The sequence below is a fragment of the Litoreibacter sp. GN1-5 genome, assembly GCF_055693805.1.
This window is the reverse complement of record NZ_JBVFUP010000001.1, coordinates 2,609,763-2,664,614: the sequence shown is the minus strand read 5'-3', so window position 1 is coordinate 2,664,614 and position 54,852 is coordinate 2,609,763. Positions and strand designations below refer to the sequence as shown.

62 protein-coding genes, 1 tRNA gene and 3 pseudogenes (2 of these 66 running past the window's edge) are annotated in these 54,852 nt (G+C 55.0%); 14 read left to right on the top strand and 52 right to left on the bottom strand.

Annotated features, from left to right (window positions below; genetic code table 11):
• A protein-coding gene (locus tag ACZ1HF_RS13330; protein WP_472657970.1) for a sulfotransferase family 2 domain-containing protein crosses the window boundary here: on the top strand, positions 1-1,327 show its 3' portion. 101 nt of this gene lie to the left of the window's left edge; 1,327 of the gene's 1,428 nt are visible here — the last part of the coding sequence; the start codon falls outside the window, past its left edge; its stop codon occupies positions 1,325-1,327.
• Here the strand turns inward: ACZ1HF_RS13330 and ACZ1HF_RS13325 are convergent, their stop codons facing one another.
• The 16 genes from ACZ1HF_RS13325 to ACZ1HF_RS13250 all read right to left on the bottom strand — a co-directional run bounded on the left by ACZ1HF_RS13325 (position 1,328) and on the right by ACZ1HF_RS13250 (position 14,872).
• Positions 1,328-1,792 (bottom strand): PTS sugar transporter subunit IIA, encoded by a 465-nt coding sequence (locus tag ACZ1HF_RS13325; RefSeq protein ID WP_472657969.1) that lies wholly within the window; start codon positions 1,790-1,792, stop codon positions 1,328-1,330.
• Between the two features lie 37 nt (positions 1,793-1,829).
• Positions 1,830-2,405: a ribosome hibernation-promoting factor, HPF/YfiA family gene (gene hpf / locus ACZ1HF_RS13320; protein ID WP_472657968.1), complete on the bottom strand. Its 576-nt coding sequence runs from the start codon at positions 2,403-2,405 to the stop codon at positions 1,830-1,832.
• Between the two features lie 242 nt (positions 2,406-2,647).
• Complete coding sequence (gene lptB, locus ACZ1HF_RS13315) at positions 2,648-3,409, bottom strand: LPS export ABC transporter ATP-binding protein (RefSeq protein WP_472657967.1); 762 nt, start codon at positions 3,407-3,409, stop codon at positions 2,648-2,650.
• Entirely contained in the window at positions 3,406-3,915 is a 510-nt protein-coding gene (locus ACZ1HF_RS13310) for an LptA/OstA family protein (protein ID WP_472657966.1), read from the bottom strand. Before ACZ1HF_RS13310 ends, lptB begins: the two co-directional genes overlap by 4 nt.
• Positions 3,916-3,923: 8 nt before the next feature.
• Positions 3,924-4,280 carry an LPS export ABC transporter periplasmic protein LptC gene (gene lptC, locus ACZ1HF_RS13305; RefSeq protein WP_472657965.1) on the bottom strand — a complete coding sequence of 119 codons (357 nt, stop codon included), beginning with the start codon at positions 4,278-4,280 and terminating at the stop codon, positions 3,924-3,926.
• A 245-nt stretch (positions 4,281-4,525) separates the two neighbouring features.
• Positions 4,526-5,494, bottom strand: coding sequence for a KpsF/GutQ family sugar-phosphate isomerase (locus ACZ1HF_RS13300; RefSeq protein WP_472657964.1), 969 nt, complete (start codon positions 5,492-5,494; stop codon positions 4,526-4,528).
• A 21-nt stretch (positions 5,495-5,515) separates the two neighbouring features.
• Positions 5,516-6,127 carry a ribonuclease D gene (locus tag ACZ1HF_RS13295; protein WP_472657963.1) on the bottom strand — a complete coding sequence of 204 codons (612 nt, stop codon included), beginning with the start codon at positions 6,125-6,127 and terminating at the stop codon, positions 5,516-5,518.
• Positions 6,128-6,190: 63 nt separating this feature from the next.
• Positions 6,191-7,249: a glycosyltransferase family 4 protein gene (locus tag ACZ1HF_RS13290; protein WP_472657962.1), complete on the bottom strand. Its 1,059-nt coding sequence runs from the start codon at positions 7,247-7,249 to the stop codon at positions 6,191-6,193.
• A 9-nt stretch (positions 7,250-7,258) separates the two neighbouring features.
• Entirely contained in the window at positions 7,259-8,842 is a 1,584-nt protein-coding gene (locus ACZ1HF_RS13285) for an ABC transporter permease (protein WP_472657961.1), read from the bottom strand.
• Positions 8,839-9,639 (bottom strand): ABC transporter ATP-binding protein, encoded by an 801-nt coding sequence (locus ACZ1HF_RS13280; protein WP_472657960.1) that lies wholly within the window; start codon positions 9,637-9,639, stop codon positions 8,839-8,841. Before ACZ1HF_RS13280 ends, ACZ1HF_RS13285 begins: the two co-directional genes overlap by 4 nt.
• Positions 9,629-10,633: an ABC transporter substrate-binding protein gene (locus ACZ1HF_RS13275; RefSeq protein ID WP_472657959.1), complete on the bottom strand. Its 1,005-nt coding sequence runs from the start codon at positions 10,631-10,633 to the stop codon at positions 9,629-9,631. The genes ACZ1HF_RS13280 and ACZ1HF_RS13275 overlap by 11 nt, the downstream gene beginning before the upstream one ends.
• A 19-nt stretch (positions 10,634-10,652) precedes the next feature.
• Positions 10,653-11,618, bottom strand: a complete 966-nt coding sequence (locus ACZ1HF_RS13270) for a lysylphosphatidylglycerol synthase transmembrane domain-containing protein (protein WP_472657958.1) — start codon at positions 11,616-11,618, stop codon at positions 10,653-10,655.
• The gene (locus tag ACZ1HF_RS13265; protein WP_472657957.1) at positions 11,615-13,237 is read right to left on the bottom strand and encodes a sulfatase-like hydrolase/transferase; all 1,623 of its coding nucleotides are present in this window, start codon (positions 13,235-13,237) and stop codon (positions 11,615-11,617) included. The genes ACZ1HF_RS13270 and ACZ1HF_RS13265 overlap by 4 nt, the downstream gene beginning before the upstream one ends.
• Entirely contained in the window at positions 13,234-13,983 is a 750-nt protein-coding gene (locus ACZ1HF_RS13260) for a CDP-alcohol phosphatidyltransferase family protein (protein WP_472657956.1), read from the bottom strand. The genes ACZ1HF_RS13265 and ACZ1HF_RS13260 overlap by 4 nt, the downstream gene beginning before the upstream one ends.
• Before the next feature lie 95 nt (positions 13,984-14,078).
• Positions 14,079-14,579, bottom strand: a complete 501-nt coding sequence (locus ACZ1HF_RS13255; protein WP_472657955.1) for an endonuclease/exonuclease/phosphatase family protein — start codon at positions 14,577-14,579, stop codon at positions 14,079-14,081.
• On the bottom strand, positions 14,570-14,872 hold the full coding sequence (locus tag ACZ1HF_RS13250) for an endonuclease/exonuclease/phosphatase family protein (RefSeq protein ID WP_472657954.1): 303 nt from the start codon (positions 14,870-14,872) through the stop codon (positions 14,570-14,572). Before ACZ1HF_RS13250 ends, ACZ1HF_RS13255 begins: the two co-directional genes overlap by 10 nt.
• A 105-nt stretch (positions 14,873-14,977) precedes the next feature.
• Here ACZ1HF_RS13250 and ACZ1HF_RS13245 point away from each other — a divergent pair, with 105 nt between their 5' ends.
• Positions 14,978-15,565 carry a YceI family protein gene (locus tag ACZ1HF_RS13245; protein ID WP_472657953.1) on the top strand — a complete coding sequence of 196 codons (588 nt, stop codon included), beginning with the start codon at positions 14,978-14,980 and terminating at the stop codon, positions 15,563-15,565.
• A gap of 104 nt (positions 15,566-15,669) precedes the next feature.
• Here the strand turns inward: ACZ1HF_RS13245 and ACZ1HF_RS13240 are convergent, their stop codons facing one another.
• A complete protein-coding gene (locus tag ACZ1HF_RS13240; protein ID WP_472657952.1) occupies positions 15,670-16,116 on the bottom strand; it encodes a DUF4399 domain-containing protein in 447 nt (148 codons plus the stop codon).
• Positions 16,117-16,178: 62 nt separating this feature from the next.
• Here ACZ1HF_RS13240 and ACZ1HF_RS13235 point away from each other — a divergent pair, with 62 nt between their 5' ends.
• The 3 genes from ACZ1HF_RS13235 to ACZ1HF_RS13225 all read left to right on the top strand — a co-directional run bounded on the left by ACZ1HF_RS13235 (position 16,179) and on the right by ACZ1HF_RS13225 (position 17,704).
• Positions 16,179-16,718 (top strand): RNA polymerase sigma factor, encoded by a 540-nt coding sequence (locus ACZ1HF_RS13235; RefSeq protein WP_472657951.1) that lies wholly within the window; start codon positions 16,179-16,181, stop codon positions 16,716-16,718.
• A gap of 5 nt (positions 16,719-16,723) precedes the next feature.
• Positions 16,724-17,449, top strand: a complete 726-nt coding sequence (locus tag ACZ1HF_RS13230) for an anti-sigma factor family protein (protein WP_472657950.1) — start codon at positions 16,724-16,726, stop codon at positions 17,447-17,449.
• A 178-nt stretch (positions 17,450-17,627) separates the two neighbouring features.
• Positions 17,628-17,704: transfer RNA gene (locus tag ACZ1HF_RS13225), tRNA-Met, on the top strand.
• Here the strand turns inward: ACZ1HF_RS13225 and ACZ1HF_RS13220 are convergent.
• Both ACZ1HF_RS13220 and ACZ1HF_RS13215 read right to left on the bottom strand, forming a co-directional pair.
• The gene (locus tag ACZ1HF_RS13220; protein WP_472659048.1) at positions 17,661-19,373 is read right to left on the bottom strand and encodes a recombinase family protein; all 1,713 of its coding nucleotides are present in this window, start codon (positions 19,371-19,373) and stop codon (positions 17,661-17,663) included. The genes ACZ1HF_RS13225 and ACZ1HF_RS13220 overlap by 44 nt on opposite strands.
• A gap of 519 nt (positions 19,374-19,892) precedes the next feature.
• Positions 19,893-20,795, bottom strand: a complete 903-nt coding sequence (locus ACZ1HF_RS13215; protein WP_472657949.1) for a LysR family transcriptional regulator — start codon at positions 20,793-20,795, stop codon at positions 19,893-19,895.
• 87 nt (positions 20,796-20,882) lie between these two features.
• Here ACZ1HF_RS13215 and ACZ1HF_RS13210 point away from each other — a divergent pair, with 87 nt between their 5' ends.
• From ACZ1HF_RS13210 to ACZ1HF_RS13200, 3 genes are all read left to right on the top strand, one after another.
• Complete coding sequence (locus ACZ1HF_RS13210) at positions 20,883-21,914, top strand: aldo/keto reductase (RefSeq protein ID WP_472657948.1); 1,032 nt, start codon at positions 20,883-20,885, stop codon at positions 21,912-21,914.
• Entirely contained in the window at positions 21,911-22,810 is a 900-nt protein-coding gene (locus ACZ1HF_RS13205) for a DMT family transporter (RefSeq protein ID WP_472657947.1), read from the top strand. The genes ACZ1HF_RS13210 and ACZ1HF_RS13205 overlap by 4 nt, the downstream gene beginning before the upstream one ends.
• 150 nt (positions 22,811-22,960) lie before the next feature.
• Positions 22,961-23,908, top strand: a complete 948-nt coding sequence (locus tag ACZ1HF_RS13200) for a LysR family transcriptional regulator (protein ID WP_472657946.1) — start codon at positions 22,961-22,963, stop codon at positions 23,906-23,908.
• Here ACZ1HF_RS13200 and ACZ1HF_RS13195 read toward each other — a convergent pair.
• The 20 genes from ACZ1HF_RS13195 to ACZ1HF_RS13100 all read right to left on the bottom strand — a co-directional run bounded on the left by ACZ1HF_RS13195 (position 23,874) and on the right by ACZ1HF_RS13100 (position 40,906).
• The gene (locus ACZ1HF_RS13195; protein ID WP_472657945.1) at positions 23,874-24,134 is read right to left on the bottom strand and encodes a DUF2274 domain-containing protein; all 261 of its coding nucleotides are present in this window, start codon (positions 24,132-24,134) and stop codon (positions 23,874-23,876) included. The two genes, ACZ1HF_RS13200 and ACZ1HF_RS13195, sit on opposite strands and share 35 nt — an antisense overlap.
• Entirely contained in the window at positions 24,134-25,324 is a 1,191-nt protein-coding gene (locus ACZ1HF_RS13190) for a TraB/TrbI/VirB10 family type IV secretion system protein (RefSeq protein WP_472657944.1), read from the bottom strand. Before ACZ1HF_RS13190 ends, ACZ1HF_RS13195 begins: the two co-directional genes overlap by 1 nt.
• A complete protein-coding gene (gene trbG / locus ACZ1HF_RS13185) occupies positions 25,321-26,265 on the bottom strand; it encodes a P-type conjugative transfer protein TrbG (protein WP_472657943.1) in 945 nt (314 codons plus the stop codon). Before trbG ends, ACZ1HF_RS13190 begins: the two co-directional genes overlap by 4 nt.
• A complete protein-coding gene (gene trbF / locus ACZ1HF_RS13180; protein WP_472657942.1) occupies positions 26,262-26,945 on the bottom strand; it encodes a conjugal transfer protein TrbF in 684 nt (227 codons plus the stop codon). The genes trbG and trbF overlap by 4 nt, the downstream gene beginning before the upstream one ends.
• Entirely contained in the window at positions 26,945-28,261 is a 1,317-nt protein-coding gene (gene trbL / locus ACZ1HF_RS13175; protein ID WP_472657941.1) for a P-type conjugative transfer protein TrbL, read from the bottom strand. The genes trbF and trbL overlap by 1 nt, the downstream gene beginning before the upstream one ends.
• 4 nt (positions 28,262-28,265) lie before the next feature.
• On the bottom strand, positions 28,266-28,535 hold the full coding sequence (trbK-alt, locus tag ACZ1HF_RS13170) for a putative entry exclusion protein TrbK-alt (RefSeq protein ID WP_472657940.1): 270 nt from the start codon (positions 28,533-28,535) through the stop codon (positions 28,266-28,268).
• Positions 28,536-28,537: 2 nt separating this feature from the next.
• A complete protein-coding gene (gene trbJ / locus ACZ1HF_RS13165; protein ID WP_472657939.1) occupies positions 28,538-29,311 on the bottom strand; it encodes a P-type conjugative transfer protein TrbJ in 774 nt (257 codons plus the stop codon).
• A complete protein-coding gene (gene trbE / locus ACZ1HF_RS13160; RefSeq protein ID WP_472657938.1) occupies positions 29,308-31,830 on the bottom strand; it encodes a conjugal transfer protein TrbE in 2,523 nt (840 codons plus the stop codon). Before trbE ends, trbJ begins: the two co-directional genes overlap by 4 nt.
• Before the next feature lie 3 nt (positions 31,831-31,833).
• Positions 31,834-32,103: a VirB3 family type IV secretion system protein gene (locus tag ACZ1HF_RS13155; protein ID WP_472657937.1), complete on the bottom strand. Its 270-nt coding sequence runs from the start codon at positions 32,101-32,103 to the stop codon at positions 31,834-31,836.
• A complete protein-coding gene (locus tag ACZ1HF_RS13150) occupies positions 32,103-32,435 on the bottom strand; it encodes a TrbC/VirB2 family type IV secretion system protein (RefSeq protein ID WP_472657936.1) in 333 nt (110 codons plus the stop codon). Before ACZ1HF_RS13150 ends, ACZ1HF_RS13155 begins: the two co-directional genes overlap by 1 nt.
• A complete protein-coding gene (trbB, locus tag ACZ1HF_RS13145; protein WP_472659047.1) occupies positions 32,435-33,367 on the bottom strand; it encodes a P-type conjugative transfer ATPase TrbB in 933 nt (310 codons plus the stop codon). Before trbB ends, ACZ1HF_RS13150 begins: the two co-directional genes overlap by 1 nt.
• A 299-nt stretch (positions 33,368-33,666) precedes the next feature.
• Positions 33,667-33,801 (bottom strand): hypothetical protein, encoded by a 135-nt coding sequence (locus tag ACZ1HF_RS13140; protein WP_472657935.1) that lies wholly within the window; start codon positions 33,799-33,801, stop codon positions 33,667-33,669.
• Between the two features lie 206 nt (positions 33,802-34,007).
• The gene (locus ACZ1HF_RS13135) at positions 34,008-34,865 is read right to left on the bottom strand and encodes an AfsA-related hotdog domain-containing protein (protein ID WP_472657934.1); all 858 of its coding nucleotides are present in this window, start codon (positions 34,863-34,865) and stop codon (positions 34,008-34,010) included.
• Between the two features lie 30 nt (positions 34,866-34,895).
• Complete coding sequence (locus ACZ1HF_RS13130; protein ID WP_472659046.1) at positions 34,896-36,347, bottom strand: MFS transporter; 1,452 nt, start codon at positions 36,345-36,347, stop codon at positions 34,896-34,898.
• Complete coding sequence (locus ACZ1HF_RS13125) at positions 36,337-36,996, bottom strand: hypothetical protein (protein WP_472657933.1); 660 nt, start codon at positions 36,994-36,996, stop codon at positions 36,337-36,339. Before ACZ1HF_RS13125 ends, ACZ1HF_RS13130 begins: the two co-directional genes overlap by 11 nt.
• The gene (locus tag ACZ1HF_RS13120) at positions 36,974-37,639 is read right to left on the bottom strand and encodes an HAD family hydrolase (RefSeq protein WP_472657932.1); all 666 of its coding nucleotides are present in this window, start codon (positions 37,637-37,639) and stop codon (positions 36,974-36,976) included. The genes ACZ1HF_RS13125 and ACZ1HF_RS13120 overlap by 23 nt, the downstream gene beginning before the upstream one ends.
• Before the next feature lie 57 nt (positions 37,640-37,696).
• Positions 37,697-38,683 (bottom strand): aldo/keto reductase, encoded by a 987-nt coding sequence (locus tag ACZ1HF_RS13115; RefSeq protein WP_472657931.1) that lies wholly within the window; start codon positions 38,681-38,683, stop codon positions 37,697-37,699.
• An 84-nt stretch (positions 38,684-38,767) separates the two neighbouring features.
• Entirely contained in the window at positions 38,768-39,994 is a 1,227-nt protein-coding gene (locus ACZ1HF_RS13110; RefSeq protein ID WP_472657930.1) for a beta-ketoacyl-[acyl-carrier-protein] synthase family protein, read from the bottom strand.
• Positions 39,987-40,229: an acyl carrier protein gene (locus ACZ1HF_RS13105; RefSeq protein WP_472657929.1), complete on the bottom strand. Its 243-nt coding sequence runs from the start codon at positions 40,227-40,229 to the stop codon at positions 39,987-39,989. The genes ACZ1HF_RS13110 and ACZ1HF_RS13105 overlap by 8 nt, the downstream gene beginning before the upstream one ends.
• The gene (locus ACZ1HF_RS13100; protein ID WP_472657928.1) at positions 40,226-40,906 is read right to left on the bottom strand and encodes a 3-oxoacyl-[acyl-carrier-protein] synthase III C-terminal domain-containing protein; all 681 of its coding nucleotides are present in this window, start codon (positions 40,904-40,906) and stop codon (positions 40,226-40,228) included. The genes ACZ1HF_RS13105 and ACZ1HF_RS13100 overlap by 4 nt, the downstream gene beginning before the upstream one ends.
• A gap of 647 nt (positions 40,907-41,553) precedes the next feature.
• Here ACZ1HF_RS13100 and ACZ1HF_RS13095 point away from each other — a divergent pair.
• Complete coding sequence (locus ACZ1HF_RS13095; RefSeq protein WP_472657927.1) at positions 41,554-42,441, top strand: LysR family transcriptional regulator; 888 nt, start codon at positions 41,554-41,556, stop codon at positions 42,439-42,441.
• Between the two features lie 158 nt (positions 42,442-42,599).
• Here the strand turns inward: ACZ1HF_RS13095 and ACZ1HF_RS13090 are convergent.
• The 12 genes and pseudogenes from ACZ1HF_RS13090 to ACZ1HF_RS13035 form a co-directional block, all read right to left on the bottom strand.
• Positions 42,600-42,809: pseudogene (locus ACZ1HF_RS13090) on the bottom strand (IS110 family transposase); the annotation flags it as partial.
• A 125-nt stretch (positions 42,810-42,934) separates the two neighbouring features.
• Positions 42,935-43,360 carry a CopG family transcriptional regulator gene (locus ACZ1HF_RS13085; RefSeq protein WP_472657926.1) on the bottom strand — a complete coding sequence of 142 codons (426 nt, stop codon included), beginning with the start codon at positions 43,358-43,360 and terminating at the stop codon, positions 42,935-42,937.
• A gap of 10 nt (positions 43,361-43,370) precedes the next feature.
• A complete protein-coding gene (locus ACZ1HF_RS13080) occupies positions 43,371-45,356 on the bottom strand; it encodes a conjugal transfer protein TraG (protein ID WP_472657925.1) in 1,986 nt (661 codons plus the stop codon).
• Positions 45,357-45,390: 34 nt separating this feature from the next.
• A complete protein-coding gene (locus ACZ1HF_RS13075) occupies positions 45,391-47,130 on the bottom strand; it encodes a relaxase/mobilization nuclease domain-containing protein (protein ID WP_472657924.1) in 1,740 nt (579 codons plus the stop codon).
• A gap of 244 nt (positions 47,131-47,374) precedes the next feature.
• On the bottom strand, positions 47,375-48,133 hold the full coding sequence (locus ACZ1HF_RS13070; RefSeq protein WP_472657923.1) for a lytic transglycosylase domain-containing protein: 759 nt from the start codon (positions 48,131-48,133) through the stop codon (positions 47,375-47,377).
• Between the two features lie 4 nt (positions 48,134-48,137).
• The gene (locus tag ACZ1HF_RS13065) at positions 48,138-48,476 is read right to left on the bottom strand and encodes a DUF736 domain-containing protein (protein ID WP_472657922.1); all 339 of its coding nucleotides are present in this window, start codon (positions 48,474-48,476) and stop codon (positions 48,138-48,140) included.
• Positions 48,477-48,520: 44 nt separating this feature from the next.
• Positions 48,521-49,066 carry a S26 family signal peptidase gene (locus tag ACZ1HF_RS13060; RefSeq protein ID WP_472657921.1) on the bottom strand — a complete coding sequence of 182 codons (546 nt, stop codon included), beginning with the start codon at positions 49,064-49,066 and terminating at the stop codon, positions 48,521-48,523.
• Complete coding sequence (locus ACZ1HF_RS13055) at positions 49,063-49,545, bottom strand: DUF2840 domain-containing protein (RefSeq protein WP_472659045.1); 483 nt, start codon at positions 49,543-49,545, stop codon at positions 49,063-49,065. Before ACZ1HF_RS13055 ends, ACZ1HF_RS13060 begins: the two co-directional genes overlap by 4 nt.
• 35 nt (positions 49,546-49,580) lie before the next feature.
• Positions 49,581-50,672 (bottom strand): replication initiator protein A, encoded by a 1,092-nt coding sequence (locus tag ACZ1HF_RS13050; RefSeq protein ID WP_472657920.1) that lies wholly within the window; start codon positions 50,670-50,672, stop codon positions 49,581-49,583.
• Positions 50,673-50,689: 17 nt separating this feature from the next.
• Complete coding sequence (locus ACZ1HF_RS13045; RefSeq protein WP_472657919.1) at positions 50,690-50,971, bottom strand: helix-turn-helix transcriptional regulator; 282 nt, start codon at positions 50,969-50,971, stop codon at positions 50,690-50,692.
• A gap of 109 nt (positions 50,972-51,080) precedes the next feature.
• Positions 51,081-51,296, bottom strand: a pseudogene (locus ACZ1HF_RS13040) (DUF1348 family protein); the annotation flags it as partial.
• Positions 51,297-51,711: 415 nt separating this feature from the next.
• Positions 51,712-52,530 (bottom strand): hypothetical protein, encoded by an 819-nt coding sequence (locus tag ACZ1HF_RS13035; protein ID WP_472659044.1) that lies wholly within the window; start codon positions 52,528-52,530, stop codon positions 51,712-51,714.
• Positions 52,531-52,547: 17 nt separating this feature from the next.
• Between ACZ1HF_RS13035 and ACZ1HF_RS13030 the strand changes: the two genes are divergently transcribed.
• Positions 52,548-52,877, top strand: a complete 330-nt coding sequence (locus ACZ1HF_RS13030) for an aminotransferase class IV (protein ID WP_472657918.1) — start codon at positions 52,548-52,550, stop codon at positions 52,875-52,877.
• Between the two features lie 98 nt (positions 52,878-52,975).
• On the opposite strand, the gene ACZ1HF_RS13025 is transcribed toward ACZ1HF_RS13030, so the two are convergent.
• Positions 52,976-53,656, bottom strand: a complete 681-nt coding sequence (locus ACZ1HF_RS13025; RefSeq protein WP_472657917.1) for a TetR/AcrR family transcriptional regulator — start codon at positions 53,654-53,656, stop codon at positions 52,976-52,978.
• A gap of 58 nt (positions 53,657-53,714) precedes the next feature.
• Between ACZ1HF_RS13025 and ACZ1HF_RS13020 the strand changes: the two genes are divergently transcribed.
• The 4 genes and pseudogenes from ACZ1HF_RS13020 to ACZ1HF_RS13005 all read left to right on the top strand — a co-directional run.
• Positions 53,715-54,251 (top strand): GFA family protein, encoded by a 537-nt coding sequence (locus tag ACZ1HF_RS13020; protein ID WP_472657916.1) that lies wholly within the window; start codon positions 53,715-53,717, stop codon positions 54,249-54,251.
• A pseudogene (locus tag ACZ1HF_RS13015) lies at positions 54,232-54,399 on the top strand (DUF6958 family protein); the annotation flags it as partial. The gene ACZ1HF_RS13020 and the pseudogene ACZ1HF_RS13015, both read left to right, overlap by 20 nt.
• Positions 54,400-54,424: 25 nt before the next feature.
• Positions 54,425-54,550 (top strand): DUF6958 family protein, encoded by a 126-nt coding sequence (locus ACZ1HF_RS13010; RefSeq protein ID WP_472657915.1) that lies wholly within the window; start codon positions 54,425-54,427, stop codon positions 54,548-54,550.
• Positions 54,551-54,554: 4 nt separating this feature from the next.
• A protein-coding gene (locus tag ACZ1HF_RS13005) for a GNAT family N-acetyltransferase (RefSeq protein ID WP_472657914.1) crosses the window boundary here: on the top strand, positions 54,555-54,852 show its 5' portion. Its footprint extends 164 nt past the window's final position; only the first 298 of its 462 coding nucleotides appear in the window; the start codon lies at positions 54,555-54,557; its stop codon lies beyond the right edge, outside the window.

The following is a 54,852-nucleotide window of genomic DNA, read 5'->3' as shown; positions in this document are numbered from 1 at the left end:
TGAGATATACAATCCGGAATTCATTGGTGAATTAACGGAACAAAGCCTGTTTGACATGACTGTTTCGGATCGGAAAAAGGCCCCATTACGATTGCTGGAATTGATCAAAGAAAATACTCAAGGCATTCCTGGTTTCCGGCTCTTTCAAGGCCATGAGCCAAGAGTTCTTTCTCATGTACTGGCAGACCCATGCTGCGCGAAAATCGTTCTTAGCCGGAATCCGCTGGAAAGTTATATTTCACTCAATATTGCGGTGGAGACCAACCAATGGAGCCTTATCGATGCAAAGCAACGACGGTCCGCAAAAATCAAGTTCAACAAACGGGAATTTGAGGAAACTGTGAGAACGCGCGAAAGTTTCCATTCCCATATTGCTGGTACATTACAAAAGACAGGACAGACAGCTTTTCATATCGATTACGAAGATCTGAGTGATGTTGATGTGATAAATGGTCTAGCGAGATTCCTTGGATCAGATCAGGAAATCAAGGTTTTCGCAAAGTCCTTCAAGAAGCAAAACCCCGATGAAATCGAAAACAAAGTCGCGAACTATGACGAGATGGTCAGTGATCTTGCAGATATGGACTATTTTGCACTTTCGCATGAACCAAACTTTGAACCACGACGCGGCCCTGGTGTGCCCGGTTTTTATATCGCAGCTAAGGCACCGCTGCTTTATGTTCCGATACGCCCTGAACCCGGTGAAGAAGTGCTGGATTGGATGGCCAGATTGGATGGGGTGCAGCGTGAGGATATCTCAACAAACCTAACGCAGAAAACACTACGTGACTGGAAGCGCGAAAACCCCGGGCATAGAAGTTTTACAGTTATCAGGCATCCTCTTGCGCGGGCGCATACGGCGTTTTGCACCCGTATGGTTTCAGCGCCAGATGCGATATTTGCAGAAGCAAGACGCGTTATACGGCGCCGCTATGATGTGCTGGTTCCAATAGATGGTAATGTTAACAATTACTCAAAGGCCGACCACAAGCTGGCATTTGTCAACTTTCTGAAGTTCGTGAAAGCAAGCCTCTCGGGACAAACCAGCCTTCGCGTTGATATGACTTGGGCAAGCCAGACGGCTATGCTGGAAGGTGCCGCGTCAATTACTATACCTGACGTGATTATACGCGAAAACGATATACAGCGCGATCTTTCCCGCCTGGCTGAGGATTTGGAACTTACTGATCCGGGGATTAGCGAATTTCAGACAGATGAACCCTACAGTCTGGTTGATATATATGACGCTGATCTCGAAAAGCTAGCCCGTGCCGCATATCGCAAGGACTACATAAACTTTGGTTTCTCGGACTGGTGCGCCAGTTGATCAAGCAGCCTGTGACGCAGGGCCTTCTGTCAAAATTGCATGCAAAGCAGCCGGGTTTTCATTTGCACGCAATTTTGCGCATATATCACGATCTCTCATGGTTCGGGATACCAACGCAAGCGCCTTCAAATGTTCAACACCTGCATCTGCAGGCGCAAACATGGCAAAGAAAAGGTCAACTGGCTGTCGATCAGCCGCATCAAAATCAATTGGCTTTTCGAGCCGTAAGAACACTGCAACTACATGCTCAAGCCCCTCAAGTCGCGCATGAGGTAGGGCAACGCCAGACCCTACACCGGTAGGGCCAAGACTTTCACGTTCCTGAAGTGCATCAAGCGCTGAACCCGCTTCGACGCCATAACAGGATTCCGACAGGTCGGCGATTTCCTGAAACAGTCGCTTTTTGCTCGATATCTTGGAAACGCTTTTGATTGCCTCTGGTTTGAGGATGCTTGTTAGTTTCATAACCGCTCTCTTGAAAAGCAGCCATGCGTTCAGGCTGCTATGTTCCAGTCACCGGGTCGATCCACCCGATATTTCCATCATCGCGTCGGTATACGACGTTCAAACCCTTGTTTCCCTCATTGCGAAACACCAATACTGGCACTCCCGCAATTTCCATCTGCATAACAGCCTCGCCCACTGAAAGCGATGGTATTTTAGTCTCCATTTCCGCAACAATAATGGGTTGAAGCGTATCAGGCTCTACCTCATCAGTATTGGTTCCACCGGCGAGGATATAAGATGATGCACCGAAGAGTTCAACCGGTTGCAACCTTTCTTTATGATGATCCTTAAGACGACGTTTATAGCGGCGAAGTTGTTTTTCCATCTTGTCGCAGCACTTTTCGAAAGCTGCATATATTTCTGTATCGTGGGCTTTGGCCTGTGTTGTCAGGCCGGTACTCAGGTGGATTGTTGCTTCACAGACAAATTCAAAAGCGTCTTTTGAAAATACAACGGTCGCATCTGTGGGCCGCTCCGCATATTTCCCTATGATTTCAGATAGTTCCGTTTGAACATGAGTTTGGAGAGCTTCCCCGATATCGATTTGTTTACCGCTGATCTGATAACGCATAGCATCTCCTTGATTTTATGAAATTCAGTGAAAGTTGTTAGCGGTTCTGTCCAGTCGTCAAATCCCCATCCGACCAGAAAAATGGCCTTAGAGAGACTAACATCCAAGCGTGTCGCCTGAGGCGTAACAGTGTCCACAAACATCACCAATATTTGGCGCTATATCATACGTGTCTGTCAACTGAGTCGTTTGCTACTTCTTGATGCAGCTATGTGGATGAACCTGGACTGGCAAATTCTGTCTTATGAAATTTTGAAATTCTGCCCCAGATAAACGCGACGTACATTTTCGTCCTGCACGACTTCGTCAGTTGTTCCGCTCATCAGAACGTGACCATCATGGAGGATGTAGGCCCGATCAACGATCTCAAGTGTTTCGCGGACGTTGTGGTCTGTTATCAAAACACCGATACCCCGTTTTTTCAGGTCAGCGACAAGCCCACGGATCTCTCCTACAGCTATCGGATCAACGCCAGCAAAAGGCTCATCAAGCAGCAGATATTTGGGGTCAGCAGCCAGGCAGCGTGCAATTTCTACCCGGCGACGTTCCCCGCCGGACAGTGAAAGCGCGGGCGCGCGTCGCAAATGGGTGATTGAGAATTCGCTAAGTAATTCTTCCAGGCGCTCACGACGCTTGGTACGGTCTTTGACTGCAACTTCAAGGATGGCAAGGATGTTGTCCTCAACGCTCAATCCGCGAAAAATGGACATCTCTTGTGGCAAATACCCAATACCCAATTTCGCGCGGCGATACATTGGCAGCAACGTCACATCACGTCCATCGATCGTCACTGTGCCTGCTTCAGGCGTCACAAGGCCGGCAATTGCGTAGAAGCAAGTCGTTTTACCCGAACCGTTCGGGCCCAGAAGTGCCACGACTTCACCGCGATCAAGATCAAGGCTGACATCACGGATAACAGGGCGACGTTTATAGCTTTTGTGAAGCCCATGAATCTTAAGACCGGCGGAGCCTTCAGAAACCAGAAAGTCGTGTTTCTCGGTCACTGATCGGTCCCAGTTTGGAAAATTGTTTTCACGCCGCCTTCCATACGGCCGCTTCCTTCACGCAAGTCGACCGTTAGTTTCTTACCGGCCAGTGCGTTTTCACCCTGAGTCAGGATCACATTTCCAGTCATGACAATTTGCGCTGACTCTATGGAATAAACGGCTTCCGCAGCTTCTGCAGCTTCCGCTCCGTTAACAAGTGTGACGCCGCCAGTTGCCAAAAGCCGATCAATCTTACCCGTCGCGCCCCCGTTTTCGGTAGCATATTCAACACGAACATTCCCTGCGCTTAATCTCATTTCGCCTTGGCCTGCGACGACATTGCCTTTGAAGACGGCAGAACCAGTCTCTTGATCTACGATCAATTCATCAGCAGTGATTTCAACTGGCAGGGTCGCGTCGTGTTTCAAGCCGCCAAAGGCAACCGTAGCGTTCTGAGCGAACGCAGTAATGGGAATAAAACTGATGAGGCAAAGGATTAGAACCTGTCGTATAAAAAATCTCATTTCACCACCTACTTCTCAGGCTGGTATATCAGCTTCACACCATCCTTGAAAACAAGAAGATGCGTGTCATTTCGGTTTGTCAAAACCATATTACCAGCGTCCAGCTTGCCAGCTGGCCCATAACCGCTAACGGGACCAGAGGATGTGATCCCTGTGGCGCGCAGGTCGGTTGTCAGCATTTCTGTGTCAAGCTGATATCCGTTCGATGTCTTGATCATGACGTCGCCTGTCAAATCAAGCTGTTGGTTATTTCCGTCGAACAGCGCGATTTTTGCAAGTATATTATACTCTGCCCCATGATCGGTCTTTATATTCGCTGTGACCGTATTGGCCTGAAGACGTCGTGAATCTTCGGGATCAGGCACTGCACTTTCTGCCGACACTGTAATAGCTGACCCATCTGACGTGAGGCCTGAAAATCGGGGGAGGCCAAACGTTGTTCTCGGGCGATTTTCTCAACATCGATATCAGCAAACGGAATAGCGTCTGTAGGGTCCAGATTACGTGAAAACAGAAATAAGGTTGACAGAAACCCGAGCGCAAGAAGGGGGAAGATAATCTTCGCAAACTGGACGAACCGAGAATATCTGTTGTCAGCGAAGGTCATTGCTCATCCGACCCCGGCGCGCAGGCAGTCGTGGATATGGAGGATACCAAGCGGTCTGCTGTCCTCTACCACAAACAGACATAAGACGGGGCGCGTATTCCCCAGACCATTCATCTGCGCAACAGCTTCTTCGGCCAACGCACCCGGCGAGATAGTGCGAGGGTCGGGTGTCATGACTTCGTCTGCACGGCGCTCCAGAAGCCCGTCCATATGGCGACGCAAATCGCCATCGGTTATGATCCCTGCAAGCGCACCGTTTTCACCAGTTACACCAACGACACCAAACCCCTTACGGCTGATTTCAATTAGTGCATCTGGCATTGGTGTATCGAAGCAAATCAATGGCACAGCATCGCCGCTATGCATCAAGTCGCGTACTTTCGACAGTCTGGCACCCAATTTGCCGCCGGGATGGAAATCGCGAAAATTTTCGGGTGTGAACTGGCGATGCTCCATCATGGCAATTGCCAATGCATCGCCAAGGGCCAATGTCATCGTTGTTGAAGTTGTCGGTACAATACCTGTCCCGCAGGCTTCCTTAGCCGGTGGCAGAAGTAACGCAACATCAGCCTGTTTCAGCAGAGTGCTTCCCGCGCGGCTGGCGATTCCGATCATTGGGATATTGAAGCGGCGCGTATAGGCGATCACATCGGCAAGCTCTGGCGTTTCGCCCGAATTGGACAAAACCAATGCCACATCCCCCTGAGCCATCATTCCCAAGTCACCATGACTGGCCTCGGCAGGATGTACAAAATGCGCAGGTGTCCCGGTGGAGGCTAATGTAGCGGCAATTTTGCGGGCAATATGCCCTGATTTGCCCATACCGCTGACTATGACCCTGCCCTTAGCCTTTAGCATTAATGCCACGGCCTTAGAGAACTCCATGTCCAAAGCCGAATGAAGTAAAGTCAACGCATCGGCTTCACGCTCGATAACGCGACGACCTGTTTCAAGGAATGTATCATGGTTCATGGTGCTTAGCATTCCATGTATCTAATGCGCAAAGATATCAATTTCAGGCCATCCGGCCAAATCAAGCTGTGCACGCATCGGAAGAAAGTCAAAACATGCCTGTGCAATCTGGGTCCGCCCTTCGCGATCCAACCGGTTGTTAAGCTCTTCCCGCAAGCGGTGCAGATACAGCACGTCGGATGCTGCATACTCCAGCTGCGCGTCGCTCAGAGCCTCTGCACCCCAATCGCTGGATTGCTGTTGTTTTGATATATCAACGGCAAGAAGTTCCTGCAGAAGATATTTCAGCCCATGCCGGTCTGTGTAAGTGCGAACCAGTTTTGAAGCGATCTTAGTGCAATAAACTGGGGCTGTGACGACCCCGAATGCATTCAACATCGCTGCAATATCAAACCGCCCGAAATGAAACAGCTTTAGGACATTCGGGTCGGCCAACATACGACATAGGTTGGGCGCTTCGTTCTGCCCTTTGGACACTTGCACCATATGCGCATTTCCGTCACCGCCAGACATTTGGATTACGCATAACCTGTCGCGATGTGGGTTCAGCCCCATTGTTTCACAATCAATCGCGACGACTGGTCCAAGGTTCAAATCATCCGGTAGATCGTTCTTGTAAAGAAAATTTGCCACGTCTTGTCTCTTCGTTTGTACCTGAGACGAGATACGGGGTTTGCCGGTGCAATACAATAACAGCTATGTCTGACTGGACAGACTGGAAAGCAGCGCGTGTTCCATCACCTGTGCTGTATCATGCCAAGTCGGTAGGCTTTCTCCGGCTGTTTTGGAGGCTATTGATAAGGCGTCCCGCTGTCTTCCGTCCGTCAGAAGCCGTCTCAGGGCAGCGCTGAACAGCGATGGGGAATCCACTGGCACAAGCAGAGCTGCATCACCAACGGTATCAGGAACTGCGCCGGTATTGCAGGTTACAATCGGCAGCCCATATGTCATCGCTTCACCAAGGACCATGCCATAACCCTCATAGCGTGTTGCAAGGGCAAAGATCGAGGCAGCTTCATATCGGCGGTGCAAAGCGGTCTGGTCCAAAAGCCCCGCAAAGGTGACGCGCTGGTCCAACCCCAGATCATGACATTGCTGCTTGAGGTTCCTTTCGATGGTTACTTCATGCGATCCACCGATAATCTCGGCTTGCCAGTCAAGATCGACCAGCTCGGCAAGCGCATCCAAAAAGATATCATGGCCCTTGCGCGCCGCCAGAAGTCCGACGGACAAAATCAGTGGCGGGCTTTGTGGGATGCGTTGCGCCGGTTTTTGGTCAGACCCTGGCAAAGCTATAGAGATTTTACCGGGTGCCACTCCGAATTGCTGCGCAAGGATATGTGCCGTATGTGGGCTGGGAACAACGACATGGGCCGCGCGTTTCAACGCCTCTGCCTCATTTTTCATAAGATGCGTTGCCAAATCTGGGCTAAGACCTGTTTCCAGACCTAGCGGATGATGGATCATTGCGACAATGGGTGCGCGCATGTGATCCAGCCCCTTGGGATCGATTGAACCAAAAACCAAGCCATCCAAGATCACCGGAGTCTCGGCTGGTATATCTGCAAGGACGCCAATAGTTGCTGCCATGTCACCGGCGGTGGGGGTCGGAAAGCTGTCCGGAAGCTGTAGATGCCGGATGGCATTTCCTCGCTCCTGCAAAGTATGCAGCAATGTGGCTTCGTAGATAAACCCGCCTGTCTTGCGGTGCATATCACCGGGAATGGCGAAAACGGCCGGCGGTATTTTCGTCATCTCAGTCCCTTATCTGGACAGCTGCTCACTGGCATAAATACGTAAGACGATTTGTTCGAGCTGTTCCAAGACGACATAGACGAGGCTGGCAGTGACTGACAACAAGACAATTGCGCTCCAGAGCATGTTGTAATCCGAGGTTGATGCAGTCAGCGCCATAAGGCTGCCTATGCCTTTACCTGTTGCCAGCCATTCAGCGGTCGTTACGGCTAAAAGCGCGGCGGGTATTGCCATGCGCGCTGACGCAAAAAGGGCGGGTAACATGGCTGGGATTCGCGCAAATACCAAAAGGCGGAGGCGACCAGCAGCATAGCTGTCAAAGACCTCAACGATTTGTCCCGGTGTTTGGCGCAGACCTTGCAGGCAGGCGACAAGCGTTGGGAAGAAAATCATCACAGCGATGATCGTAATCGTCCCCACAGCCCCTCGTCCGAGGGCGAGTACGATAAGCGGCGCAGTCGTGATTATTGGAACAGAGCGCAACGCAATAGCAATAGGCAACACCGTCGCGGCAAGGCCGGGCAAAAGGGTGATGCACCCCGCAAGTGTTGCGCCCAACAGCAGTCCGGTCAGATACCCCGGAATGGCAAAGGTCAGGGTCTCTCCGTAAGCGGTAAGCAATTTTTCTTGATTGGCAATGGCATCAGGTGCACTGATCAGAAATTGCCAGATATCCGCAGGTCGCTTGGCAAAGAACCTGTTTGCACCAAACACATCCATGAGGCCCTGCCAGAGCAATAAAGCGGTTACGATAATCAGAAGCGCCATGGCCGATCTTTGCCATATAGGCTGCCTTTGCTGCGCGCTGGGCGCAGACAACAACACAGCAGGAGGCGCTGTGACAAGTTTGCGCCCTATCCAGCCCAAAATACCATAGGCCAACATCGAAATCATTGCTGCCAGCAGTGCCAGTGCCCAAGTCGCTGGCACATCAAGACCACGCATGGCACGAATTGTAAGCACGCCCATGCCACGCTCTGCGCCTGTGAACTCTCCGACCATGGCACCCAGAAAGGCAGCTGGCGCTGCAATTTGAAGACCCGCAACAAAATAGGGAACAGAGGCCATTATGCGGATATGGAAAAGCTCGGCCATGCGCCCGCGTCCGTAGCTGCGTACAAGATCGGGCCAGCTTTGTGGCACAGCACGCAGACCCACCATCAGTGACAGGAATGTGGTGTAATAAACGGCAAGTGCTGCCAGTGTAATCTGTGGCCCGCCGCCCGAGCCGAACAGAACGCGCAGGATTGGACCGGTGGCTACCAGCGGTAAGCAAAAAATCAACAGGGCCAGTGCCAAGATCAGACGTTCCGTCCGCGGGGCAAGGAAAACACTAGCTGCAAGAATGACGGCAGCGATATTACCGTATACAAAGCCCAAGGTGGCTGCCTTAAGCGTGGCAGCCATTGCGCGGCTCAGAAGCCCCGCATTCATCCATATATGCGCACTAACCTCGAACGGGCCAGCGATGATGAAATTGCCCGCGGTCAACTGGGCTGCAACTTCCCATATGGCAAGTCCTGCAAGCCAGCTGGTTAGCGCGGGAACGCCAGTCCAGAGACGCCTTTGCCGTGATGATGTGCTGGCGATCATTGGGCCGCAAGTGCTTTGGTCTTTGGGTCAGACCAAAGGGCAGCGGCCACGCGTTTTGTGGCCTTGAGGAACGGTTTGGTTTCAGTCAGATCTGATCTTCGCGGGCCATCCAGATTGATTGGAATATCAGCGATGATATCACCGGGGCGGTTTGACATTACCAACACACGATCAGACAACAGCACGGCTTCGCTGATCGAATGGGTAATAAGAACAGCCGTCGTTCCGCGCGACTGCCAGATTGGAGGCAGGTCTTCGTTCAAACGCATACGTGTCAGTTCGTCTACGGCGCCGAAAGGTTCGTCCAATAGCAAAAGGTCTGGTGCACTGATCAGGCAGCGAGCAATGGCGACACGTTGGCGCATACCCCCTGACAGCTCGGCGGGGCGGCGATCTTCGAAGCCGTTCAGACCAACCAGAGAAATCAGTCTGGCTATGGCCGCAGGATCAGGCTTAGAACGTGCCAATGTCAAAGCTAGCGCGATATTGTTACGAACGCTGCGCCAAGGCAGAAGCGAAGGATCCTGAAAAGCCATTGCGAGCCCAGCTCGATTGCGGACTTGCGCAGGGGTTTCCTCACCAATCATGACAGTACCGTCCGAGGGTGTCTCCAGCCCGGCGATTAAGCGCAGCAGAGTCGACTTTCCACATCCCGAGGGGCCGACAATGGCCGTGGTTTGCCCAGCCGCAAATTCAACATTGGTAGGACTAAGCGCTTTAATCGGATCATCGAGCCTGCCATAGGTTTTGGACAATCCGCTACAGGTGATTAGAGGTCCGATTGATTTAGCTTCCATGCACTTCTTCAAGAAGCGATCTGTCCCAAAGGTCAGGGGTCACTTTCCGGTCAAGCAGAGCCAGCGTTTCGATATTGGCGTTAACGGTGTCCTCGGTGAACCAACCAAAGCCATTCTCTGCCGTCAGATCCGAGAACATCAAAGGCACCTGTCGTTCGGCCTGTAACTTTTGTGTTGGCAAGCCCAGACCTGCATCGGGGAACATTTCTACGGTCAGGGCTGCGGCGGCATCTGTGTCAGTCTGATAATCATTCCAACCCATTACTTCGCCTTTCAGTAAGGCGACCAGATCGGCGCGGCGATTGGCGATAGTGTCATCGGTTGCGATGTAGGTCTGTGAATGTACCGAATAACCGAAATCAGCCATGAGCATTGTGACGCTCTCAACACCTTGTATTTTCATAGCGACGGGTATGTCTGTTGCCCAATTAAGCAGGCAATCCACCTGCCCTGACACCAGAGGTGCCGCGTCATACTGTGTTGGGACAATTTCGATCTTTTCAATATCGGCGTTGTTGATTGTGCACAGCGCTTGCAGCACAGGTGTATTTGCCACCGCCATTCCGATACGTTTGCCCTCCAAATCGGCAGGCGTATTCACAGGATTTTCAGGTAGCGATGTGATGGCAAACGGGTTTTTCTGCATTGCAACAGCGATAATCTTGAATGGCGCACCTTCTGCAACGGCTGCGGCTGTATAGTCAGCTGCTGATATACCGACAAGCGCGTTACCTGAAACCACAGGGGGTTCTACTGGCGCATTAGGCCCACCCTGATTCAACGCAACGGTCAAACCCTGATCCGCCCAGTAGTTTTTTGAGGCGGCAATGTAGCTGCCGCCAAACTGCACGGAATGCAGCCAGGACAATTGCAATGCTACTTCTGTCTGTTGTGCGGTTCCGGGTCCGGTGCTCAGCGCGCTTAAGCCAAAAGCAGCACTGGTGGTCGCAAGAAAGCGACGACGAGAGAGCGGAGAGATGATTTTTTTAGGCATGAGTACCTCCTGTTTGATATCATATTTTATAGGGGTTTGGTTTATCAGCAAGCGACGAGGGTCGCGTGTGCAGGGACTTGCCAGTCGTCCGTGCGGCATTTGGATATAGAACTGCGCCTGGTAGGCTGGCCACTAACATGATCAAGCCGTAGGCAACTCCGGCTGCAATTCCGGCGCTTGCGCTTGCTCCTACCAGCGGAAAAAGACCCGCTGCTGCCCCTTCCCGCCAGCCCCAACCGCCGATGGAGGCAGGGATTAACATTGCAGTCAGGATAAGCGGGATAAGGGTAAAGATTGCCTCAGCGGGTAAGGTCGTGCCTATGGCAAGTGTGCAGACGTAAAATGCCACAAGATTAAGGCTGACGATTGTCAGCCCAAGCAGGGCTTGGCGACCTCGGATAGTGCCGGCCAGAACACTGCGCTTTATTGCGTTTGCAAAGCTGCTGAGCCAAGGCAGATGGATAAGTTGCCACGGAATAATAGCCATTGCCGAAAGTGCAAGACAAAAGCCAAACAGTAGCAGCCATGGAACCCAGACTGGCCAGTTAATACCGCCGGGATATGCTACGGCAATTGTGAAACCAGCAAACATTATTGTGAACATGGCCAGCTGGCCGACCAGACGTTCAATCATGACAGATTGTATGGCGCGGTTTAGATCGGCCCCATGGCGTGACCTGACAGCGCGGGCTGCATCACCTATGACGCCGCCGGGAAGAAGCTGATTGACCAGCTGCGCGAGGTAGTATTCGCCAACTGCCCATCTGAGGCTGAATGTCATGCCAAGCTGCTGCGCGGTCAACTGCCAGCGCAGCGCCATCAGAACTGTCTGTACTGTCAGTGCCCCTAATGCGAACAGTAACCAACGCCAATCCGCTTGCTCTAGCCGCGTGAAAACCTGCCCGGTGTCGGTCATATACAGTAATGCTGTAATCAAGCTTACGGACACAAATATCCGCACCCCGTATGCTATGCTGGCTGTCATGAGCGACTGGTCTCCAGAATGGTTGAACTGAAGGCCCGGATAAACTGATCGCGGAAATCCTGCATTGGCCAAACCGGTGTAGCCTCATTTGGAACCAATCCGTCTTGCCAGCCCCAGTGATCCAGCATTTCAATAACTTCTGGGGGTGCAATAATGTGAACTGGCACATCCAGGCTTTCGATTTGTGACACGAAGCCTGCCGGTTGATGGTCGCCAAGAATGACCAACAAAGGGGATTTTTCAGAGGCCCTTTCAGCATAGGCCATGGCAGTCTGTAGTGAGTAGTCAATCGCCTTTCTGTACTGATCGCGCACCCTGTCGCGATCGCGCCAAACCACCTTTGGTGTGTCGCCGGAGTTCGCCCATTGATCGAATATACGGCCATCTCCGATGTTGTCCCAATCGATCACTGGTGGGATCGGAACCCAGGGCGCGTGAGATGAAATCAGCGCAATTTGCAGGAAATCGGGGCGTGGATCTTGTCCCAGCAGGTTTTCAAATGTTGATAGAGTGAATTGGTCAGGCATCGTGACCCAGTTGAACGGCGCACCTTTATAGCCCATATCCTTGGCTGCCAGAATTTTCTCGAACCCCATTAGATTGCCTTCGGGCCAAGCCAGTGTAATCGCAGGCATGACAGCCCCAGTTCTATATCCGGCGTCAGAGGCAAGATGGAACAGTGTCTTGCGTGGGCTGGCAAGCATAGCGCCATAGCGCGCCTGATCGCCAGTTGTCAGCCCGGACGCTAGCGTTCCGTGGGCCAGCCAGCTTTGCCCACCAGAAGTAGGTGAGGTTAGCCAACCGCTACGCATCGCAAGACCGGCTTTTGCTAGCTGCACCTCAGCGGCCTTTAGCGTCGGCACATGGGTCATCGCGTAAAGTGGGTTATCAAAACTGGTGCGGCCGTAGCTCTCAATGAAAATGAACTGCACGTCCCTGTCACCAATCAGATCAAATAGCCCGATTGCGCCTGCATAGGGATCGGTTGCTGCGGCTTGCTTGAAACTTTGAAGTTCCTGATGCGACTTACGGTATCTAACCGTATGCTGGTAAGCGAGCTTTGTGGTAAAGGCGCTTCCGGGTGGGTTGACCGGCAGTGTCCAAAGACGGGTTGCGTGGCCAGTATCAGCGACACAGATGGCGGCGAATATGACAGCGACACCGCCTGCCGCACCACGGATCCATATAGGCAATGTGGGGCGTGACCAACGTGCGATGGCCCATATAAATGCAACTACTAGGGCTATCAGAGCCAGACCCGCCCCAAGGATACCAAGAATTGCAAGTGCTGGCCCGAGACTGCCCCAAATCACATTCAACCCTGCGCCAAGCAGAAACTGATCGACAATCGGGTTGAAGCTGCGCCCCAAGGCGGTGAACATCGCAAGATCCGCCAGCTTCAGGATCGTAATTATCAACAGAAACATGATCAGAGATAGCTTAACGATCCGCGATAGGAACTTTTGCTTCGGCAACGCCATGAGTCCGAAAAGAAGGATCGGAAGCTCCAGCGGGAAGCGGGTCAGCGTCTGGGCCTGTATGCCGTTGGGATGGTTTGGCAGGATCAGCACGGCATAAAGAACCAGTGCCGCCATTGCCAAAGGGAAAACCGATTTCATGACTTTTGTCGTGCCAGCCAGATCACATCGATTGCGAAGGACCATATCAACAGAATTATCGCAGACCCTGCCAAGACCCAAGATACTGGTGTTGTCACAAACGGCAGGAGCAGGATTACAAGTGTGCTGATCTGTATGACGCAGATAAGTTTCCGTCGGAAGCTTTCATGTAGATTGCCACGCAACCATGGTAGCCACCAACCTGCCATAACGAAAAGATAGCGCATAATGCCTAGCAAAAGGATCATTGCGCTTACCTTGCCTGATTGCAGAATGATCAGTGACAGGATCAAAGCTAGAAATGCATCCACTTCCATATCGAAACGTGCGCCAAAGGCCGAGGACAGACCGCTGCGTCGCGCAAGCCATCCGTCAACGCCATCCAGTAGCAGCGCAAAGACAGCAATCCCGAAGATCAACCATGGATGATATGTCAGTGTCTCTGGTTGCACGATTGCGACGCTTAGAACAGCTGCCAAAGCCGCGCGCGCCTGAGTAACAAGATTGCAGGCCCCCAATCGTGCGTGAGGATAGCTGGTCATTATGGTCCATGTGCCGATCAATATTGTTAGACCAAACAGGCATGTGGCAATGACTTCTGCGTTCCAGCCAGACGCATCATCAAGAATATGCACAACGGCCAGCACCACTATCATGGCAGCTCCGGAAAACAGCACGAAATGCAGGGCCGGCACCGAGGCGATAGCATTACTGTGACTGTCAGACTGTGTATTAGGGTCAATCATAGTTTGTTTAGCTAGATTTGTCTCAGAACTGTCAAGAAATAGCAGGTTTTGAATTGTAACATTTTTGAGTGCGCTGAATGCCGCTGATATGTTGTCTAAACAGGCTCGCTTAGCCGAACACGTGCGACAAGTGGGCGATGATCCGACGCCATACGGATCAAGGTGCTGTCCAGTATGCGCAAGTCGCTGATGCTGTCCGGCACATCACTTAGAATGCGGTCAAGCGGCAGGATAGGCCGGGTCGCAGGGAATGTTGCGCGCGCTGGGCCGGTCAGACTCTGCCCGGTGATAGTTTTCGAGAAAGCCAGGCCACCCCATGGTCGCCATTCGTTCAGGTCTCCCATGATTATGGTTTGCATAGGTGTATGACGTTTCAGAAACTGCCCGATGGTTCGCATTTGAACTATGCGTAAGGGTTGTGACAGTGACAGGTGGGTTGAAATAATCCGTACAGGGCGACCGTTGATCGCAACTTCAGCGACGATTGCCCCGCGATGGCAATGACCCGGCAGATCGATCACATTTGCGAACTGAGTTTCAAACTGTGGGCGTATAAACAGGATCGTTCCGAGAAATCCGTGGCTATCTACCCCCATCTCAGGTGCTCATCCTTGTGAAGATAGATCAGACCTGTCTCCTGTTCGATGCGGTCGATATCAAGGATGCCGCTATGGGGTGGGCAGTCGGTATCGGCTTCTTGCAACGCAATGATATCCGGGGCTGCCTGCGCGATGTCACTGGCCAGCACATCCATTATGCGGGCAGGATCGATCCGGCCATCACGTCCCTGCCCTCGGTGTATATTCCATGTCAGGCAGCTAATGGAGGTCTGCGGCGGTCTGCCATTATCATGGCCTTCTGGTGATACATTATGCATATCCGAAACCATTCTAATGACATCTACGAGATCATCTCATCTACGGACTGGTCAGCGTCAGATGAGAGCGGTAGCATTGTTATAGTTTTTCAGTCAATTCCAGCCTTGGGGGCCACAATGTTCAGAACATTAATAACAAGTGTAATCGCAGTCACATCTCTGACGACTACTGCCAATGCGGAGCCAGCACGTTATGAGCTGGACCCCGAACACACAACGGTTGCCTTTATGATCGATCATATTGGCTATGCCGGGACGCTTGGTATTTTTGGCGAGATCGAGGGCAGCTTCATGTACGACATGGAGACACAAGAATTGAGCGACGTAGAAGTTACCGTCACCTCAAATAGTGTAAACACCTTCAATGAAGCGCGGGACAAACATGTACGTGCTGATGATTTCCTGAGTGTAGACAAGCACCCGGTTATGACATTTACTGCAGATGCCGGTGAGCCTGCCAGTGAGACCAATGGCACTGTGACTGGCGCGTTGACCTTGCTTGGCGAAACCCGCCCTTTGGCTCTGGATGTGACACTAAACAAGGCAGATACTTATCCATTCGGGCACAAGCGCTTCGTATTGGGTCTCACTGTCCGCGGAAGCTTAAAGCGTAGCGACTATGGTATGGCTTACGGCGTCGATAATGGTTTGGTTGGCGATGAGGTTCGCCTGATGATCGAAACCGAAGCAATGCGGGTGGAGTGATTTACTGGCTTGTCGGTGCCGGTCTTTCAAATTCTGGATGAAATCACGGCCTGCAATCGTCAAACATAGACGATTGCAGGCTTAACCATTTACTAACTTACTGATTATTCTACTGTGATTGTGATTACTTCTGATACAACTGGTTCGCTGTGCGGAACGTGATAAAGATCGCCCAGAACCATTTGCAGAGTATGTGTACCAGGCTCTAGCTCTATTGTGGTTTCTGTCTGACCACCGCCGAAATGGACATGGTTTTCATCGGCAGGCAGTCCGTTTTCCAATGCCTCTTTATCCTCATCGCTTTCTCCAAATGCGGGGCGGTTAATCAACAAATGATGGTGTCCCGTATTTTCCGCTTCGGTTCCGGCGGGGGCAACGCCCATACCCGACAGTCCGAAGATGACTTTGACCGGGCTTTTGACTGTCGCGCCATCCTCTATATTGATGAAATATACCTCAGCCCCATCGGCTGCGGGTGTTCCCTCTGCAAAGGCTGGCGCTGTGATAGCCAGTGTTGCTGCCAGCGTAATAGCAAAAAAGTTAGTTTTCATCGTCAATCTCCCTAGAGTACAGTTTCGAACGGCAGACTGCCGTATAGAGAGACAACACACGTATGGACGGAATTATTCATTTTTTTGCGAAGAAAAATCCGCAGGACGTCGTGCGTGATGGCTTGGAGACCGTGTTCCCAAGATTATGGCGCTATGCGCTGGTGCTGACTGGGAAACAGGACGCAGCAAACGATCTGGCGCAAATGGCGTGTCTCCGCGCGATGGAAAAGGCGGATCAATTTCAGATTGGTACACATTTGGACCGCTGGGTTTTCCGCATTGCGCAACGTATCTGGCTCAACGAGTTGCGGTCGCAGGCGGTGCGACGGGGGGCAGGCCTTCTTCCAGTCGAGGATCTGGACCTTGCAGATAAAAACCCCGGACCGGAAGCGAATTATTTCGTGTCTGAAGTGTTACAAGAAGTAGGAAAGTTGCCAGAAGCACAACGGGTAACAGTCATGCTGGTTTATATTGAGGGCTTCAGTTACGCGGAAGCAGCGCAAGTTCTGGATATTCCCGCTGGTACGGTCATGAGCCGCTTATCCGCCGCCCGAAAGCGTTTGAATGCGCAGCTGGGCGAGCAGAATTTTGAGACAGGATGAAACTGATGGATGACATAACAGATGAGACTCTGACAGCCTATCTCGATGGGGAACTAGGTAGTGAAGAAACTCGGCGGCTTGAACAGCAGTTGAAAGCGGATCCGAAAACTGCGGCGCGACTGGATGCTTTGCGTCTACCAGAAGATACGTTGAAGCAGGCGTTTGACGGCTTGCTGGACCAATCGCCGGCCATGTCTGATTTTGGTACTCAGTTCGAGCCGATCAAGAAAGCCCATTCCCGCAAGATTGCAGCCCTTGCCGCTGTATTTGTTGTGGGCATCGCGCTGGGTGGTTTGTTGCGCACGTCTACGTCGCAGCAAGATGGCTGGATGAAATATGTTGCGGCTTATCAGGCGCTCTATGTGACCGAGACGTTAAGTGTCGCAGAGCCGGATAGAACGGGCGCCCAGCTGACGCGCCTTTCGCAGCAGTTGGGACTGGACTTGCAGCCAGCTCAATCAGCGCTTGGTTTGGATTACCGGCGGGCTCAACAACTTGGATTCGATGGTACGCCGCTGATCCAGATAGCCTATCTGACTGAAACGGGCGATCCGTTGGCTCTTTGTATCATTCGGTCTGATAAAGCGGGCCGAAGCACACCGAAGTCTTCGATTATGGAGGGAATGCAAGCTGCAAGTTGGCATGCGGACGGCTATGAGTTCCTGTTGATTGGTGGTTCGGATAAGGCGCTAATTGACCGTGCCGCGCAGGATTTCGCTGCTCGTATATGAAGCTGCAAATTTTCGGTGTGCCATCTTACCCAAGAATGTCAGCACGACACAGAAGGCTGGCTTGGAAAGCGTAGCTCAGAAAACGTGAATCCGAAAAAAGTGAAAAATGCTCAAAATCATATCGTTTCGCTATTGAATCCCCGTAGCAGCGGGCGTAGATACAAATCTCGCCAATTGGCGCGGGATGGAGCAGCCCGGTAGCTCGTCAGGCTCATAACCTGAAGGTCGTAGGTTCAAATCCTACTCCCGCAACCAACTCAAATTGCGATTGACCCGTCCTTGTGGCGGGTTTTTGGCGTTTTAGGGAAATGCCAAGGATTCCAGCAAGATCGCCCCTCACATCGATAAGCATCTCGCCTGCGGTCGGTGTTAAAATGATTTCATCGATTAATGATCGGAGCAACTCTGTGGCCTCCAGTCGTTTCGCCTCAGCTTCGTCCTGTAAAGATTTGTGGAGCTTCGACACTTGCGCTCTGTAGAATCCAGCCATCTCCGGGTGCAGCAATGGCGGAGGCTCATCGGTACTGGCAAGAATACCCTCCAGTTCCTGTTTCCGACCTTCCAGCTTCTTGCTCTTTGCCTTCACCATTTCGATAGGCAGGGCATCATCGAGATAGAGTTGAAGTATTTTCTCCAGATCTCGATCAATCTTTGCAAGCTCTGATCGCCCAGCTTCAATCACTGCGCGTCCTTCCATGCGAAGGCGATTCATCTCGCGTGTAAACTCGTCGCAGAACTCCTTGAATAAGGCCGGTTCCATCAAATGATGCCGTAAAGCGTTTAAGATCCGCTCTTCAAGCCGATCTCGACGTATGTTTTTGCGGTTGTCGCACGTTCCCTTGTTGCGGGCTGTTGCGCACCCCACGAGGTCGGCAGAGATCATGGTGTAGCCACCGCCGCAGCAAGCGCACTTGGTTAAACCCGAGAAGAGGTACTTGGGGCGACGTCGGTCGCGGAAATGGTTCTCTGATTTTGACCCATCACCAGGTTTATGTTTTAGCTTGGCTTGCCGCTCCTTAACGGCTGCCCACAGTTCGTCGTCCACAATACGAAGTTCTGGCACTTCTTGGATGATCCATTCATCTTCAGGGTTCATACGCGCTTGACGTTGGCCTGTGTCGGGATCCTTCAGGAAGCGTTGTCGGTTCCAGATCAGGCGCCCGATATATATCTCGTTGTTCAGGATACCTGTGCCGCGTTTGGTGTTGCCGTTGATCGTACTGAACCCCCAATCGCCGCCGCTGGGCGCCCGAATGCCTTCTTTGTTCAATTCCGTCGCTATCCGCTTTGGTGATTTTCCAGACGCGTAAGCTTTAAGAATCCGACGGATGATATTAGCCTCGTACTTGTTGATTGTGCGATCGCCCCGGATAGGCTCGCCTTCGGAAGAGAATTTCTTGACGACATCGTATCCATAAGCGTTTCCACCACCGGATTTACCCATCTCAACGCGACCGCGGAGCCCCCGGCGAGTTTTGTCGGCAAGATCCTTGAGAAAAAGCGCGTTCATTGTGCCTTTGAGGCCAACGTGGAGATGCGTGATCTCCCCTTCTGACAGCGTGATGATCTTCACGCCCGCATATGCCATCCGTTTATGCAGGCCTGCAATGTCTTCCTGATCGCGTGATAGACGATCCATTGCCTCTGACAGAACAACGGCAAAACGCCCCTTATGCGCATCTGCAATTAAAGCCTGAATACCTGGCCTCAATAGTGAAGCACCGGACACCGCGTGGTCGGAGTATTCCTCTATAACTGCCCAGCCCTGTTTTTCCGCGTGTAACCGGCACACCCTGAACTGGTCTGCGATCGACGCGTCTCGCTGGTTATCGCTTGAATATCGGGCGTAGAGGGCGACTTTCACGGTTTCATCTCCTAAAGCATTAGGATTGCGGCCGTCTGTGCACTCCCGACTGCTGGTCATACCATTCTCTTGCAGCACGACGCGCTAGAAGGCGAACCAACTCAGTTAAGCGTGGGTCGTGACCGCTTGTCGAAAGACGCAAGGGACGACACGTGTCGTTTTTGTTCTTTCGATGCGTTTGAGACCTTTTCATTATAACGCCGTCTGATTGAAATGGAAGGTAAGTCCATTGAGACAATCGCGGATCCAGCGCGTCTAAGCAACGCTACGTGGGGCGAAGTGTATCGTGTGAAGGGATGCAGGTAGCGTTATTTTTTTCGCTTAGCGTAAGATCGCGCAGAATGGCGTAGTGCAAATACTTGCATATTTCGACGCACAATCCCGTGGCTAGGTTCTGACGCGACCAAACAAGCGTCCGCCGATCCAATTTATGGACTGCAGCGCGGTGGGATCTCTAGCTCAACTCAATAGAGCGCCGCCCTCCGAAGCGAGAGGTCACAGGTTCCAATCCTGTCGGGCGCCATTTCTTTGTCTTCAGTTGTAGCTATCAGCGTATTTCGGCTTGTCCAACAGGCTGACCTACGGCCGATCACCCGTGAACTTTGTTATGTTTCTCGCGACCGCCTCTTCGATAAACGTGGCAACAGCGCGCACACGGGCGGACCCGGCCAGGTCTGCGTGAATGGCAAGCCATAACTCCTGTGACATGGCATCAACGTCACTGGGTATTCGGATGAGGTCGGGCTCGGCGTCCGCGAGGAAGCAGGGAAGTGCGGCCAGTCCCAGGCCCGACAGAGCAGCGGCAACCTGGGAATAAAGGCTTGATACGACCAGAGCGGGTTGCCGACCACCTAGTATCTGTTCGATCCACTGCGCGGCGGGAAGGTGTGCATAGGGTTCTGACCAAACAATGAAACGGTCGGCTCCGAACGGTCCGCCATCGGGCAATTGTTGGCGGCCTTCGATGTACACGCTCGATCCATAGATCCCGTATCGCTGCGTCCCAAGGCGCCGAACCGCAACATTGCCTTGCGTGGGCCGGATCAGGCGAAGCGCCAGATCGGCCTCTCGTCTGTGGAGGTTTGCTGATCGGATATCGGTGACAATCTCAAGGGTCAGGTCGGGATAACGGTCTGCAAGTTTCGGAAGTTCCGGAATCAGCAGGAAGTTTGCCAGATTCTCTGCTGTCGCCAGACGAACCCGCCCATGCACGATTTCGTTGGTTTCCGCACGCCGCTCGAATGAAATGGCAGCGTGTTCGATCTTTTCCGCGCGGGGTAACAAGTCGTCACCTTCGTCGGTCAAAACATAGCCCGTCTGCGACCGTTGGAAGAGATGAACGCCCAAAGCCGTTTCCAGTGACTCTATCCGGCGACCAACAGTGGACGCATTTACACCTAGATATTTTCCGGCCCGGTTCAGGCTTCCAGACCGGGCAACAGCGAGAAAATCCCGGACGAGGTTCCAGTCAATGTTTTGCATAGATGCAATATAGCCCTGCAGACACCGCCCTTCAACTGCGCAACTTGCAAAACTAGATTGAGGCAAAACAATGAACTGGAGTCGCCGATGAGCACGATCAAACAGGATCAGAGGATTTATAACACTTTGGGAAAGGTTGAGGGAGGCCTCCGTGTCTCGGCGCTTGGTCTAGGTTGCATGGGCATGAGCGAATTCTACGGCGCGCATGACGATGTTCAATCAATGGCCACCTTGAACCGCGCCCTCGATCTGGGTGTCACCTTTCTCGATACGGCCGACACATATGGCTTGGGCCACAACGAGGAACTGATCGCCCAGGTGATCAAAGCGCGTGGTCGCGATGCAATGGTAATCGCTACGAAATTTGGCATTCAACGCGAAAAAGGCGCTTATGCGCGGGATATCAACAACGATCCCGCATACGTCCGCGCAGCATGCGAAGCTTCGTTGAGGCGTCTTGGAACGGATCGGATCGATCTCTTCTACATTCACCGAGTCGAAACGAGCCGCCCGATCGAAGAGCCGATGGCAGAACTGTCGCGGCTCGTCGCAGAGGGCAAAATCAGACATGTCGGCGTCTGCGAGGTCAGTCCCGAAACGCTGCGTCGCGCCAATGCGGTTCATCCTGTAACGGCCGTGCAGAGCGAATACTCGCTATGGACGCGCGAACCTGAGCAAGATGTTTTCGATGTCTGCCACGAGCTTGGCATCGGCTTTGTGTCCTACTCACCGCTCGGGCGTGGGTTCCTGACAGGCGCGATGACGTCGGTGGACGATCTGGAGCCGGACGACTTCAGGCGGGCCCATCCGCGATTTCAGCGTGAAAATCTGACTGGTAATCTGGCGATTGTCCGTACCCTGCAGGACCTCGCCAGAGAAAAGAGCTGCACGCCGGCCCAACTGGCGTTGGCATGGGTCATCGCGCAGGGACACCGGTACGGCGTCCACATTGTCCCGATCCCCGGAACGAAGAGAGCTTGGTATCTCGAAGAAAACGTTGATGCGCTGAACGTCGAACTCACCGCCGCCGATCTGGAGCGTCTGGATCGGCTAGTGCCCGCCGGTGCTGCACTGGGCGAACGGTATACGGAGGAAGGCATGAAAGGCGTCAACGCATGACGACCGAAACCCGCGCCGTCCTCCTATCCTGCGCGGCGGCGTTCTTCTGGGGTTCCAATTTTGAGGCAACAAAACTGGCACTTGATACGCTGCCGCCATGGACTGCGGCAGCCGAACGGTTTGCGATCGCTTCACTTGCCATCGTGCTTTGGATGGTTGTCAGAGATGGCGCGAATACCGAAACGATCCGGCGCAACTGGTTTGCATTTTGCGTTTTGGGCATTCTCGGGGTTGCGGGCTTCAACGCGGCCCTGTTCATCGGAATGCAGACCTCAAGCCCGGTCACAGCGGCGCTCATCATGGCAACGACGCCGATTACCGCAAATCTATTGCAGGCCGTCTGGGACCGTAAAATGCCGGCAATGGTCATGTTCGGAGGCATGGCGATAAGCTTGTTGGGCGTGGCACTCACCGTGGGCGCGTTTGCGAAAGCCTCTCTGGCGAACGGCGACATTGTGATCCTGGCTGGGAGTGTCGCGTGGGCTGCCAATACGGTGGGCTGCAGAATCTTCGTCCATGAAGCCACTCCCACGGAAACCACGACCTGGACGATGTTGGCTGGGACGGTTGCACTGGTGATTGGTGCATTCAGTTTCGAAAACCCCATGACAGCCATCACCATTGGCGATGCGCAGTCCCATACTGCGACGATCTATATGGGTTTGGCAGGATCAGTCCTCGCCTATCTTTTCTGGCAAGTTGGAATTGCATTACGTGGTCCCGGACCCACATCACTTTTCTTCAATCTGGTTCCCGTTTTCGCGCTTGTCATTGCCTTTGCCTTCGGGCACCTACCGTCAGCGATGCAAATGATTGGCGTGGTTTTGGTTATTGCCGGCGTATTGATTGCTAATAATCGCCTACCCTTATTAATGCATGGCCGCTCGAGGATTTGACACGATCCAAAGTCTGTTGGCCAATATTTAGAATCCATGAACCATGGAAATACAATGGCGATCTAGTCCGTTTTCATGCAGTCATACGGACGCTTTAATAAGTAGGAGATACCCATAAACTCATGGTTCTGTTTGAGCGGAATAGGAAAGATGGCATTTGAACTGAGGCACATCCGATACGTTATTGCTGCCGCCGAGCAACATAGCTTTCGACGTGCCGCAAACGTCGTCGGAGTCCATCAGTCTGCCATCAGTCGGCGCATTCGTGATCTGGAAGACGAACTCGGTGCGTCGCTATTCAATCGACATTCTGGTGGAGTCGAACTCACGATTGCCGGTCAGAACTTCCTCGAACACGCCAAGCGCGCGATGGGTCAGATCGAATGCGGAGCCACATTGGTGAACGCCCACGGCTGCGGCATTGCCGGCATAATTCGCATCGGTATTTTCTCTTCCCTCTCCTCCGGATTTATTGCCGATCTGTTGCACGCCTATGAGCATCGGCATGCCGATGTGCAGCTCGACTTCATCGAGGGCGCACCTTGCGAGCATCTCTCCGCCATCCGTCAATATAAGCTGGATATCGCGTTTCTGACGGGGCCAACCTTTCCGCCAGACTGCGAGGGTCAACATCTCTGGACAGAACGCGTTTACGTCGTCCTTCCCGAAGCGGATGAACTTGCAGGCCGAACCGAAATAGCCTGGGATGACCTCCGTCATCGCCATTTCATCGTCAGCCGAACCGACCCCGGCCCCGAGATTCACGATTTTCTCATCAAACATCTAGCGCGGCTTGGCTACCATCCCAGTGTCGAGTATTGCGCGGTCGGTCGCGACAATCTCATGCAACTCGTCTCTTTGGGAAAGGGCCTGACGCTCACCAGCGAAGCCACGACTGGTACGACCTTTCCACGGGTCGTCTACCGCTTATTGGCTGGGGAAGAACTTCCCTTCTGTGCCATATGGTTGCCGAAGAACGATAATCCGGCGCTTCGCAGGTTGCTCAGTTTGGCCAGAGTGATGGCAAGGCGCAATGGGCTGTGCAACAGTACTGCAAAATCACTTATCGCGACGCCGCCGGCATCGAAGACGCACTAGCTTCTTTTCCGGACGTTCGCCGCGCTTTCGCGAACCCCCTATCAGTCGCCATGAAGCGCTCAACCATTGGCGCGATCAATTTGGCCGGCTTTTCTACTGGTTGCCCGGTTTCGCGGCCCAGCACTTCGGCATAGTCAACCAGATCCCGATGCACCGCCGCTGGCAGTTCGACCGTCACCTTGACCGGCTTGTCGTCGGCGAGAGGTCCGAGCTTGAGTTTGGTCATCAATACCCCCTCTGCGGCTCGAGGATCAGATCGCGGGTGACGATCACACGCACCGGGAAACCTGGACGGATCGTCAGGGTGGGTGGCACTTCGATCTGTCGGCGCACGATTTCGCGACCGGTATTGCCAATTGTGTCCTGCGCACCGTCGCGTATGGCAGAAGCGATTTCATCGCTATCGTCCGTTACAAGTTCAGCGCCGATATTCAGCAAGGTCGAGAGAACAGCGGCCCTTGCGATGCTTCCCCAATGATAGTCGACCCCATCCTCCAGACCTGCATAGCCAGCGCCGTCGGCCCCTGGCTGTCTTTCGAGAACGATGGACTGGCCACCTGGAAGAATAAGCCGGTTCCAGACCAACAATACCCGGCGCTGGCCAAACCCGACACCATTATCATATGCGCCAATCAGACGCGTGCCCTGAGGAATGAGCAAATAGCGACCAGACGGGCTATCATAAACATTCTGGGTGACCTGAGCGACAATCTGGCCCGGCAAGTCGGATCGAACGCCGGTGACGAGGGCCGCTGGGATGACGGCGCCTGCTTGAAGCACATAGGGCGAGACGGCAGGCGAGACACGATCCGGGGAGACTGTGCGCCGATCGACTGGTGCATTGAGAAAGCTCAACTGTCTGTCTTGTGCAGTAGGCGTTTCGGTGTTGCCGAGCCCTGCCGGCTGGAAGCCAGCAAGGGGCTGTACCGACTGACCACTCAAACCTGACTGCGCCGTCTCGCCTTGCGCAGAAAAGAAGAGCGTGCTCGTGCGGGCGGCTTCCTGTTCGGCCAATCGTTGCTGCTCCTCAGGGTTGGGGCCGGGCATTGGGGACGCTGGGACAGGCCGACCTTCCTCCTGGGCACGGCGGATCGGACGGCCGAGATCACCGGGAAGCGCCGGTCCGAGCTGCGGAACGCCGCTGTAGTCGGACGGCAGGTGGCGCAACTCGTCGGCAGTCGGCCGGTTCTCCGTCGTATAAAGTTCATTGGGGCTCACGCCCTCGTCGCGGCCCTGTAAGGCAAAAATCAATGCACCGCCGATGCCGAGGCATGTGACAATGGCGAGCCCGGCGAGCACTTTGCGAGACAGCCGCACGACACGCGGCGGGTCGGCGCGCAGCCGAAAGGCCTCCTTTGCCGCAGTTCTGTCTGCGTTCTGAGGGTCAGGGTCGGGCTTAGTGGGTCTCTCACTCATTGTCTTGACCTCCCGTCGGTACGGACAATGCGAACCATTTGCTGGTTCTCGCCGCCAAGCCGCAATTCGGCGGCTGCAAACAGGCGATCCACGATCAGGATGTTGCGATGGACGCGGCTGTTGACGACCTGCGCCTCTCCACTAGTGCCAATGACAAAGAGTGGCGGCATTTCGCCCTGCACGATCCCGCGCGGAAACACGACATAGACCCGGCGCCCATCATCGAAGACGGTCTGCGGTCGCCAGGGTGGTGTGTCACCCTCAAGCCCATAGCGGTAGTGGCGCTGCGAAGTGGAAGGAATGATGGGCTGCGCAACGGCTGGTAGTCGCGTTTCCGTCCGCACCTGTGGATAGGCCCAGGAGATGGACGGCATGTATGACTCTTCATTGGCGCGCAGTTCAACAAGATAGGTGCGTCGGTCGGTGTTGACGATCAGATTGGTGGAGATGTCGGGGCGGGTGGGTTTGACGAGAATGTGGACCGTGGCACTGCGCCCATTCCCGCTGGTCGTATCGCCGATGATCCATCGGGCCGTATCTCCGGCAGCAATCGGGCCTTCGCCGGTCAGGCGCTCGCCGGGTTCGAGGGCGATATTCGTGATCTGACCCGGAGCAGCATAGATCTGATAGAGCGCACCTTGGCTGTAGGGAAAGACCTGGATTGCATTGTAATAGCCCTCGCGGCGCGGTTCGACCCGGGCGGCGGCGTTGGCATTGACCACGCGCGCGCCCGGCGTCCGGGCATCCGCATCTCCGCCCCGCGATGGCTTCCAGGCAGGCGGCGTGTGAAGCGGTGTGGGTGGCTGCTCGACAACTCGCGGCGGCGGCGCGGGAAGGGACGGCACCGCATTGTCGTAGTCAATCTCGGGCGGCGTGTAGGTCGCGCAACCGGATAGCAGCAGGGCCGTGGCGAAAGCGAGCGGGGGATAAGACTGTCTCATTCCTGAAGCTCCCGTGACCAGTTGATGGCGTGGACATAGATGCCGAGTGGGTTCTTCCGCAGCCGTTCTGTCGTGCGCGGCGGTTGCACCGATATGGTCAGAATGGCCGTCCAGCGCTCGGTCCCGGCAAGACTGCCGTCCTGATAGCGGCGCTCTGTCCAGGCAATCCGGAAACTGTTGGGTGAGGCCCGTATGACACTGGAGACGTTGATCGAGATCTGCACCTCACCGACCTTGGCGAAGGGATCATTGGCGCGGGCGTAATCGTTGAGTGCCAGCGCGCCGCGATCCGTTGTGAACTCATAAGCCCGCAGCCAATTCTGGCGCACGATGACCGGGTCAGCGGCAATCGAGCGCACCTGCTCAATAAAGCGGGCTAGATGGAAGGCGACCTGCGGATCAGTCGGTTGATAATCCGCTGTGGCGGGTGCGACGGTCTGGGCTTCCCCCAAGTTGTCGACCTCAACCACCCAGGGGACAATCGTCCCGCGCGCCGATTGCCAGACGAGACCAGCCGCCAAACCGGCGGACAGGAACAAGGCGCCGAACGCCATCAACCGCCAGTTCTTCGCCTGTACCCGGGCGGAGCCTATGCGCTCGTCCCAGACCTGTGTTGCTTTTTGATAAGGGGTCTCGGGTGCGGGGGTCTTGCCATAGTGGAGCGCGGGTCGTTTGAACATCAGCTGTCCCTTTCAGAAAGATTGATGGATGCCCCGCCGCCTTGGCTGTCGCCGGAACGGACAGCATGGGCAGCGGCAGTGGTGCCATGGTGGAGGGATTGCGTGCGTTTCATGCGGGTGGCCCAGGCGGGCGGTCTATTGGGCGACGCTGCTGCGCGTGCATCGGAGGCACCGCCTTTAAATGTGCCGCCGCTGGCCTCAATCGCTGCGCGTCCGCCGCTGCGGGCACTGTCGCGCAAAGCACCAGCGGCTTTCTTCAAGGGGTTGGTCGCAACACCGGCCCCGGCTTTGGCAACACCGCCCATCCCACCGGCAACACTGGCCGCGCCACTCTTCCCGGCCGCGCCAAGGCTGTAGGCGGTGGTAGCGCCGCCGGTCATCGCAGCCCCGCCGCGTGCGCCCGCAGCGACACTGCGCGCGGCAGCGCCTGCCGCCATGCCCGTTCCGGCCAGACCCGCAGCGGTGACGCCTGCAGCGGCGAGGCCCGTGCCGACCGCTGCACCAGCGCCCAATTGCGGACCGCCTGAGATCAATCCATTGGCGATGCCAGGGCCGAAGATTCCGAGACCGAGCAGCGAGAGTGCCGCCAGCACAATGGCCATGGCGTCTTCAATATTGGGCTGCTCGCCGCCAAAGCCTGCTGTGAATTCGGAAAACAGGGTCGAGCCAATGCCAATGATGACAGCAAGGACCAGTATCTTCACGCCTGAGGAGACGACGTTGCCAAGCACACGTTCGGCGAGGAAAGCGGTCTTGCCGAACAGCGCAAAGGGAATGAGGATGAAGCCCGCCAGCGTCGTCAGTTTGAACTCGATCAGGGTGATGAAGAGCTGGATGGCCAGAATGAAGAAGGCGAGCAGGACCATCATCCAGGCAAACATCAGGACAATGATCTGGATGAAATTCTCAAAGAAGCTGACATAGCCCATCAGGTCCGAGACGGACGCAAGAATGGGTCGTCCTGCATCAAGTCCGACCTGGGCGACGCGGCCTGGACGCATCAAATCGGCGGCGGTGAATCCAGTACCGGTTGCTTGCAGGCCGAGACCGGCGAAACTCTCGAACACGATGCGGGCCAGCGCATTCCAGTTGGAGATAATATAAGCGAAGATACCAATGAAGAGGGTCTTCTTGACCAACCGCGCGAGGATGTCGTCATCCGCGCCCCAGGCCCAGAAGAGGGCTGCAAGCGTTACGTCGATGACGATCAGCGTGGTCGCCAGAAACGCCACCTCTCCGCCAAGTAGGCCAAAACCACTGTCGATATAGCGGGTGAAGACCTCCAGAAAGCGATCAATGACGCCCGTGCCATCCATGATCCTACTCGCTCCCTTGCGTGCTAGGGCCAGTCGTCAGAAAACGGCGGCGCTGCTCATCCCAGAGGTCGCGGCAGGACTGATCCTGAAGTGCTGCTTCGCCGAGTGTCTGGCACCGTTGCAGTTCCCCATTTGGCGGTTCTTGGGGTGTGTGCGCCGCAGGCTGGGACACACCCAATTCTTTCCCATCCCGGCCAAGCTCAATGATCGCGACGATCACCGCGCCCATAAGGAAGACGGCTGCGACGAGCCTCACAAGGACCGTCCCGCGCATCGTTAACCTCCGCCCGGGAACATCTGCGCGTTGCCCGGCTGATAGCCAGCGCCGGGTTCCAGAAAGCGGCGACGCTGTTCACGCGCCTGCTCCTGCGCAGCGGCGCGTTGAGCCGCTTCGAGATTTTGGGCGCGGCCCTGTGCCGCGATGACAGCGGTGAGATCGGATATCTGCTGCGCCTGCAGCGCTAGCAACTGATTGCCAGCCTGAGTCGCCTGCAAGGCACCTGTCGCAGACTGACTCGCACCCACAAGGGCCGACATCTGACTGCGGTTTGTGTCGATATTGCCGACCACGCCAGCCTGCACGCGCATCGCATCCTGCAAGCCTGCGACCGTCGTCTGCCAACGGTCCTTGGCCCCACTGATCAAGGCCTGATCCGTGGCTGTCATGGATGCTGACCCGTAGGTCGTGTCAAAGGCCTGATCGATTTGCTGCACGTCAAACGCGATCTGCTGTGCCTCACTCAGGAGCTGCTGTGTCCGGGCCACCGATTGCTGCAATTGTTGGATCGAGGAATACGGCAGGCTCGTCAGGTTGCGGGCCTGATTCATCAACATCTGCGCCTCGTTCTGCAGCGAACTGATCTGATGGTTGATCTGTTCGAGCGCACGGGCGGCCTGCATGACGTTCTGCGCATAATTGGTCGGATCATAGACAATCCGTCCAAACCCGAAGGCCTGTGCCGGGGGTATCAGGACTGGCGCGAGCGCCAGCGGCGTTGTCAGCAACAAGGCGGCTGCAAGTATGCGCAATCGACGTCGTTTGTAGGTCATGAGGGTGTCTCCTTTTGAGTGGTGGCCATTGGATTGGTGGAGAGATCGAGCGCCATTTGCGTGTCCGCGTCGGACGGCTCATGCTCTCGATTGAGATTTGGGAGACCGGGAATAAGATCGGCAGCCCAGGCGGCCCCGCGTTCAGCGAGCCACGCGGCCGCAAAGCCATTGCGTCCATAATCGGCGAGGACGCGTGTAATGGCGGCCTGATCTGATTTTGAGGATGTTGCGGTGAACGCCAGGGCGACCTCGCCAAGCCCCAGCTCAAAGAGCCGGTTGCCGCGTCGAGACTGACAATAATAATCCCGCTTCGGCGTTGCACGGCTGAGTATCTCGATCTGGCGATCATTCAGCCCGAAACGCCGATAGATCGTCGTGATCTGCGGCTCGATGGCGCGTTCGTTTGGCAAGAACAGCCGGGTCGGACAGCTTTCGATGATCGCGGGTGCGATGGCTGAGCCATCGATGTCAGAGAGCGACTGGGTGGCAAAGATGACGCTGGCGTTCTTCTTGCGCAAGGTTTTCAGCCATTCACGCAACTGTCCAGCAAACCCCTCATCGTCGAGCGCCAACCAGCCCTCGTCGATGATCAGCAGGGTCGGGGATCCATCGAGCCGGCCCTCAATACGGTGGAACAGATAGGCAAGGACGGCGGGGGCAGCGCCAGTGCCAATCAAGCCTTCGGTCTCAAACGCTTGGACCTTTGCTTCTCCGAGCCGTTCATCTTCCGCGTCCAACAGGCGGCCGAAAGGCCCGCCAACGCAAAAGGGCTGCAAGGCGCGTTTGAGGTCTTGTGACTGCAGCAAGACGGACAGACCGGTGAGTGTCCGCTCCTGAACGGGGGCGGATGCGAGCGACGACAGTGCCGACCAGAGATGATCCTTCATCTCCGGTGTGACGGTGATGCCCTCGCGTGCCAGAATGTCGGAGACCCAGCCCGCCGCCCAACTGCGCGTCGCGGCATCGTCGATGCGGGCCAGCGGCTGAAGCGCGACCGGTTCGGAGGCATCGTCGGACAATGAACCGCCGAGATCATGCCAGTCGCCGCCCATTGCCAGCGCGGCCGCCCGGATCGAGCCACCAAAATCGAAGGCAAAGATCTGAGATTTGTCGTATCGCCGAAACTGCAAGGCCATCAGCGCCAAAAGCACCGATTTGCCCGCGCCTGTGGGTCCGACCATCAGCGTGTGACCAACATCGCCGATATGCAAAGAAAACCGGAACGGAGTCGCGCCTTCGGTCTGGCCAAAGAGCAGTGGGGGCGCTGCAAAATGCGCGTCCCGTTCCGGCCCCGCCCATACCGCCGACAGCGGGATCATATGCGCGAGGTTGAGGGTTGAGACGGGCGGATGGCGGACGTTGGCATAGACATGGCCGGGCAATGATCCGAGCCAGGCTTCGACCGCGTTCACTGTCTCGGTCATGCAGGTGAAATCGCGGCCCTGGATGACTTTCTCGACAAGACGCAACTTTTCGTCGGCGACGCGCGGGTCTGTGTCCCACACGGCGACCGTCGCGGTGACATAGGCCTCTCCGATCAGATCGGAGCCAAGCTCCTGCAGCGCCGCGTCTGCATCCATGGCCTTGTTGTGCGCGTCGGTATCAAGCAGGGCTGAGGCCTCGTTGGTCATGATCTCCTTGAGAATGGCCGCGACCGATTTGCGTTTGGCGAACCATTGCCGCCGGATCTTGGCGAGCAGCCGGGTCGCATCGGTCTTATCGAGCATTGCTGCGCGCGTGGACCAGCGATAGGGAAAGGCAAGTCGGTTGAGATCATCCAGGATGCCGGGCGTGGTTGCGCTTGGAAAACCCGTGATGGTGAGGATACGCAGATGTGCATCCCCCAGCATTGGTTCCAACCCTGCCGTCAAGGGCTGATCGGCGAGCAGCGCATCAAGATGCATCGGGACTTCAGGGACGCGGACACGCTGCACATTGGTCGAGATCGTCGCGTGCAGAAAGGTCAGTGTCTCGGCGTCATCAAGCCAAGCGCATTCCGGCATAAAGCCTTCGATGAGTTGCAGGACGCGATTGGTGCGATCAACGAAACCAGCCAGTGTCTCGCGAGCATCCGCGCCCGTGGCGCGCTCCCGGCCCTCATAAAGGAACCGTTCGGCGCGGGCGGCCTCCTCGGCGGGGGGCAGGAACAGCAGTGTGAGGAAATAGCGGGACTCGAAGTGAATGCCTTCTTCCTCAAATTGTGCTTTGCGCTCGGTGTCTACAAGGGCGGAGGCCGCATCTGGAAAGCTGCTTTGTGGGTAGGCGTTGGCGGGAACGCGCTGCGCCTCGACAAATACTGCCCATCCCGATCCGAGACGGCGCAGTGCATTGTTGATGCGACCGGCCACGGCGACCAGTTCGGCAGGCACGGCGCTGTCGAGATCGGGACCGCGAAACCGCGCTGTCCGTTGGAACGACCCGTCCTTGTTCAGCACAACACCTTCGCCAGCGAGCGCGGCCCAGGGCAGGAAGTCGGCCAAGTGATATGAGGTGCGACGATATTCGGCAAGGTTCATCATTGCTCACACCCCCAGATGGCCGGGGATGCGCAGATGGCGGCGGACCACATCAACGAAGAGCGGATCGCGCTTGGCGGCCCAGACCGCCGCGACATGTCCGATGATCCAGATCAGCAGACCAACCAGCCAGAGATGCAACCCAAGCCCGATGGCGGCGGCCAGTGTGCCATTGAGGATCGCGATGGAGCGCGGCGCCCCACCGAGCAGGATTGGTTCGGTCAGCGCACGGTGTACTGGGATCGTGAAACCGGAAATGGGATCGCCGTTCTCCATCAGATCACCGCCCCGCCACCAAAGGAAAAGAAGGACAGGAAGAAGCTCGATGCGGCAAAGGCGATCGACAGACCAAAGACGATCTGGATCAGCCGCCGTGCGCCGCCGGATGTATCACCAAAAGCCAGCGTCAGGCCGGTTATGATGATGATCATCACGGCAATGATCTTGGCGACCGGCCCTTCAATCGATTCCAGGATGGCCTGCAACGGCGCTTCCCACGGCATCGAGGAACCTGCAGCGTGCGCCGTCGTCGCCATCATCAGGAGAACAATCGTGGCAATACAGATTGCTTCGACGACGCGGCGCATGAGAATGGTACTTTGAAACATCAGGACGGTCCTTCTGGGTCGAGGTGTGTGGACGTAAGGCGATAGTCACCGTCGGAATGGAGGCCTTCGACGCGGGCGAGTTCGGTCAGGCGGCGGTTGGATCCGCGGCCAGACAAGACGGCGACAAGATCGATGGTTTCGGCGATCAGGGCGCGTGGCACTGTGACCACGGCTTCTTGAATAAGCTGCTCCATCCGGCGTAGCGCACCGAGTGCAGTCCCCGCATGGATGGTGCCGATGCCGCCCGGGTGACCCGTGCCCCAGGCTTTGAGGAGATCAAGCGCTTCCGATCCGCGGACCTCGCCAATCGGAATGCGGTCGGGGCGCAGGCGCAGAGAGGACCGTACGAGGTCGGAAAGGGAGGCCACATGGTCCTTCGTACGCAGCGCGACGAGATTGGCGGCCGCGCATTGCAGTTCGCGTGTATCTTCGATCAGAACGACACGATCATCGGTTTTGGCAACCTCGGCGAGCAGTGCATTGGTGAGCGTGGTCTTGCCGGTCGATGTGCCGCCGGCGACGAGGACGTTACTGCGCTCGGCAACCGCGACCTTTAGCGCCGCCGCCTGCGTTTGGGACATGATCCCGGCACTCACATAGTCGTCGAGCGTGAAGACGGCGACAGCGGGCTTGCGGATCGCGAAGGTTGGCGCTGCCACGACAGGCGGGAGAAGACCTTCGAACCGCTCTCCTGTCTCGGGAAGCTCAGCGGACACACGGGGCGCGCCCGGATGCACTTCAGCGCCGACATGATGGGCGACCAGCCGAATGATCCGCTCACCGTCTGCGGCGGACATGTGGTCTTCGGTGGCGCAAAACCCCTCGGACAGGCGGTCAACCCACAGCCGCCCGTCGGGATTGAGCATGACCTCCACGATTTGTACATCGTCGAGGTACCCCGCGATCGCGGGGCCAAGCGCCGTGCGCAGCATGCGACTGCCGCGTGAAATCGCCTCGGACTGTTGAAATGAAGCCGTCATGTTGGTCCCGGTCTGATGGGACGTCGAAAGACGGCCCTGGTTCGGGGACAATTAAAAGAACCGGAATTGTGGATCGCGCAATAGTGTTGACGGCGTAGTAGTGCGGTGGCGTAGAAAGACAGGGGGACGGTGGGACTAAGCGCTAAATCTCAGCAATGTCTTAAGTCTTTGGGCGTGAAACTACCGGCTTGCCAAGACGTCTTTATTCTGAGGCACTATGCAAATCCAACATTGTGGTCTGATCAGCAATGTTACTTTGAACTCCGATCCTTGGAGTTCCCCCGCCAGACCAGTGAGAAAATGCTCTCGACTTCATCGGCGTCAATTTCTTGGCCGCCCACTGTAGAGCGGCGCGCGAGCGCATCGGCGGAGATGAACAAATCCATTCCGGTTGCTGACAAGTGATATCCGGCATCACTGCGTTCCACCAAATCACTAGCGGTTAGTTCTTTGATGCGCTTGTTCAGAACAGTGGGCGAAACCTGCTGACATTTCTCCTGAAGCTAGCGCAAGGCTATGGGGCGCTGGACTAGGTTGAGCGGATTGTGATTTAATCATCGTAACTTCACACACGCCTCGCAACCTTTTTTCGTCAGCTAAACCCCAATTCAACGGTTGTTGTAACACGCTCAGCTTGCGAAAATGTAACTTCATGCAGAGCGGATTTCTCGACTGACCGGATCGCCATGCCAACTGGTACACTTAATTCGCTATAGTGTCGGAAGTCCGCACGCAGAGACTTAAGCTTTGGCATAGCACCCTGAACTGTTAGAGTAGCCAACTGCGTTGCTGCATCGATCAGCACCATGCCTGGCCAATGATCTTGAGTGTGTTCAAAAAATACCGGTGAATCATACGGGGCAGCCACCTGGAACATTCCATTCTCCCCTCCCGATATTGCTATGTCGCTACTTGATGCACGGCCAATGCTCTTAGGATCGATTATATAGTCTGTACGAAATTCAGGGGCAGCATCCGACTTACACGGATCAATCCGAGGTAGTTTTTCATACATGGCTGCGCTGACGAAGGTTACCGCAAAATCGTCTAAGACAACGACCGTATTTCCAACACGCGCTCGACCACTGTACTGATGGCGCGAGCCGCCAACACATCCCGCGTAGTCCAATTGGAAGGTATGGTCGGCGATCCCAATCGACGGCTCGGCCGCCTCGACATGCAATGCGATTGAACGCCAGATAAAGCGGTCATCAGACGGTCTGTCCATACTATGAGCAAGATAGGTTTCCGCCTGTCGCAGCACCTCTAGCCCATACAGCGTTGGCACCACAGACAGAGGATCATCAAATCCATAATACGGATGATCTGTGCGAGGTTTGACAGTTCCTTTCAACCCCTCCGAACTCACCGTTGCGTGAGATAAGAATGTTTCCGTTGATGCCGATCGATGCACATCGCTCGGGCGCACTATCTTGGTCATTTTGTTCATCTTATCCACTCCTGATTTTAGTTACTAAATTTATTCGTGTTCAAATACTTGGTCATCAATGCAGCGAAACAACACGAAAGATGCGAGTAATCCTAGTGCCGCAAATCCAAGAAAAATCCATGTCCAAGTTAGAAGCAGCCCGTTGTCTAAAATGTCAGATGAAGCAACCGCTCCAACCGCCAGACTGTCCGCAACCGAAGGGTCGTAATACACGCGAAGTAGGGCAAGCAATACGGAACCGACCACAGAAATGCCGACTGTCTCGCTCACAAGACGTGCTGAGTTGAACATACCTGTTGCCACCTCGACTTTGTTAACTGGGACCACTGTTGCTGCAGCGGCGTCCATCACACCGAACGCCATACCAATGCCTATGCCGGTAACCAACAAAGCAACCTCAAGCCATATAAACCCCATGTAAATTGCTATGGCACAACCGATGAGACCGATGCTCATCACAAACGGACTGAGGCTTAGAATCCAGCGACGACCAAGGCGGGCAGAAATAAGATTTACAAGCATGGGCAATATGAAAACTGGTATGGTTAGCGGCAACAACGCTAGGCCAGAGTCAAATACAGACAGTCCAAAGTGCGACTGAAAATATGTAGGCATATAGACCAAGATTGCTGCAAAGGCCGTAAGGATTGTAAAAGGTTGCAGCACGACAGCGAGGAACGTCCCGTTCCGAAAGAGGCTCAGGTCTACGATTGGAAATGGTGCTCGTGCTTCTACAGCTACAAATGCCCAAACAGCAGCAAAAAAAGACAGTAGCAACAGCATTGGGATCAGAGAAACGAACCCCTGATCAGCTGCGACCATGAAGTATCCACAAACGGAAGCCAGTGCCGCAGTAAACACTATTGTGCCTAGCAAATCACCTTTTGAAGCGACTGGAGCGGGCTCTTTCGGGAGGACTGACACCGACACAGCGGCAACAAGCGCTAGCGATGCGCACAGGACAAAAACACTGCGCCATCCCGCAAGATCCACAAGCCCCCCGCTCAACACAGGCCCAATCGCAAGACCAGCTCCGAACGATGAACCAAGCATCGCGAATACAAATCGTTGCTTATCCCCAGCTAACGTAATCGCTATGTATTGCACCGCCGCCGTGAGGATCAGCGCCGCGGCTACGCCCTGTAGGCCGCGACCGATCAACACAACCACCATGCCTGGCGCGAAAACGCAAATTAGTGACCCGATTGCGAAAAGGATCAGACCAGCCACCAAACTGGGCCGACGACCCATTCTGGACGCCAGCACGCCAGCACTGAACATCAATGCAGCAAAACAGAAGTTGTAGATATTGATGATCCACTGTGACGCCAAAGGCCCAGAACCAATGTCACGCGCGATATCACCGAGTGCGACGCCAGGCCCCGTGACCGAAAACGGCAATAGTACAGCTGACAAGCAAATGCCGACTATACCTATGTTCTGTCTTAAACCAGTTTCTTGTATCAAGTTTTCATGCGTCATTTTTGAATATTTCATGTTTGATTTCTTCGACAGTCCAGTTTCTACAGCCAGCCATAATGTCAGCAGAGTGACTGTCCGATGTACTTAAGTATCCTCGGACACCAGCTGTGCAGGCTGCCGACACCGCGAACACTGAATCATCGACCAACACACACTGTGATGGTCTGGAACAATCTTTAGCTTCCACAGCGAGCCGATAGGTTTCCGGATCCGCCTTTGAACGTCCTTGAATCGCGATACGGCCAACTTCAAAATCAGCCAATGCATCAAGTGCCAAGGTGAGACGGGATGACTTGCTTCCAGCGGTCGAGAGAACATCTACGGACATCCCTTCTTCACGGGCAGCCTGGATTAGGGAGAGGATTGGCTTTGCTATACCCTCTGCATCGGGTTGGTCTTGCCATCCTACCGGACCGCAATCATGTACTTGTGCAACTGCGCGACTTACATCGGTGATACCAAGCCATTCAAATGTCGCCCGCAAAGCAGCAGGTGACGGCATGGCTTGAATGCTCGAAAACAGTTGATTTATCACCAAGTCCGGCAAGTCTAGATTGCTTTTGACAACCCGCGAAAACGACTCTCGCAGCTGGCGAGTGGCACTTCGGTGAATAACACCATCAAAATCAAGAAAGAGGTGCGGAACCATAAACGTCCTCAATCATTGTGGTGTCAATCTCACTTAAGCTACCCACGAAGCGAATTTCATTGTCACTCATGATTTTCCGCTGATAGCTGTGTTCAGACGAACTTGGATGACCGATGAATGGTGCCCCAAGCCTGTGGGACTCCTTGCCAACTCTGGCAACATCATCAATCACAAGCAGGCTTGAATATGGGATTTTCAGTACATTATCGCATATTTCACGAATGCCTGGTCTGAGAAGGTTTGTGCACACATACTGAGGCCCCTCAAAGTATTCGACAAGATCGCCAACCTCCGCATAGAAGTGATCGATGCTGAGACCGCCGTAGGAAATCAGGGAAAACCCCTTGCTACGCAGCAGCTCAAGAAGTTCCACCGCACCCTCGCTGACCTGCGGCGGAGCCACAGCAATTACCTTTTTGCGCTTCTCAAAATACTTCTCGATAGCCTCGGCAGCGGTCCAATTTTTGCCAGTGGCACGAACCATACCAGCGCCGCCGACGGACTGTGGTTGTGACAAGATCGAACGATCAGTATCCTCGTCATAGGTCCCACCATTTTCGACTATAAAGTCATGGATTATCTCGCTAAACGTGTCTGTCAAAAGTACGCCATCAATGTTGATGGCTGCCCATTTCTTGTTCATGATTTCTCCTTTCATGAATTCTGTCCCTGCTCAGTGAAGCACCATTGTGCCCAACACTCAGCGGTTCAGATATTTCATGCCTTCTTCGTTGTACCGTTCACCCACAATTTGACCCTCTGCAAATAGCTCGTCTATTTGCGTGAGGATTTCCGCAGGGAGGTGCACGTAAGTGGCTTCAATATTCTGTTGCAGATAATTCGTGGAGCGGGTCCCAGGGATTGGTAAGATGTCCTCTCCACGGGATAATAACCAAGCAAGGGCAAGAGATGATTTCGGCAGTCCTATGTCGCATGCAATGGCATCGAAATTGTCGATGACCTGAACATTGGATGCAAAATTCTTACCATGCAGTCGCGGATGAACCCGTGGCCTGTAGTCCTTTTCAGTAAAGTCACTTTCGGTGGTGAAACGCCCCGTAAGCAAGCCCCTGCCTAGCGGAGAGTAAGCCACAACAGTAATGCCATGCTCACGCGCTACGGGGATGATCTTCTGTTCGGGCGACCGTTCAGTTAACGAGTATTCAATCTGCAACGCAGCAATAGGTGCTTCATTTGTTGCGGCGACAAGGGTTTCCGAGCTTACCTCAGACAACCCAATTTCTCTGATCTTGCCCGCATCGCGTAGATCACGCATAGCACCCACAGATTCCGCAATTGGAACCTCGGGGTTTCTCCGGTGCAAATAATATAGATCGATGACCTCAATACCAAGTCTGGACAACGAGGCATCACATGCCCGTTTGATGTATTCAGGTGTGTTGTCGATGAACCGCTGCCCCTTGGCATCACTTCGAATGCCAGCTTTTGTGGCAACACAAAGCCGTTCTGAGTGCCGCTTCAAGAACGCACCGATCAGTTCCTCGTTTTGCCCATCCCCATACATGTCGGCCGTATCAAACAGTGTAACCCCGTTGAGCGCCGCGCTATCTAGAACAGCGTCGTTTTCTGCTTGGTCAGTTGGCCCATAGAACGCGGACATCCCCATACAGCCCAGACCAATACAGGATGTAACAAGCCCTTCCTGTCCAATTTTTCTTGATTCCATCTCAAAATTTCCTTCCTCGGTTGTCACCGATCTTTCTGTTCTAAATGAGTGCAATGACGCACACCTATTGGCTGGGCGTGCGCACTATACCGCCTCAAGAATGAGCGCCGCATTATGGCCGCCAAATCCCAGCGAAGTGCTCAGTGTGCGTTTCACGGTCATTTTTCGAGCGGTTTGGATGATGTCCAACACAGGTAGCTCTGGATCGATGGGAGCGCTGTTCGTCGAGGGCGGCACAGTGCCCTCAGTGATGGCCAGGCTGCACAAAATAGCTTCAAGAGCACCCGTTGCTCCGAGGCAGTGCCCTGTAAGCGGCTTGGTAGATCCAACTGCTACTTCACGGCCTACAAGTTTGGCCGCAACGGCGGATTCAACGCGATCATTTAACGCTGTACCCGTACCGTGCATATTCCAATAATCAATCGTTTTGGCGGCAACTCCGGCATCATCAAGAGCACGATGTATCGCGGCCTCATACCATTGACCGCTCTCATCAGGAGACGTTTCGTGAAATGCATCATTCGAACTTCCGTAACCGGCGATGACAACATATGGCGTTGCACCACGCTTCCGAGCATGTGAGAGCGTTTCAACGACGACGATCCCACTTCCTTCACCTAACGAAAATCCAGAGCGGTTTTGTGAAAACGGTCTATTGGCATCCACCGGTGGATTTACTGCCGTTGACGTAGCGCCCATGCGTGTAAAGGCCGCGACAACTTCAGGTGAAATAGGAGCTTCACTACCACCAGCAATGACAACATCAAGCAAGCCCGCTTCAACAAGTTGGCGGGCTATCCCTATGGCGTCCGTACCTGAAGCACAGGCAGTAGAAAGGACATAGCTGGTGCCGTGGATTCCCAACTTGAGCGCGATGTAGCCCGCGAGCATGTTATTTATTGATGCTGGCAGTGCCGTTGGTGACACCAGTCCCTCACCTTCTGCAGCCAAAGTTTGTTGCAGTGTTCGTGTCGTGGTGACACCCGCAAGGGAGTTCCCCACTATAATTCCAATCCGTTCCGCAGGAACTTGCGCTAGATCACCAGCATCAGCGACCGCGGCATTTGCAGCAGCTAGTCCAAGTTGAACAAAGCGATCCACGCGACGAATGACTTGCCCGCTGAGCGCGCTTGCCAAGTCATCATCATGCACTGCATGTGCGATATTTACTTTCAAACCCGCCAAGATCGGCGAGATGGCCGCGGTTCTTTTGCCATCAACAGCCGATTTCCAGAAATCATCGACCGTTGTACCACCCGCAGCAAAGACCCCTCGCCCGGTAATGCACGCTCGACTTTCAGCGCTAGGCATCAGCACCCTCCTGGCGTTTTTCTATGAGATCTGAAACATAGGCCAACGAATGTTCTGAGCTGATTTCATCATCGCCTAAAGCAACATTGAAATCCTTCTGGATAGCGACGTTGAGCTCCAGAAGCGCCAAGGAATCAAGGTCAAGTTCTTCAAATGACGAAGCGTTCAGCAACGCATCGCGCTCAACTCCAAGAGTTGCGGCCCCCACTGTCGCCAATTTTTCAAGAATGTTCATGCGATACTCTCCTTTAGGTAAGCTTGTGTCTCGGGTGAATAATGGTTTTGGGGCACCTGCCACTCAATGATCGATGCTCCCCACGTCAGCCCACCGCCGAACGCGGTAAGCAGAATATTTCCGCCTTGGTGAAGTTTCCCATCCCGGTGAGCTTGTTCCAGGGCAAGGGGGATGGACGCTGCTACGGTGTTTCCAACCCGCGCAATGTTGCTAACAACCAGCTCAGCTGGCATGTCCAACTGCTCTTTTATTGTATTGAGAATCCGCGCATTCGCCTGATGCGCAACAAATGCATCAAGGTCACCAACGCCGAGTTGTGATCGCCGTAGAACCTCGTGGCACGATTCAACCATATGCTTGACCGCGCTCATGAAGACTGGCTTTCCATCCATTTCCAGATGGGCCTGCCCAGCTTCCCGGCGCTTCGCGGAACCGCTGCATGGCCTAGAGATCAGATCATAACCTGTTCCGTCAGAGCCAAGAATACACGGGGCATCAAACTGATCGACCTCAATCACAACCGCCCCAGCACCGTCGCCAAAAATACAACGTGTTACCCGATCATCTGGATCGAGGATTGTGCTGAAAGTATCGGCTCCGATAACTAGCGCTCGGCTCCCCCAATAGACGCCAAAAACCCGTGCGCTGCGGCCAACGCGTACACAAAGCCAGAACAAACCGCATTCAAGTCGAAGGCCGGCACACTACCGAGCTCAAGATAAGACGCCACCAACGGTGCCGTTGCTGGTACACTCCGATCTGGTGTGCAAGTGGCAACCAAAACCAAATCAACGTGGGCGCATCCCGCCGAAGCTAGTGCTCGCCGACCTGCTTCAACAGCTAACGTTGACGTACATTCCTCACCCGAAGCAATCCAACGTTGTTCGATACCCGTTCGGGTCTTGATCCATTCGTCTGAGGTATCAAGAATTTGGCTCAAAGCATCGTTGCTTTGTACAGCCACAGGGAGAGCGGATCCTATTCCCTTGATGATCAATGCCACTTTTCTCTTCTCCTGATGATTCCAAAATTAGCAAGGGCTCAGATCAGAGAAATGGCTTCCAGTTGGGTGTTATTCTGGGTCACAGGTCTCAATTTCTCTCAATACTGCACCGCAGCACTCCAAGCTTGCCTGATGCAGTATTGTCCCTTGCTGTTTTGCAGAAATACTCCTATTTTAAGGCAGTAAATGCCATGTAGCTTAGCAAACACTACTCCGCTGCATTGCAGCAAATTTAGCTTTCTGGCGGATCTGGGTCTACAGTTATTGATGTAACCCCCCTTTTCATTTCTGTAGACCGCTCGAAGCCTGCAATGTTGGAGGATGTCCATGCGTGGCATAAGCTGGGACAATGTAAAATGCTTCATCGCAACCGCCCGAGCTGGCTCCCTAACCCTAGCGGCGAGCACGCTAAAGGTGAGCCCTGCTACTTTGTCCCGGCGTCTGTCCACTCTGGAAGCGGAACATGGTCGGTTGCTTTTTGCACGCACACCAGCAGGCTACGTACTCACTAAGGACGGAAGAAATTTCCTAGAAGCCTGCGAAACGATTGAGCATGATTTTGCCACACTGGAATCTTTGATCAAAACGGAAGGTAATGAACCTTCCGGAACGGTCCGTGTCGCAGTTAGTGAAAACATTGCCAACCTGATTTTGCTACCACGGTTGGCAGGTTTCATAAAACGAAACTCACTGATTGAAGTGGAGTTGCTGACGGGATCGCAATCGATCCCACTTCATGGCAGAGAGGCTGATCTGGCAATACGCCTCTCAGTGCCCGAAAGTGGCGCATTTAAAGTCCGTACTGTTGGAGCCGTCCATCATGCACTTTATGCATCTACCACCGTGATCAGGGATGACAAAGCGGATGACTTGGGGATCATAGGCTGGTCCGAAGGAAACGAGGAATTACCCATTGCTATGTCCTCGAAGGCCCACCCACTTTATCACAACAACCCAAAGGTAAGGGTAAGTTCACTCCAAGGCCATGTATCAGCGGCATTGGCAGGGCTTGGTGCAGCTTATCTGCCTTGTATTGTTGGCGACGGTTATTCAGATCTTGTCCGTGTTGAAGGACCCAAAGGATATTTACGCCAAGACATTTTCCTCATCATGCATGACGACAACATAGAAATACCGCAAATTCGAGTTGTCGCCGATTTCTTGGTCAAAGCTATCGGTGAAGCCAAAAAAGAACTGAAAGGTGTTTAATAGAAGCTTCCGTAACCATACACACACCTGCTTCCCTTATCGCTCTAATCTCGCGATATGCGCTAATCCATTGTCAGGTTGGCTGGGATCCTTTCAAATGTGAAAACGGCAAGCGGGGGTGTCCGTTCGGTGAACCCGACCTAACGCGTTCGTTAGCGGGTATGCCCCAATCTTGAAAGCTCGCGCGTCCAATAGTGGCTCGACGCACAGGCTTCGATGCCAACAAGACAGGGGCCAAGACGTTGGAAAAACGCCAACACCTGAGCCCGACGCGACGGCCTGTTAAAGGCGACTTCACCATCATCAGTGACGCCGTGCACGTGAAAGATGTTCTTGGCCAAATCCAGACCAACGGTGGTAACTTGCATGGGGCGGCTCCTCTCAATCGCAGATTCTGACACCTGCACTATGACGCATTACGACGCCGGGGAGCGCGAGCCATCCACCTCGTCTGTTTAAGCAAGAGATGTTGTTGTGCAATTCACTCTAAAGATCATTCTTCTTGCCCCAACACATCCTCCGAAATCTTCTGCCGCAGCTTCGGTCCCTTCGCCAATCGCTTGCCCAGCGCTGCAACAAACCTGTCGTATCGACTTCCAGCCTGCGCCTTGGCTGCAACTTGTTGCGGTTCTGGCAGAGGTGGCGTTGTCGCGAGCCAAAACCGTATGAATACCGCCAGTGTCTCGACAGAGATACCGACATCCCGTTCCATGCGGGTTATCCTGCGGTCAATCTGATCGAGACGTTTGGTGGTTGCGGCCTCCTGCCGTTCCGCAGCATCCGGAGACAGAAATGATGCAATGGCGGCTTCGGCGATCAATGAACGAGAGTGATCTCGGCGAGTGGCGTATTCGACAAGCGCTGCCATGATGTCCGGGTCAAGATAGACAGATAGGCTCTGTTTCTTGCGTTGCTTCATTGTTGTGTCCTCACAAATCAATGCCATCATCGGGATCAAGCGATGCTTGTCGCGCGACTTGACGGGCCTGCTGGTCGAACATGCGCAATTGCGCAGAGCGGTTAATCGACGACTCTTTCAGATCAGGTTCGAATTCATTGTCCATCGGTTTGGGTAAGTCTGGCTGCCGGGTTTGATCGAGTTCGGCTTGCTTGCGTTTTTCGTGTTGCGCGCCGTCCGCTTCGTCCTGATCAGATTGTGGTTCCGGCTCGGTAACGTCTGGACGGGGCGGCTGTTGCCGCGCGCTCCAGTCGTCATTGCGTCTCTTCTCCAGTATCTTGGGAACGGATGGTGCCAGAATGCGCGCTTGGAATTGGGCGTCTTCAAAATAGCGCGCCTTTTTTGCCCGGATTGGCGGTGTGCCCGCCACCATGACAATCTCGTCGCTGGGCGGAAGTTGCATTACTTCGCCTGGTGTGAGCAGGGGCCGTGCGGTCTCCTGTCGGCTCACCATGAGATGGCCGAGCCAGGGCGATAGCCTGTGCCCGGCATAGTTCTTCATTGCACGTAGCTCCGTAGCGGTGCCGAGCGCATCGGACACCCGCTTCGCTGTACGTTCGTCATTGGTGGCGAAACTCACCCGCACATGGCAGTTGTCGAGGATCGCGTTGTTGGGCCCATAAGCTTTCTCGATCTGATTGAGCGATTGCGCGATCAGGAAACTTTTGAGCCCGTAGCCCGCCATGAAAGCCAGCGCGCTTTCGAAGAAGTCGAGACGTCCCAATGCCGGAAACTCATCCAGCATTAAGAGAAGGCGATGCCGTCGGTTATGACCCACTAAATCTTCGGTCAATCGGCGGCCGATCTGGTTGAGGATCAGGCGGATCAGCGGCTTTGTACGGTTGATGTCAGAGGGTGGTACGACGAGGTAGAGCGTAACCGGGTCCGGGTTTTCGACTAGATCCGCAATGCGCCAATCGCAGCGTCGGGTCACCTTGGCGACCACCGGATCGCGATAGAGGCCGAGGAACGACATCGCGGTCGAGAGAACGCCAGAGCGCTCGTTGCCGGACTTGTTTAAAAGTTCGCGAGCGGCGCTGGCGATCACAGGATGTGGACCCGCCTCGCCAAGATGAGCAGTGACCATCATGGCCTTGAGCGTCAGTTCGATACTGCATTTGGGATCCGATAGAAAATTGGCGACGCCAGCAAGTGTCTTGTCGGTCTCGGCATAAAGGACATGCAAGATCGCGCCGACCAGCAGCGCGTGGCTGGTTTTTTCCCAGTGATTGCGTTTTTCCAACGAGCCTTCCGGATCGACCAGAATGTCGGCAATGTTCTGTACGTCACGGACTTCCCATTCGCCGCGACGGACTTCGAGCAATGGATTGTAGGCGGATGAGTCTGCATTGGTGGGGTCGAACAGCAGTACGCGGCCATGCCGCGCGCGAAAGCCGGATGTGAGCTGCCAGTTCTCGCCTTTGATGTCATGGACGATGGCCGATCCCGGCCAAGTCAGCAGCGATGGGATGACGAGGCCGACGCCTTTACCGGAACGGGTTGGTGCAAAACACAGCACATGCTCCGGCCCGTCGTGGCGGAGATAGACGTTATCCAGTTTGCCGAGTATGACACCATCCGGATCGAACAGCCCAGCACTTTTGACATCTCGCCGGGCTGCCCAGCGGGCTGATCCGTAGGTATCGACGTCCTGCGCCTCGCGGGCGCGTAGGACGGATAAGAAGATCGCAACACCCACCGCGAGAAAGCCGCCCGATGCCGCGATGACAGCGCCTTCAATAAAAATCGGTGGGGCATACGCATCATAGGCATACCACCACCAAAAGAACGCTGGTGGATAGTAAACGGGCCAGCCAAGAACCTCGAACCAGGGTTCGCCAAGCTGCGGTTGAAACCCCAGCCGCAGCGCTGTCCACTGCGTCGCCGCCCAAGTCGTGGTGAGTACGATCAGCGACACGATGAAAATCTGACCCCAAAGGATTTTCGTCGCTTGCATGTTCCTTTCCTTTCTTTCCTGGCGAGGGGCGCTGCTAGAGACCGAGACCCCGGTTGCGTCCGAAGGTCCAGTCCACACCGCCATTGCTGCGGGCAATGCCGGAGATGTGCTTGCCGAGGTGCTTTTCGATGGACGGCGTCCAGGGCACGAGCTGGAAACCGAGCCCATCGTCGATCATCGCGAAACGCCCGGATGCCAGTGCTAAGCGACGCTGATACGTGCCAGCAACATATTCGCCGGTTGCCGATGGTATGTGTGGACGGCCAATCTCGTCCGCGAGCTTTTTGCCGACTGCATCCAGTTCACGGTTGCGCAGCGTATTGAGCAGGCCGCGATTGAAGATCACGCGCTGACCCTGTCGCTTCGCCAAGCCTTCATTGATCAGATGTTCGGCCCGCCGTTCCAGCGCTGTGCTGACTTTGGCACCGAACCCACCCCCACCAAGCGGCATGGATTCGCGGGCAATGGCCTGCCGGTCCAGCCAGGTCGCACCGGTCGCCGTCACCTGCCTTGCGATCGACAGATCGGAGCGAACGGCAAGCGCAATACGCCGACCGCCCTTTGCATCTTCAAAATTACGCAGTTCGACAATCGACCCTGGGGCGCTGTCTCCGGCGGCATCGATGTGTGGCAGCCGGATGTGATGTGTCCTGCCATCGACACCATCGACCACGGCGAAGGCCGTGCCTTTCAACTCATCATCCAGACCGCGATCAACCAATCGTCCGATGATAGGGTCGCCAATGCTTTCACCCGCCAGGACATAGGAGGCCGCCCCGCGTTCGATCCCGCGCTCCGTGAGTCCGCGATGGATGCGCTTGATGATGTCGCCGCGCGCACCGAGGTCGCGCAGGGTCGTTTCGGCACTCTCGTCCATCACCCATTGGCCAGGCTCGATCTGGTCGGCGAGGCCGAGGGACTCCAGCTTGCGCAAGCGACCGATCTTGAGCGCGTGGATTTCATCTGGTTGTCGTCCCGGCTGCGGTGCGAGGTCGATGATACCGGTAGGATATCCCGCGCGGGAAAGCTGTCGATCCAGATTGGTCCAGCGCTCGGTATCGATCTGACGTTCGATGGTTTTACGGATGTCATGATCAGTACATGGACCCAACTCCATCGTGATCAGGTCGCGCGCGCGATCGCGCATGCCCTCCTTGATGTAGTTTCGCGATATGATGAGATTCTCGCCATCGTCGCGGACGCCGCGCATAATGAGATGGATATGTGGATGTTCTGTGTTCCAGTGATCGACGGCGACCCAATCCAGTTTGGTGCCCAAATCTGTCTCCATCTGGTGGGTGAGATCGGCGGTGAAAGATCTGAGGTCCGTCATTTCCACCGCGTCATCGGGGGAGATTATGAAGCGGAAATGATGTCGGTCGTCTTCGCAGCGCTCGGCAAATGCCTTGGCATCTATCTCTTCCTCTCCTGGCCCAAAGAGATTTGCCTTCTTACCATCGCGGGTCACGCCTTCACGCCGCAGATAGGACAGATGCGTGGCGAGCGGCGCACTGCGCGCATTGTTGCGCACGATACGCGCCTTGACGACGGCGCCGCGTGAGCGCGCCGTGATGAGCCGATTGGCTTGCACCGAGGCCCGCTGACCGTGTCCGAAGCGCGAGCGGTTGCCCGGGCCGATCTTGCCCTTGCGCGAAACGGAACCGCCAGCTTTCCGCGCTGCTGCCAGTGCTTGGGCGATGAAGGGCCGCGCCCGTTGGCTGGACGAAGACCGGATACGGCCCGGGCGAATGCGGAATTCATCTTCGATGCTCATGGTGCATGTCCCGCACAGTGCGTTAATGCGTTGAAATATTTGCTGAAGTGCTGGTGATGCAATGTACGGTCATCTCGCACGCCTTGCGAAATCACCCTGTAACTTCTTGAAAAACCACAACCGATCCTGGCCGCACAGTGTGGCCCTTTATCCTGCCATCCCCTTCGTCTGTCTTCTGTTACTCCCTTCAACATACGCCACACTGCGCTGCTGCTCTCTGAGGTGCGAAATGCGGATGTGGTCATCATGGCGTCCTCTCATCGCGTGATCGAGCGACAAACACGCCATCGTTTTGTGTGTTTTGAGTACTCCCATCACGTCTTGATGATGTCAGCGGGGCGCTCGACCTTCGTCGATTTTCCTGCACCGGATTTGTAATCGAATTGCTGTCAGGGCGCAAAACGAAGAGCGGTGCTTCGCGCCAGTCGGGTGGTGCGGCAATGACAGGGTTCAAGCTGTCCAACTGTACCATCCCAAGCACCGGCATCAGCCTCGCCATGTACAGCCGCGTCTCGCGGGGCAGGGCGCTTCCGTTGGCAAGATGATCTTTATAGCGCCATGGACCGGCATTGTACGCCGCGAGGAAGCCAGGCGATCCGAAGCGGTCGTACATCTCGCGCAGATAGGCCGTACCGCCGAGTATATTGGCGCGCGGATCGAAGGGGTCGCGGCCCAACCGATAGCGGACGCGCAGTTCGGCCCAGGTATCGGGCATGATCTGCATCAGTCCCATTGCCCCCGCACTGGAGACCGCGCGCACCCGGCCTGCGCTTTCAACCTGCATCACGGCGCGAATCCAGCGTTCCGGAACTTCGAAGCGATCCGATGCCTCGGCGATATGGGTGGCATAGAGGTCGATGGCTGGATGCTCGCTCGCTGCGTTTTGAGCGACAGAAACCGTCGGCAAAGCGGCACTGGACAGCAGGCCGGAAAGGAGAAGAAGGGCAGCCAGTCGAAACGCACGCTGTCGCCCGGAAGCCGCTCTATGGGTTGAGGTGTACATCGTCTCATCCCTGATTGCGGCGCTTGGGAGGCCGGTTCCAGGTCAGCAGATAGATGCTTTCTTCGCTAACCGAGTGGAACAGGTTGGCGTGGATCGGATGCGGCATAGCCGGATCGTCGATCAGCAGTGAGACGTAATTACCGGCCTTCTCGCCAATGCGTTTCCAGCCGGCACCGACTTCGAGCGCACGCTCGTCGCTGCCGATATGGACGCGATAGTCTGGCGCATTCTCCGTATCAGCGCGCTCAGCTGGAACGATTGTTAGTTCTGCGTCAAGCGTGAGCGTTTTGAGATGGCCGTGATAGCCGTCTCTGGCGCGGGTGAAGTGTCCGATATGTGCCATGGGAGTATCCTTTCATCTGGCGTTGGTGGGTGTTTGACGCGCAGCTATTCTTTGCTGACGCGCCATCGGTAACGGTCGCTGCCGTCCTCATCGGTCCACAGCGGAACGGCCGAGCCGATGATCGAGCTGACGGAGATCGGGCCGAAATATCTTCCATCGAGGCTGTTCTCGACGTCCCAGTTCATGAGGAAGATTTTGTCATTGGCGATGCGTCTGCAGCCCTGCCAGACAGGCATCAGGCGCCCGAACCGATCATGAGCAAGCGCCGCGCCGATCTGGATGCCATCAACAACGATGGCGCGATCAATACGGCAGACGGTTTGTCCTGGCAGCGCAGCAATACGCTTTAGAAGCGGGATGTTAGGAGGCAGATAGCCACGCTCGGCCGCGAAGCTTTTGAGCGGTTCGGGCGCGTCCACCGCGACGAGGTTGGGTACCTTAAGTCGGTCAGTGGGCACCACGCGATAGAGTCCGATTGGCACGGACGGGCTTGCGTTCCAGATCAGGGCTTTTGGGAATTCGACGAAGGCTGGCAGCGCGATGACGGCAATTGCGGCAGCACCAATGAATGTCCACGTTGGGCGCTTCATGGAGTTGCCCTCCGACGCTTGAGCCAGGCACGATGACGGGTATGCGTGTAGACGCGCGGCTTATGGCGCGCGGTCAGACGATTGTGCACATGCCGCCAATGATTAGGCGCGACGTCGACAGGATTGATCCCGAGCGCTTCGACAGCGTCGATGATCTGCAGCACGCGTTCGACCTTGTGCCAGCCTTGAATGGTCAGGAGAATGTCGCCGCCGGGTCGCACGAACGGCAGCGTTTGGTGTGGTTCATGGGGGTCAACTGCCCGTGCAATGTCGATCCGCGACAGGATTGTGCCATAATCGTTGGACGCCCAGCGGACGAACGCGAAGATGCTGCCCGGCGCGAAGCTGACGATACGGCGGTGTCGGTCGAGAATCCGTTCTCCGGCGCCTTCGCCGAAGCGGATCCAATGTTCGATCTTCTTCTCGGTCCAAATCAGCTCAACTTGGGTGAGCGTATCGACTGAGCCTGTCGTCGGCATTCGGTCAATCTGTCGTTTTGGTGTCGCGGGACTGGTCATGATCTGGCGCCCGGATGGCTGCCAGCAGGATGCTTATCGCAGTCTGCATCAGCGCCAGAAGCGCGCGTCTCGGGGGTGTTTTCCACATGTCCACGCGCCCTACAAAAGTTAGATTCTGTGTTAGACTCTAAGTTAAGGGGGCGATTTTCGCGTTTGTCTTCGGAGGTTAACCCCGATTTTGGTTCCCGATAGCACGAGCCTTGGGTTCCCGATGGCACGATAGGTCGGGTTCCTGATAGCACGAGCGCGTCAACAGCTTTTCCACAGGACGCGGGCACGAAGGCTAGCAATGTCTTGCCGCCGATCTCCGCCTCAATCGAGAGGGTGTATCCAGGAAGCGGTTGGCGGCGGACAATATCGCGCAACTCAAAAGCAAAGCGCTTGAACGGCGATAGGCTTCCGGATTTTAGATAGAGATGTCGGAATTCGAACCGCCAGCCGCGCCGTTGACGACCGCCATGTTTGCGCACGATCCGGTAGAGCCACCGGTCAAAACCACCTGTCAGGGAGAAATAGGCGCGGTCGATGGTGAGGATGAGAGCGTCATCAAGGACGGCGCTGTAGAACCAATCTGGAACGATGAGTTCGATCCCGGCGGGTCGGCCACGATAGTCCGTGCGTTCAACCCATTCGTTGATCCAGGAAAAGCGATGTCGACGCCCGGATGCGGGCTGGCGGATCGTCGTCGCTACGGTGGTCGATTGCAGCCGATCAAGTGCTGCTTTAAGGCGCTGATAGTCGCGGGCACTGACGCCGCGCCCGATGAAGTTGAGAATCTCATAGGGCGTTGCGGCCATCAGTCTCGACGTACGCAGCCCTGCGTCTCGTGCCGCGACAAGTTGGCTGGCCGCCCAGATCAGAATGTCGGCATCCCAGATCGTCGCCATACCGTGTTCGGGGACCGCCTCAACCCGGATGACCACGTCGGCGACTTCGTAGTCGATTGACTTGACCCGATGCGATTTGGACAGACTGAAGAAGGGATAAGCCATCAAATCCTGCGCATCGCGGGCTGCGAGATTGCTACCGCTGGCGTGGAAAGTTTCCAATTGGGTGCGTTCGGATTGTGTGGGTTGTTTCATCATCATGGTGGGGCCAAGCAAGCTCAGCGAGTCTCGCCGCCGGAAGCAGCAAGCGTCTCATCGTCATGGCGTTTAGCGGGAAGAACCGATCCGCGCGGATCGGAGGTCGATGTCACAGCGCCGCGATCAGCCCAAGCTTGCAGGTCATCAATGGAGTAGACGACGCGCCCGCCAAGCTTGCGATAGGCGGGGCCGGTACCGTAGGTGCGATGTTTTTCAAGTGTGCGGCCGGACAAGCTTAAGAAGCGAGCTGCTTCCGGCGTTCTCAAGTAGCGTGGCGGTAGGTCGGCAGTGTTTGCGGGCATGATCGGGCCTCCGTGGGGGCGTTGAGGCCACTCGCAGGGAGTGGCGGACAACGGTCACGATGGCGAAGCAAAGCCGCGCAGGGGGATGGGGAAGTTAGGATTGCGCTGACTATAGTCCAAGATCTGAAAGGCCAGGATGGTCATCGGGCCGACGGCCCTGTGGCCAGCGGAACTTGCGATCGTCTTCGGTGATTGGCAAATCGTTGATGCTAGCGAAGCGGTTGGCCATCAACCCGTCTTCATTGAATTCCCAGTTTTCATTGCCATACGAACGGAACCAGTTGCCGCTGTCGTCGCGCCACTCATACGCATAGCGAGCTTCGACAGCCTTCGGCTTTAACGACGAGCGTACGCGATTCTGCGCTATAACTCCCTGTAGTCTGATTCCGATATGATTCCGGATTTTCAACGCGATATGGGCTCTGAAAACCAAAACGCCGCCAACTCATTGAGTTAGCGGCGTTTTTTGGTTGCGGGAGGGCGCTCAAATCAGAACTTGCGAACGCATGACGGTCGCCCGGTGAGTGCCGCCGATGTTCATGACCTTGCATCGCAAGTTGAGATGGTTGCGGGGGTGCGCAGCCATCTCAACTTGCTATTTTGCGCAGCCGCATAGGAGCGAGGTAGCATCTCCGATACAATTATTCCGACCCTTATCCAGACATTCAAGTAAAATAGAGTTACTCGATCAGCGGTCCAATGGATAACTTGGACAATCCTGAATTGTCATTTTTTTTGGATTAAAAGATCGAGATTTGTTGGAGCCATTGTAAGACCGTCATTCCGACACGCCGCAGCATATCAATCATCTCGCCTGCGTTAAGCGCGACAGTTGTTCCAGCCGTGCCGACGATAGCTTTCACAGCATGCTCACGGGCAATATCCTTGCCCTTATCAACGATTTGCCCAGCTTCTTTCTTCATGACGAGCAACACCCTGCCCATCCAAGCAAGAAGCGATCCGGACTTTGCGACTCGCCGGACATCCGGCTCATCGTCCTCAAGCTCTTCTTTGATAGTCCTGGCTGCCGCCTCGACTTCTGTGAGAACGTCCTCCGGGTCTTCGACCGGTCCCGGTGGCCTATTGTGGCCGATTTGTGCAGGAGCGCGTTCCCCATCAAGATCGAAACCAGCCAACAGATCTGCCACACCAGCAAGAATTTCTGAGCGAAGATCGGATGCACTGTCAGATGTAAGATCAAAGCCTTTCGCTTCAGAGCCAATACGAGCTATTTCGGAAGCAAGTGGATCCGAAGCAAGATTGCCTTCCGGTGCCAAAACCGGATTCAAATCACCTCTATGAGCTGCACTCAGATGCTGAACGTAGCGACCGAGCCGTTCCGGTTGAAGCGCTGCAGCAAATTCATCCTTTGTTTTATCTTGTAACGAAGCGCCGTTCTCAAGTCCTGCCTTCAACGTTTTTGCCGTGATTTGAATCGACGGAGATGCTCCCAACTTGCCAAGTCGGCGCTGAACATCGAAACCAGCAAAAACTTTGAACTCTTCGCTCCAGCCAAGCAGAAGAGTTCGCCCGTTCTGTTCCGGCTCAAACCTCTCGATACCGGTGACGAGCGAGTTTGGTACATGGGGCGGTTGCCGAATTTACCATGCAGAACTTGTTCTTTGTGTCCGATGGAGCTGTGCACACGCCAGCAGCCAACGGTATGCTTCTCTCAGGGATCACTCGTGCTCGATCTATTATGTTGCTGCGCGATCTGGGTCATGAAGTCGTCGAACGAACAATCATGCCGGAAGAACTCTCAGCCGCCGATGAAGTGATTTCTACCGGCAACCATGCCCGCGTCCATCCGTGCAGGCGGATCGCTGATCGCGAGCTTGGTGTGGGGCCGATAGGGACATCCCTGATAAAGGCGTACTCGGACTTCGCGCATGATGTTTCCATGTAACTTACGCAAACCGTTCGAGAGCCAATTATGACGACGAATTCTGACTTCATTCGAACGTGGTCAGGGTGATCTTGGTCATATCATCTCACAGAAAGACGTCAAAAAAGCGATTGCACGCCATAAGCGCAAAGAAATATCCGAACTGCTTCCTGTCCATGCGCGCGGAGTTGGCTTGCTCGGGGTATCCCCTTGTCGCCCAAGAACATCGCTGCGTTTGTCGGCGCACCCATGACGATCCAGTTGAATTGGGTTGCGGCCACCTCGGGGTCTGGCGTGTTCAATTGGCCAACGCTCGTGAAGTGATCGCATGCCCGCGTGAGCCGTTTGATGGATCGCATCGGCCCGTTGATATACAGAGACTTTCCCAGTTCAGGAAACCGCTCGACTTCTCCAATGACCATTCGGCGGAGTTGCATCAGGCGCGGCGTCAGAACGACTGTCAGTTGGTCGATGGCAACCTCGCGCAGGTAATCCTCTACCCTTCGTTCCCCAAAGACATCTTCAATATCCTCGCCGATTTCTTCCGCAGCACCACTGGTCATGGCCTCCACGACCTCGATAAACAGCGACTCTTTCGATTTGAAATGTGCATATACGGTTTGCTTGGACACACCCGCTTTTTCGGCGACAACATCCATATTGGTGCCAAGAAACCCGTGCTGCAAAAACACGGCCTCGGCCGCCGCAAGGATTTTCTCGCGACTTCGGCGGACGCGGGTGGCTGCTCCATTCGACATCGTTGGGCCTTTGACTTGTTCGACAAACGACTTAGCACGCATTCTTGACAGATCAAACTGGACGGTCCAGTCTAATTCACGAAGATTCGAGGATTACCTGATGACGACACTCCAAAGAGTAGGCTGCGCTTGCGGGCAAGTAACCTTAGAAGTTGACGGGCCGCACATTGCGACCGTGGAGTGCCTTTGTAACAGTTGCCGGAAAGCGGGCGAAGTCATGATGACGTTGCCAAACGCATCGCGCATTGTGGACGAGAAGGGGGCGACGCCATTCGTCATGCACCGCAAGGACCGCGTTCAGTTTCTAACCGGTGCAGATCGATTGAGAGAGTATCGCCTGTCATCGGATGCAGGTACCCGGCGCGTGGTCGCCACATGCTGCAACACGCCGGTATTCATGGAGATGAAAGGCGGTCATTGGCTTAGCCTCTATGGAAAGTTGTGGCCCGAGGACGCTTTGCCAAAGCTGGAAATGCGCACGATGACAGGTGATCTTGCAAACGCCGAGGGTCTGCCCAACGATGTTCCAAACCTGAAGCAGCATTCGTTGTCGTTCTACGCCCGGCTCTTTGGCGCATGGGTCAGAATGGGTTTCCGCAATCCCCAAATTGTCATTGATGGAGACCTTCATGTCTGAGACCGATAGCAAGATTGAAATCGAGAGCATCACATCGCCACATCGGACGGAACGCGTTGATCGCGTCAAATACATGGCCATGCGTGAAGCACTTCTACCTGCGTTGCCAAACACAGCTCCTGGAATCACGGTCGCCGAGGCGAAAGCAGCGCTGCTTGAGCATCTTTCAGAAGATGTGTTTCCGGGCGGTGCGAAAGGCTGGCTGGTGGCTCAAGGCTGTCCAATTGGACTTGGAAGCCAAGGGGCTGATTGCGAGAGGGTCAATAAAACCCGTTCGACTTTATCGCTGTAAGATGTAGCTTGATGACTGAGCCTGTCATTCGCCAAGTCGAACAAGCTGACAAGCCAGAGTGGCAAAGCCTTTGGGCAGCCTACAACGCGTTCTATGGTCGTGAAGGTGACACGGCGCTGTCTGGTGAAATCGTTGAAACAATCTGGTTGCGGCTGCTGGACGAAGCTGAACCCGTTTATGGTTTGGTAGCCGAATTGGACGGCAAGCTCGTTGGGCTCAGTCACTTCATCTTTCACCGCAACATGATCCAAATTGCCGAAACTTGTTATATGCAAGACCTCTTCACGACGGGCGAGGCACGAGGTCGCG

Coding starts and splice junctions, on each gene's coding strand:
- ACZ1HF_RS13285 (WP_472657961.1), bottom strand. CDS start 8,842: ATGATCGCCAGCACATCATCACGGCAAAGGCGTCTCTGGACTGGCGTT.
- trbK-alt (WP_472657940.1), bottom strand. CDS start 28,535: ATGCGCGGGACGGTCCTTGTGAGGCTCGTCGCAGCCGTCTTCCTTATG.
- ACZ1HF_RS13190 (WP_472657944.1), bottom strand. CDS start 25,324: ATGAGTGAGAGACCCACTAAGCCCGACCCTGACCCTCAGAACGCAGAC.
- ACZ1HF_RS13300 (WP_472657964.1), bottom strand. CDS start 5,494: ATGAACCATGATACATTCCTTGAAACAGGTCGTCGCGTTATCGAGCGT.
- trbJ (WP_472657939.1), bottom strand. CDS start 29,311: ATGACCTACAAACGACGTCGATTGCGCATACTTGCAGCCGCCTTGTTG.
- trbF (WP_472657942.1), bottom strand. CDS start 26,945: ATGTTCAAACGACCCGCGCTCCACTATGGCAAGACCCCCGCACCCGAG.
- ACZ1HF_RS13290 (WP_472657962.1), bottom strand. CDS start 7,249: ATGACGAAAATACCGCCGGCCGTTTTCGCCATTCCCGGTGATATGCAC.
- ACZ1HF_RS13135 (WP_472657934.1), bottom strand. CDS start 34,865: ATGAACAAAATGACCAAGATAGTGCGCCCGAGCGATGTGCATCGATCG.
- ACZ1HF_RS13150 (WP_472657936.1), bottom strand. CDS start 32,435: ATGTTTCAAAGTACCATTCTCATGCGCCGCGTCGTCGAAGCAATCTGT.
- ACZ1HF_RS13065 (WP_472657922.1), bottom strand. CDS start 48,476: ATGGCACATATCGGACACTTCACCCGCGCCAGAGACGGCTATCACGGC.
- ACZ1HF_RS13250 (WP_472657954.1), bottom strand. CDS start 14,872: ATGGTTTCGGATATGCATAATGTATCACCAGAAGGCCATGATAATGGC.
- hpf (WP_472657968.1), bottom strand. CDS start 2,405: ATGCGTTATCAGATCAGCGGTAAACAAATCGATATCGGGGAAGCTCTC.
- ACZ1HF_RS13050 (WP_472657920.1), bottom strand. CDS start 50,672: ATGATGATGAAACAACCCACACAATCCGAACGCACCCAATTGGAAACT.
- ACZ1HF_RS13270 (WP_472657958.1), bottom strand. CDS start 11,618: ATGACAGCCAGCATAGCATACGGGGTGCGGATATTTGTGTCCGTAAGC.
- trbL (WP_472657941.1), bottom strand. CDS start 28,261: ATGGATGGCACGGGCGTCATTGATCGCTTTCTGGAGGTCTTCACCCGC.
- ACZ1HF_RS13010 (WP_472657915.1), top strand. CDS start 54,425: ATGTGTTTCCGGGCGGTGCGAAAGGCTGGCTGGTGGCTCAAGGCTGTC.
- ACZ1HF_RS13085 (WP_472657926.1), bottom strand. CDS start 43,360: ATGAAGCAACGCAAGAAACAGAGCCTATCTGTCTATCTTGACCCGGAC.
- ACZ1HF_RS13115 (WP_472657931.1), bottom strand. CDS start 38,683: ATGGAATCAAGAAAAATTGGACAGGAAGGGCTTGTTACATCCTGTATT.
- ACZ1HF_RS13255 (WP_472657955.1), bottom strand. CDS start 14,579: ATGGGGGTAGATAGCCACGGATTTCTCGGAACGATCCTGTTTATACGC.
- ACZ1HF_RS13205 (WP_472657947.1), top strand. CDS start 21,911: ATGACGACCGAAACCCGCGCCGTCCTCCTATCCTGCGCGGCGGCGTTC.
- ACZ1HF_RS13075 (WP_472657924.1), bottom strand. CDS start 47,130: ATGAGCATCGAAGATGAATTCCGCATTCGCCCGGGCCGTATCCGGTCT.
- ACZ1HF_RS13240 (WP_472657952.1), bottom strand. CDS start 16,116: ATGAAAACTAACTTTTTTGCTATTACGCTGGCAGCAACACTGGCTATC.
- ACZ1HF_RS13140 (WP_472657935.1), bottom strand. CDS start 33,801: ATGGATTTGTTCATCTCCGCCGATGCGCTCGCGCGCCGCTCTACAGTG.
- ACZ1HF_RS13310 (WP_472657966.1), bottom strand. CDS start 3,915: ATGAGATTTTTTATACGACAGGTTCTAATCCTTTGCCTCATCAGTTTT.
- ACZ1HF_RS13245 (WP_472657953.1), top strand. CDS start 14,978: ATGTTCAGAACATTAATAACAAGTGTAATCGCAGTCACATCTCTGACG.
- ACZ1HF_RS13195 (WP_472657945.1), bottom strand. CDS start 24,134: ATGACCAAACTCAAGCTCGGACCTCTCGCCGACGACAAGCCGGTCAAG.
- ACZ1HF_RS13235 (WP_472657951.1), top strand. CDS start 16,179: ATGGACGGAATTATTCATTTTTTTGCGAAGAAAAATCCGCAGGACGTC.
- ACZ1HF_RS13045 (WP_472657919.1), bottom strand. CDS start 50,971: ATGCCCGCAAACACTGCCGACCTACCGCCACGCTACTTGAGAACGCCG.
- ACZ1HF_RS13070 (WP_472657923.1), bottom strand. CDS start 48,133: ATGTACACCTCAACCCATAGAGCGGCTTCCGGGCGACAGCGTGCGTTT.
- ACZ1HF_RS13060 (WP_472657921.1), bottom strand. CDS start 49,066: ATGAAGCGCCCAACGTGGACATTCATTGGTGCTGCCGCAATTGCCGTC.
- trbE (WP_472657938.1), bottom strand. CDS start 31,830: ATGATGAACCTTGCCGAATATCGTCGCACCTCATATCACTTGGCCGAC.
- ACZ1HF_RS13020 (WP_472657916.1), top strand. CDS start 53,715: ATGACGACACTCCAAAGAGTAGGCTGCGCTTGCGGGCAAGTAACCTTA.
- ACZ1HF_RS13260 (WP_472657956.1), bottom strand. CDS start 13,983: ATGATTGACCCTAATACACAGTCTGACAGTCACAGTAATGCTATCGCC.
- ACZ1HF_RS13130 (WP_472659046.1), bottom strand. CDS start 36,347: ATGACGCATGAAAACTTGATACAAGAAACTGGTTTAAGACAGAACATA.
- ACZ1HF_RS13265 (WP_472657957.1), bottom strand. CDS start 13,237: ATGAAATCGGTTTTCCCTTTGGCAATGGCGGCACTGGTTCTTTATGCC.
- ACZ1HF_RS13230 (WP_472657950.1), top strand. CDS start 16,724: ATGGATGACATAACAGATGAGACTCTGACAGCCTATCTCGATGGGGAA.
- ACZ1HF_RS13200 (WP_472657946.1), top strand. CDS start 22,961: ATGGCATTTGAACTGAGGCACATCCGATACGTTATTGCTGCCGCCGAG.
- ACZ1HF_RS13055 (WP_472659045.1), bottom strand. CDS start 49,545: ATGCCGACGACAGGCTCAGTCGATACGCTCACCCAAGTTGAGCTGATT.
- ACZ1HF_RS13325 (WP_472657969.1), bottom strand. CDS start 1,792: ATGAAACTAACAAGCATCCTCAAACCAGAGGCAATCAAAAGCGTTTCC.
- ACZ1HF_RS13105 (WP_472657929.1), bottom strand. CDS start 40,229: ATGAACATTCTTGAAAAATTGGCGACAGTGGGGGCCGCAACTCTTGGA.
- ACZ1HF_RS13210 (WP_472657948.1), top strand. CDS start 20,883: ATGAGCACGATCAAACAGGATCAGAGGATTTATAACACTTTGGGAAAG.
- trbG (WP_472657943.1), bottom strand. CDS start 26,265: ATGAGACAGTCTTATCCCCCGCTCGCTTTCGCCACGGCCCTGCTGCTA.
- ACZ1HF_RS13155 (WP_472657937.1), bottom strand. CDS start 32,103: ATGGAGAACGGCGATCCCATTTCCGGTTTCACGATCCCAGTACACCGT.
- ACZ1HF_RS13095 (WP_472657927.1), top strand. CDS start 41,554: ATGTCCATGCGTGGCATAAGCTGGGACAATGTAAAATGCTTCATCGCA.
- ACZ1HF_RS13110 (WP_472657930.1), bottom strand. CDS start 39,994: ATGCCTAGCGCTGAAAGTCGAGCGTGCATTACCGGGCGAGGGGTCTTT.
- trbB (WP_472659047.1), bottom strand. CDS start 33,367: ATGCTGCGCACGGCGCTTGGCCCCGCGATCGCGGGGTACCTCGACGAT.
- ACZ1HF_RS13280 (WP_472657960.1), bottom strand. CDS start 9,639: ATGGAAGCTAAATCAATCGGACCTCTAATCACCTGTAGCGGATTGTCC.
- ACZ1HF_RS13120 (WP_472657932.1), bottom strand. CDS start 37,639: ATGAACAAGAAATGGGCAGCCATCAACATTGATGGCGTACTTTTGACA.
- ACZ1HF_RS13220 (WP_472659048.1), bottom strand. CDS start 19,373: ATGACCAGCAGTCGGGAGTGCACAGACGGCCGCAATCCTAATGCTTTA.
- ACZ1HF_RS13025 (WP_472657917.1), bottom strand. CDS start 53,656: ATGCGTGCTAAGTCGTTTGTCGAACAAGTCAAAGGCCCAACGATGTCG.
- ACZ1HF_RS13125 (WP_472657933.1), bottom strand. CDS start 36,996: ATGGTTCCGCACCTCTTTCTTGATTTTGATGGTGTTATTCACCGAAGT.
- ACZ1HF_RS13215 (WP_472657949.1), bottom strand. CDS start 20,795: ATGCAAAACATTGACTGGAACCTCGTCCGGGATTTTCTCGCTGTTGCC.
- ACZ1HF_RS13275 (WP_472657959.1), bottom strand. CDS start 10,633: ATGCCTAAAAAAATCATCTCTCCGCTCTCTCGTCGTCGCTTTCTTGCG.
- ACZ1HF_RS13080 (WP_472657925.1), bottom strand. CDS start 45,356: ATGCAAGCGACGAAAATCCTTTGGGGTCAGATTTTCATCGTGTCGCTG.